General features: G+C 47.6%; 57 protein-coding genes and 2 pseudogenes (1 of these 59 only partly in view). 39 read left to right on the forward strand and 20 right to left on the reverse strand.

Translation table 11 applies throughout. The annotated features are described in order from the left end of the window. The 13 genes from HZB61_00640 to HZB61_00700 form a co-directional block, all read left to right on the forward strand. Positions 1-328, forward strand: the 3' end of a protein-coding gene (locus tag HZB61_00640; protein ID MBI5055110.1) for a hypothetical protein. It extends 398 nt beyond the left edge of the window; only the last 328 of its 726 coding nucleotides appear in the window; the start codon falls outside the window, past its left edge; the stop codon is at positions 326-328. Between the two features lies 1 nt (position 329). Beyond that, on the forward strand, positions 330-1394 hold the full coding sequence (locus HZB61_00645) for a hypothetical protein (GenBank protein MBI5055111.1): 1065 nt from the start codon (positions 330-332) through the stop codon (positions 1392-1394). Then, the gene (locus tag HZB61_00650; protein MBI5055112.1) at positions 1391-1675 is read left to right on the forward strand and encodes a 4Fe-4S binding protein; all 285 of its coding nucleotides are present in this window, start codon (positions 1391-1393) and stop codon (positions 1673-1675) included. Before HZB61_00645 ends, HZB61_00650 begins: the two co-directional genes overlap by 4 nt. A gap of 55 nt (positions 1676-1730) precedes the next feature. Beyond that, on the forward strand, positions 1731-2828 hold the full coding sequence (locus HZB61_00655) for an ABC transporter substrate-binding protein (protein MBI5055113.1): 1098 nt from the start codon (positions 1731-1733) through the stop codon (positions 2826-2828). 56 nt (positions 2829-2884) lie between these two features. Continuing rightward, on the forward strand, positions 2885-3991 hold the full coding sequence (locus tag HZB61_00660) for an ABC transporter substrate-binding protein (GenBank protein ID MBI5055114.1): 1107 nt from the start codon (positions 2885-2887) through the stop codon (positions 3989-3991). A gap of 7 nt (positions 3992-3998) precedes the next feature. Then, positions 3999-4859, forward strand: a complete 861-nt coding sequence (locus HZB61_00665; GenBank protein MBI5055115.1) for a branched-chain amino acid ABC transporter permease — start codon at positions 3999-4001, stop codon at positions 4857-4859. Between the two features lie 83 nt (positions 4860-4942). After that, a complete protein-coding gene (locus HZB61_00670; protein ID MBI5055116.1) occupies positions 4943-5809 on the forward strand; it encodes a branched-chain amino acid ABC transporter permease in 867 nt (288 codons plus the stop codon). Beyond that, on the forward strand, positions 5806-6537 hold the full coding sequence (locus HZB61_00675) for an ABC transporter ATP-binding protein (protein ID MBI5055117.1): 732 nt from the start codon (positions 5806-5808) through the stop codon (positions 6535-6537). Before HZB61_00670 ends, HZB61_00675 begins: the two co-directional genes overlap by 4 nt. After that, positions 6537-7292: an ABC transporter ATP-binding protein gene (locus tag HZB61_00680; GenBank protein MBI5055118.1), complete on the forward strand. Its 756-nt coding sequence runs from the start codon at positions 6537-6539 to the stop codon at positions 7290-7292. Before HZB61_00675 ends, HZB61_00680 begins: the two co-directional genes overlap by 1 nt. A gap of 129 nt (positions 7293-7421) precedes the next feature. After that, on the forward strand, positions 7422-8432 hold the full coding sequence (locus tag HZB61_00685) for a radical SAM protein (GenBank protein MBI5055119.1): 1011 nt from the start codon (positions 7422-7424) through the stop codon (positions 8430-8432). Between the two features lie 155 nt (positions 8433-8587). Next, positions 8588-9586, forward strand: coding sequence for a YncE family protein (locus tag HZB61_00690; protein ID MBI5055120.1), 999 nt, complete (start codon positions 8588-8590; stop codon positions 9584-9586). A gap of 105 nt (positions 9587-9691) precedes the next feature. Beyond that, entirely contained in the window at positions 9692-10015 is a 324-nt protein-coding gene (locus HZB61_00695) for a winged helix-turn-helix transcriptional regulator (GenBank protein MBI5055121.1), read from the forward strand. Positions 10016-10050: 35 nt separating this feature from the next. Beyond that, positions 10051-10764, forward strand: a complete 714-nt coding sequence (locus HZB61_00700) for a trypsin-like peptidase domain-containing protein (protein ID MBI5055122.1) — start codon at positions 10051-10053, stop codon at positions 10762-10764. Between the two features lie 66 nt (positions 10765-10830). Here the strand turns inward: HZB61_00700 and HZB61_00705 are convergent, their stop codons facing one another. Beyond that, the gene (locus HZB61_00705) at positions 10831-11139 is read right to left on the reverse strand and encodes a hypothetical protein (GenBank protein MBI5055123.1); all 309 of its coding nucleotides are present in this window, start codon (positions 11137-11139) and stop codon (positions 10831-10833) included. A 348-nt stretch (positions 11140-11487) separates the two neighbouring features. Between HZB61_00705 and HZB61_00710 the strand changes: the two genes are divergently transcribed. From HZB61_00710 to HZB61_00760, 11 genes are all read left to right on the forward strand, one after another. Then, a complete protein-coding gene (locus HZB61_00710) occupies positions 11488-11850 on the forward strand; it encodes a cytochrome c (protein MBI5055124.1) in 363 nt (120 codons plus the stop codon). A 120-nt stretch (positions 11851-11970) separates the two neighbouring features. Next, positions 11971-12504 (forward strand): arsenate reductase (azurin) small subunit, encoded by a 534-nt coding sequence (locus tag HZB61_00715; GenBank protein ID MBI5055125.1) that lies wholly within the window; start codon positions 11971-11973, stop codon positions 12502-12504. Next, entirely contained in the window at positions 12505-14856 is a 2352-nt protein-coding gene (locus HZB61_00720) for a molybdopterin-dependent oxidoreductase (GenBank protein MBI5055126.1), read from the forward strand. Positions 14857-15013: 157 nt separating this feature from the next. Further along, positions 15014-15508 carry a ubiquinol-cytochrome c reductase iron-sulfur subunit gene (locus HZB61_00725; protein ID MBI5055127.1) on the forward strand — a complete coding sequence of 165 codons (495 nt, stop codon included), beginning with the start codon at positions 15014-15016 and terminating at the stop codon, positions 15506-15508. Next, positions 15495-16235 (forward strand): cytochrome b N-terminal domain-containing protein, encoded by a 741-nt coding sequence (locus HZB61_00730; GenBank protein MBI5055128.1) that lies wholly within the window; start codon positions 15495-15497, stop codon positions 16233-16235. The genes HZB61_00725 and HZB61_00730 overlap by 14 nt, the downstream gene beginning before the upstream one ends. A 74-nt stretch (positions 16236-16309) precedes the next feature. Further along, complete coding sequence (locus HZB61_00735; protein ID MBI5055129.1) at positions 16310-16999, forward strand: hypothetical protein; 690 nt, start codon at positions 16310-16312, stop codon at positions 16997-16999. Positions 17000-17044: 45 nt separating this feature from the next. After that, complete coding sequence (locus HZB61_00740; GenBank protein ID MBI5055130.1) at positions 17045-19093, forward strand: c-type cytochrome; 2049 nt, start codon at positions 17045-17047, stop codon at positions 19091-19093. Positions 19094-19248: 155 nt separating this feature from the next. Further along, a complete protein-coding gene (locus HZB61_00745) occupies positions 19249-21288 on the forward strand; it encodes a hypothetical protein (protein ID MBI5055131.1) in 2040 nt (679 codons plus the stop codon). Beyond that, a complete protein-coding gene (locus HZB61_00750) occupies positions 21285-22304 on the forward strand; it encodes an HlyD family efflux transporter periplasmic adaptor subunit (protein ID MBI5055132.1) in 1020 nt (339 codons plus the stop codon). Before HZB61_00745 ends, HZB61_00750 begins: the two co-directional genes overlap by 4 nt. Beyond that, positions 22292-23695, forward strand: a complete 1404-nt coding sequence (locus HZB61_00755; GenBank protein ID MBI5055133.1) for a diguanylate cyclase — start codon at positions 22292-22294, stop codon at positions 23693-23695. The genes HZB61_00750 and HZB61_00755 overlap by 13 nt, the downstream gene beginning before the upstream one ends. Before the next feature lie 38 nt (positions 23696-23733). Beyond that, positions 23734-25005, forward strand: coding sequence for a glycosyltransferase family 2 protein (locus HZB61_00760; GenBank protein MBI5055134.1), 1272 nt, complete (start codon positions 23734-23736; stop codon positions 25003-25005). A gap of 1 nt (position 25006) precedes the next feature. Here HZB61_00760 and HZB61_00765 read toward each other — a convergent pair whose 3' ends face one another. Both HZB61_00765 and rfaE2 read right to left on the reverse strand, forming a co-directional pair. Next, the gene (locus HZB61_00765; GenBank protein MBI5055135.1) at positions 25007-26035 is read right to left on the reverse strand and encodes a PAS domain-containing protein; all 1029 of its coding nucleotides are present in this window, start codon (positions 26033-26035) and stop codon (positions 25007-25009) included. 120 nt (positions 26036-26155) lie between these two features. Further along, positions 26156-26614: a D-glycero-beta-D-manno-heptose 1-phosphate adenylyltransferase gene (gene rfaE2, locus HZB61_00770; GenBank protein ID MBI5055136.1), complete on the reverse strand. Its 459-nt coding sequence runs from the start codon at positions 26612-26614 to the stop codon at positions 26156-26158. Positions 26615-26713: 99 nt separating this feature from the next. Between rfaE2 and HZB61_00775 the strand changes: the two genes are divergently transcribed. The 5 genes from HZB61_00775 to ilvN all read left to right on the forward strand — a co-directional run bounded on the left by HZB61_00775 (position 26714) and on the right by ilvN (position 32661). After that, on the forward strand, positions 26714-28087 hold the full coding sequence (locus HZB61_00775) for a phosphomannomutase/phosphoglucomutase (protein ID MBI5055137.1): 1374 nt from the start codon (positions 26714-26716) through the stop codon (positions 28085-28087). Between the two features lie 178 nt (positions 28088-28265). Next, positions 28266-28484: a DUF465 domain-containing protein gene (locus tag HZB61_00780; GenBank protein ID MBI5055138.1), complete on the forward strand. Its 219-nt coding sequence runs from the start codon at positions 28266-28268 to the stop codon at positions 28482-28484. 87 nt (positions 28485-28571) lie between these two features. Then, a complete protein-coding gene (gene ilvD / locus HZB61_00785; protein ID MBI5055139.1) occupies positions 28572-30248 on the forward strand; it encodes a dihydroxy-acid dehydratase in 1677 nt (558 codons plus the stop codon). 125 nt (positions 30249-30373) lie between these two features. Then, the gene (gene ilvB / locus HZB61_00790) at positions 30374-32110 is read left to right on the forward strand and encodes a biosynthetic-type acetolactate synthase large subunit (protein ID MBI5055140.1); all 1737 of its coding nucleotides are present in this window, start codon (positions 30374-30376) and stop codon (positions 32108-32110) included. 59 nt (positions 32111-32169) lie between these two features. Continuing rightward, on the forward strand, positions 32170-32661 hold the full coding sequence (gene ilvN / locus HZB61_00795; protein ID MBI5055141.1) for an acetolactate synthase small subunit: 492 nt from the start codon (positions 32170-32172) through the stop codon (positions 32659-32661). A gap of 14 nt (positions 32662-32675) precedes the next feature. On the opposite strand, the gene HZB61_00800 is transcribed toward ilvN, so the two are convergent. From HZB61_00800 to HZB61_00810, 3 genes are all read right to left on the reverse strand, one after another. Then, entirely contained in the window at positions 32676-33008 is a 333-nt protein-coding gene (locus HZB61_00800; GenBank protein ID MBI5055142.1) for a PilZ domain-containing protein, read from the reverse strand. Between the two features lie 345 nt (positions 33009-33353). Continuing rightward, entirely contained in the window at positions 33354-34721 is a 1368-nt protein-coding gene (locus HZB61_00805) for a sigma-54-dependent Fis family transcriptional regulator (protein ID MBI5055143.1), read from the reverse strand. Positions 34722-34725: 4 nt separating this feature from the next. Next, a complete protein-coding gene (locus HZB61_00810) occupies positions 34726-36249 on the reverse strand; it encodes a HAMP domain-containing protein (protein ID MBI5055144.1) in 1524 nt (507 codons plus the stop codon). A gap of 142 nt (positions 36250-36391) precedes the next feature. Here HZB61_00810 and HZB61_00815 point away from each other — a divergent pair, with 142 nt between their 5' ends. The 3 genes from HZB61_00815 to HZB61_00825 all read left to right on the forward strand — a co-directional run bounded on the left by HZB61_00815 (position 36392) and on the right by HZB61_00825 (position 38815). Next, entirely contained in the window at positions 36392-36991 is a 600-nt protein-coding gene (locus HZB61_00815) for a TraR/DksA C4-type zinc finger protein (protein ID MBI5055145.1), read from the forward strand. 111 nt (positions 36992-37102) lie between these two features. Next, positions 37103-38023 carry a cysteine synthase A gene (gene cysK, locus HZB61_00820; protein MBI5055146.1) on the forward strand — a complete coding sequence of 307 codons (921 nt, stop codon included), beginning with the start codon at positions 37103-37105 and terminating at the stop codon, positions 38021-38023. Positions 38024-38173: 150 nt separating this feature from the next. Beyond that, positions 38174-38815: a TVP38/TMEM64 family protein gene (locus tag HZB61_00825; protein ID MBI5055147.1), complete on the forward strand. Its 642-nt coding sequence runs from the start codon at positions 38174-38176 to the stop codon at positions 38813-38815. 15 nt (positions 38816-38830) lie between these two features. Here HZB61_00825 and HZB61_00830 read toward each other — a convergent pair whose 3' ends face one another. The 14 genes and pseudogenes from HZB61_00830 to HZB61_00895 all read right to left on the reverse strand — a co-directional run bounded on the left by HZB61_00830 (position 38831) and on the right by HZB61_00895 (position 52401). After that, a complete protein-coding gene (locus tag HZB61_00830) occupies positions 38831-39178 on the reverse strand; it encodes a YraN family protein (GenBank protein MBI5055148.1) in 348 nt (115 codons plus the stop codon). A gap of 176 nt (positions 39179-39354) precedes the next feature. Continuing rightward, a complete protein-coding gene (gene hisI / locus HZB61_00835) occupies positions 39355-39675 on the reverse strand; it encodes a phosphoribosyl-AMP cyclohydrolase (GenBank protein MBI5055149.1) in 321 nt (106 codons plus the stop codon). 9 nt (positions 39676-39684) lie between these two features. Then, positions 39685-41532 (reverse strand): annotated as a pseudogene (gene purD, locus HZB61_00840) (phosphoribosylamine--glycine ligase). A gap of 79 nt (positions 41533-41611) precedes the next feature. Next, on the reverse strand, positions 41612-43162 hold the full coding sequence (gene purH, locus HZB61_00845) for a bifunctional phosphoribosylaminoimidazolecarboxamide formyltransferase/IMP cyclohydrolase (GenBank protein ID MBI5055150.1): 1551 nt from the start codon (positions 43160-43162) through the stop codon (positions 41612-41614). Between the two features lie 130 nt (positions 43163-43292). Next, on the reverse strand, positions 43293-43985 hold the full coding sequence (gene radC / locus HZB61_00850) for a DNA repair protein RadC (protein ID MBI5055151.1): 693 nt from the start codon (positions 43983-43985) through the stop codon (positions 43293-43295). 89 nt (positions 43986-44074) lie between these two features. Beyond that, positions 44075-45772 (reverse strand): LamG domain-containing protein, encoded by a 1698-nt coding sequence (locus HZB61_00855; GenBank protein ID MBI5055152.1) that lies wholly within the window; start codon positions 45770-45772, stop codon positions 44075-44077. A gap of 258 nt (positions 45773-46030) precedes the next feature. Next, entirely contained in the window at positions 46031-46747 is a 717-nt protein-coding gene (rph, locus tag HZB61_00860) for a ribonuclease PH (protein MBI5055153.1), read from the reverse strand. 3 nt (positions 46748-46750) lie between these two features. Continuing rightward, on the reverse strand, positions 46751-47614 hold the full coding sequence (locus tag HZB61_00865) for a glutamate racemase (GenBank protein MBI5055154.1): 864 nt from the start codon (positions 47612-47614) through the stop codon (positions 46751-46753). A 1-nt stretch (position 47615) separates the two neighbouring features. Next, positions 47616-48119: a hypothetical protein gene (locus HZB61_00870; protein MBI5055155.1), complete on the reverse strand. Its 504-nt coding sequence runs from the start codon at positions 48117-48119 to the stop codon at positions 47616-47618. Positions 48120-48144: 25 nt separating this feature from the next. Then, on the reverse strand, positions 48145-49122 hold the full coding sequence (locus tag HZB61_00875; GenBank protein ID MBI5055156.1) for an N-acetylmuramoyl-L-alanine amidase: 978 nt from the start codon (positions 49120-49122) through the stop codon (positions 48145-48147). Positions 49123-49200: 78 nt separating this feature from the next. Further along, positions 49201-49785, reverse strand: a complete 585-nt coding sequence (locus HZB61_00880) for an SIS domain-containing protein (protein MBI5055157.1) — start codon at positions 49783-49785, stop codon at positions 49201-49203. A gap of 1 nt (position 49786) precedes the next feature. After that, a complete protein-coding gene (locus tag HZB61_00885) occupies positions 49787-50263 on the reverse strand; it encodes a hypothetical protein (GenBank protein MBI5055158.1) in 477 nt (158 codons plus the stop codon). A 17-nt stretch (positions 50264-50280) separates the two neighbouring features. Continuing rightward, entirely contained in the window at positions 50281-51651 is a 1371-nt protein-coding gene (gene argH / locus HZB61_00890; protein ID MBI5055159.1) for an argininosuccinate lyase, read from the reverse strand. A gap of 195 nt (positions 51652-51846) precedes the next feature. Continuing rightward, entirely contained in the window at positions 51847-52401 is a 555-nt protein-coding gene (locus tag HZB61_00895; GenBank protein ID MBI5055160.1) for a hypothetical protein, read from the reverse strand. Positions 52402-52504: 103 nt separating this feature from the next. Between HZB61_00895 and HZB61_00900 the strand changes: the two genes are divergently transcribed. From HZB61_00900 to HZB61_00930, 7 genes and pseudogenes are all read left to right on the forward strand, one after another. After that, entirely contained in the window at positions 52505-53842 is a 1338-nt protein-coding gene (locus HZB61_00900) for a hypothetical protein (protein MBI5055161.1), read from the forward strand. A gap of 6 nt (positions 53843-53848) precedes the next feature. Continuing rightward, a pseudogene (locus HZB61_00905) lies at positions 53849-54238 on the forward strand (GxxExxY protein). 37 nt (positions 54239-54275) lie between these two features. Further along, positions 54276-54716: a hypothetical protein gene (locus HZB61_00910; protein ID MBI5055162.1), complete on the forward strand. Its 441-nt coding sequence runs from the start codon at positions 54276-54278 to the stop codon at positions 54714-54716. Between the two features lie 125 nt (positions 54717-54841). After that, complete coding sequence (locus HZB61_00915; protein MBI5055163.1) at positions 54842-56131, forward strand: beta-ketoacyl-[acyl-carrier-protein] synthase family protein; 1290 nt, start codon at positions 54842-54844, stop codon at positions 56129-56131. A gap of 81 nt (positions 56132-56212) precedes the next feature. Next, positions 56213-56959 (forward strand): 3-oxoacyl-ACP reductase FabG, encoded by a 747-nt coding sequence (locus HZB61_00920; protein MBI5055164.1) that lies wholly within the window; start codon positions 56213-56215, stop codon positions 56957-56959. Positions 56960-56994: 35 nt separating this feature from the next. Next, positions 56995-57381 carry a holo-ACP synthase gene (gene acpS, locus HZB61_00925; protein MBI5055165.1) on the forward strand — a complete coding sequence of 129 codons (387 nt, stop codon included), beginning with the start codon at positions 56995-56997 and terminating at the stop codon, positions 57379-57381. Positions 57382-57394: 13 nt separating this feature from the next. Next, positions 57395-57586, forward strand: a complete 192-nt coding sequence (locus tag HZB61_00930; protein MBI5055166.1) for a hypothetical protein — start codon at positions 57395-57397, stop codon at positions 57584-57586. Positions 57587-57671: the final 85 nt, after the last annotated feature.

The following is a 57671-nucleotide window of genomic DNA, read 5'->3' on the forward strand; positions in this document are numbered from 1 at the left end:
TGACAAAAAGATCATCTTCACCGTTGACCCGTGCAGAAGCGGGGGCAGGTTCAGAAGGCAGGGCATGTACCATTCCCCTCTGAACTGGCCCGTAATAAAAGGGCCTTGCGCTCTTACATTTGGGATCCCGGACTTTCCTTACTACTGCGGGCACTGCGCGGTGGTCCATTCACAGATGCCTATTGAATGGGACGGCGCAATGTGGCCCGTAATGCTTCCACCTCAAAAGGATGAGGAGCCATGCGTATTTCTGTTTTACAAAGATCCGAAGGATTGCCCGGAAGAATATTACAAAAGAGTGGGAAAGGTAAAGGTACTGAAAAAATAACATGCACAGCTTTCTTGATTTCTATCAACAGCACATTTTTCTCTTGATTGCGATTGCAGTATATATCCCGCTGTGGATATTCCTGAACTTTCTGCGCCAAAGGAAAAACCTGACATTCGATCCTGATGCTGTTACAGCTATGCAGCCGCTGCCGCTGAGGTTCGGCCTCCTTGATTATACAAAGGCATTCATCTCATGGGTGCTGCTGTTTTACAGGCTGTTTGCAGTCAGACCGGGATTATATTATACGGGCGAACGTGATGAAAACGCGCCGCTTCTCGTAACGTGCAATAATTTTTTAACGGTCTTTCTGCTTGCACGGAGGATCGGGCGCAGGAATGTCCGGCTGCTTGTCATTGACACCAACGGAGTCAATGTCTGGTGTTCCGCGGCAAAAGGCAGTTTTTCAGCGGCGGAAATTATTGATAAGGCCAGACACTTCGGTTTAATACATGAGGAGCATCTTACTAATATCATTCTCCCCAAGCTCAGCCTGTCAGGCGTGAAGTTGTCCGACCTTAATAAAGCCGGAATACGGGCGCTCATCGGCCCGCTGTACGCGCGGGAGCTTCCCGGTTATCTGGATAAAGGAAAGTTTAAAAACCGCATCCGTGACAAGGTCCATTTCGGATTTCAATCGAGGGGTTTTACCGCACTGCCGACAGCCTTCCAGTTCTTTTACTGGTTTCTGGGGGTCTATGTTGTCACATTCTGGATGCTGACAAACTCGATTATCTGGGCCGCAACAGGCTTGGCATTTCTTTATCCGGTGTTTTTTCCCTTTCTGCCGGGGAGGCAATTCGCCGTTAAAGGAATCTCCCTCGGCCTTGCAGCTTCAATCCTGACCGCCGGTTATCTTTCTATCGAGGGATTTGATATTAAGTCACTTTTATTCTGGGTACTTTTTAATTTTGCCACCTCAATTTTTATCGCATTGAGCTTTACCGGCAACAGCCCCGTCAGCAATTACGAGAGCGTCAGGAAAGAGACCGCTTATTTTCTACCGGTTGTCGCGGCGTTGTATCTTTTTGCGATCCCGGTCAAGTTGTTTTTTATGATGAGATGATCAAACTTGACCGGGACAAATGTACAAACTGTTTTCTCTGCTCTTACGTCTGCCCGCACGGTGTTATTGAAATGGACGGCGGAGGGGCGGAAGTGAAATATGCGGAGAGATGCGTTTCCTGCGGCGCGTGCCGGCTTAATTGCCCGTCCGGGGCAATCTGTGTTACGCAGAAGACAGGCTGTGTTATTACTATCATCAAAGAAGACATTCTCAAGATCAAAGGAGGAGAAAGGCCATGTAAAGGATCCGGATGTTCACAGGGTAAAAACCCTAAGAATTGATGAGGCTGGAAAGCGTTTGGTTTTTAAATATCTAAAATAATTTCAGGAGGCCACAATGAAAAAAACATTGATAATAATTTTTATAGTAGCGATCTCTGGAACGTTCCTGTTTGGAGCCGATTCATTTTCAGTAGCAAAAAAGGAAACCATCAGGATCGGAGCTTCATGGCCCCTTACCGGGAATCTCGCGTTCATGGGTGAGGGATTAAAGAACGCCATCATTATGGCGAAAGAACAGCTCGGCGACACGAAATATAATTATGAACTGATATTTGAAGACGATCAGTTGAATCCCAAAATGACAGCCACTACGATCAATAAACTGATCAATATGGATAAAGTGGACGCGGTCATATCGCAGGGGTCGGGACCTGGTCATGTCACAACGCCGATTGCAACAAAGCATAAGGTCATTCACTTTGGTCTTGCCCTTGCCCCGGATATTGCAAAAGGGAATACGAATTTTATCCACTGGACCTCGGCTGCCGAGCACAGCAGGGTCATGATAAATGAGATGAAGAAAAGAGGCATTAAAAAGGTAGGGCTATTCGGTATGAACAATGAAGACGTGCTTATACACAGGGACGACTTCCGCGAGAGGGCGAAAAAAGCAGGGATCACCATCGTGTTTGACGAAATCTTCAATGTCGGAGAGAAGGACCTGCGGGGATTGATCGCGAAAGCCAAAGAAGGCGCAAAAAAGAACCCGCCTGATATTTACGTTGTCGTCGCCATGAGCCCGGAGATAGAAATATTGACCAAACAGATGAGAGAGGCAGGCCTCAATACGCCGCTGACAACCTTCTCTTCTTTTGAAGCCACTCCTGAGATGGGGCTCTTTGAGGGATACTGGTATGTAAGCCCCGCGGAGCCGACAAATAAGTTTATCGAAGACTACAAGGCAAAATACGGCAAATACCCGTCTGTATGCGCGGGAAATTCATACGATATGTTTAACCTCATAGTAAAGGCTGTCGAGAGCGCGAAATCAGGTTCGAAGCCGACGAGCAAACAGATAGCTGAGGAGTTAAGAAAGATAAAGAATTTTCCCGGTGCGCTTGGCAATTTGACTGTCAGACAGGACGGCATCGTAATATCGGAAGCAAAAGTCAAAATGATCAAAGACGGCAAGCCGGTTGTCATAGAGAATTGATGTTCACAAAGAAAAGATACACAGGAAAAATATATACCACCAAGGAGGAATTTTGCATGAAGCACAAGAGCAATTTGAGATTTATTTTCTGTATCGCTGTAATCAGTATTTTTGCATTGACGATGTTTCCCGGCTGTAAAAGAAAAGAGACCGCCGTAAAAGAGACCTTTAAAGTAGGGATGGTCGCGCCGCTTTCAGGCACGGCCGCATATTTAGGCGAGGGCATGAGAAACGCTATGCTTCTCGCAAAAGACCATTTGAAAAACACGAAATACAACTATGAGATAGTCGTTGAAGACGATCAGCTCGACCCCAAGGTGACCGCAAGCGCGGCGAACAAATTAATTAATGTAGACAAGGTTGACGCGATTGTTTCCATAGAGGCGGGGCCCGGAAATGTAGTGTCGCACCTCGCCACATCAAACAATAAAATCCATTTCGGGATCACAGCCGTTTCAGGCGTAGCAAACGGCGTGAATAATTTTCTTCACTGGACCCCGGCAATAGAACAGGCAAGGGTCCTGGTGAATGAACTTAGGAAAAAGGGCATCAAGAAGGTCGGCATCTTCCGGTCGGTATCGCTGGAAGACTGGCTTGAGTACGTTGAAGCGGTGCGTACTTTGATCAAAGACACGGACATCAAAATAGTGACCGAGCAGACCTTTACGGATGATCAGAAGGATTTCCGCAGCTTCATCGCAAAGGCAAAAGAGACAAAACCCGACATCTACTTTTTTGTGGTGCCAACCCCGGCGCTGGAAATCCTTACAAAACAGTTGAGGGAGGCAGGCGACAACACGCCGCTGACATCCATCGAATCTTTTGAGGCCACAGAGGAGCCGCAGCTTTTTGAAGGTTACTGGTATGTGAGCGCGGCGGAACCGGCCGGCGGATATACCACTTCTTACAAAGAGAAATATCATAAGAACCCCACTATATGTTCCGGCAATGTCTACGACATCTTTAACCTTATTGTCACAGCCGTGGAAAACGCCAAATCATCTTCTAAACCATCTGCTCAGGAGATCTCGGCGGAATTGAAGAAGCTGAAGAATTACAGCGGCGCCATGGGGCCGTTAAGCGTGGGAGATAACGGAGTTGTGCTTTCAAAGGCGCAGTTGAAGATGATCCGGAACGGCAAGATCACGCCGGTGGGGGAATAGTCATTTAATGTTTATTCAACTCCTGTTAAACGGAATTATAGCGGGGGCGGTCTATACGTTGATCGCCCTCGGCTTCAACCTGATGTACTGGACAGGGAAGTTTTTCAACGCGGCTTATGGCGCTATTGCCGTGACAGGCGCGTACGCCGTTCTTTTTCTATATAAAAAATCCGGCATGAATATCTTTGTCAGCGTTCTTGCCGGGGTAGCGTTTGCAGGGGCCCTGGGTATGCTCGCGGACAAGATAGTATTTATGCCACTTAGAAAAAGAAAAGCCTCAGCGGTGATAATGTTTGTGGCCTCACTTGGCCTGTTCACTGTGATACAGGCGGCGATAGCGATGCTTTTCAGCAGCGATTTCCAGATACTGACGGACACATTTGCTCCCGAAAAGACGTTAGAGATATTTGGAGGAGTTGTCACTGAGATTAACATATTGATTCTCACATCCGGGCTTTTGATCCTCGCGGCCCTTCACTTTGTTTTGAGCAAGACCTTGTTCGGCAAAGCTGTCAAGGCGATAGGAGACGACAATGAGGTGGCGAAGATCATCGGGATACACACGGACAGGATAATCGGCTATGTGTTTTTCATCGGGTCTGCGATTTCGGGACTCGCGGGCATCCTGATCGGTTTTGATCTCGGGATCAAGCCGACTATGGGAATGGATCTTCTGCTGAAAGGTGTCACCACTTCGATAATCGGAGGGGCCGGAAATATCTACGGGGGAGTGCTGGGGGCCTTTCTTCTCGGCTTAGCTGAGAACTTCGGCGTATGGAAGATATCAGGCGAGTGGAAGGACGCGATAGCCTTCGGTCTGTTGATAATATTTCTGGTGTTCAGGCCAAGGGGGATACTTGGAACGTGATTTGTCATCCCGAACTTGTTTCGGGATCTAAGAAAAAGATGCTGAAACAAGTTCAGCATGACAACTGAGGAACTGAATTCATAATGGATTATATAATTCATCTTGCTATCTTTTTTACGATTTATTCCATATTGGGACTTAGCCTGAATCTCGTCGTCGGATACACGGGGCTCTTTTCCATTACCCATGCCGTATTTTACGGGATAGGGGCTTATACAACCGCGATCCTTCTGACCGTCTTCAATTTGAACTTTTTCCTCTCCGTAATTGCGGGAGCGATAATTGCGCTTATCATCAGCCTGCTTATCGGGATAGTCCTGAGCAGGTTCAGCGATGATTATTACGCTATAGTGTCAATCGGCTTCAGCGTAATTGCATTTACGGTATTTCTGAACTGGCACTCTCTTACAAGAGGCCCATTTGGTTTTCCGGGGATCAACAGGCCGTCCATCCTGAATTATGAATTTTCTTCAAACGGCGCTTTTCTACTGCTGTCGTTTTTTTTCTTTGCGGTGATCTTTGTCATCTGCCGGCATATCGTGAATTCATCATTCGGCAGGGTGCTGAGGTCCATCCGTGAAGACGAAAAAACAATTCAGGTCTTCGGATACAATACCGTCTATTATAAGCTTGCGGTCTTTGTCATCAGCGCTGTCATCGCATCAGCCGCAGGCTCGCTGTACGCTTCTTACATGACCTTTGTCGGCCCGTCCATGTTCACCCTGAACGAGTCGATCTTCATTGTCGTCATAATTATACTCGGCGGACTCGGCAATCTTTACGGGTCGATCTTCGGCGCGCTTTTCATGATACTGCTCCCTGAAGCCCTCCGTTTTTTAGGGCTTCCGTCCACGGTCGCGGCGCAGATGCAGCAGCTGATCTACGGGACCATCCTTATACTGTTAATGCTGTTCAGGCCGCAGGGACTGATGGGAGAATACAGGCTGTGAAAATAGAGATAAGGAATTTCACAAAGAGATTCGACGGCGTAACCGCTGTCAATGATCTTTCGCTCACTCTCAAAGGAGGAAAGATAACGGGACTCGTCGGGCCTAACGGCTCCGGCAAGACCACGCTTGTAAATCTCCTGAGCGGATTGCTGCCGCTTGACAGCGGAAGCATAAGTCTCGGCAACGGGCATATTGTGAAAAAAATAAAACCTCACAAGATAATGTCACACGGAATAGCAAGGACGTTTCAGGACATACGCCTCTTCAATCAGATGAGCGTGCTCGACAACATCCTGGTCGTCCTGACCGAGCGTGATGTTTATTGCGCGATCCTGGAATGTAACGGCCCGGCGCATTTGAGAAAAGCGGAAGAAGTCCTGAGGGAGATCGACCTATGGGACAAGAGAGACGAGCTTGCCGCAAATCTTTCATACGGGCAGCGCAAGCTCCTTGAGATCGGAAGGGCGCTTGCTATGGACGCCAGGATTTATCTTTTTGACGAGCCGTTTGCAGGGCTTTTCACGGGAATGGTCAAGAAAGTTGAATCCATCATAAGGACACTCAGGGATAAAGGGTGCGCCATTATTTTAATAGAGCATGATATGGACCTGGTCCGGGGGCTTGCCGATTATGTCTTTGTGCTGGACAGCGGTGAGCTTTTATCTGAAGGCCTGCCTAATGAGGTCTTAAAAGACAAAAAGGTGATTGAGGCTTATTTGGGAAAATAATGATGCGGCAAGAGACACTGTTAGAGCTTGAAAATATTCATGTTCACTATAACGGGGTAAAAGCCCTCAACGGCATATCCCTGCAGTTGAACAAAGGCGAGGTTGTTGCTCTTATGGGGCCAAACGGCGCAGGCAAGTCAACGATCCTTAAAGCAGTCTTCGGTCTTGTGCCTATTGAAGCCGGTGCGGTATTTTGCCGCGGGGAAAGGATTGTCCCTCTGCCGTACAAAGTTGCAGAGCTTGGGATCGCCTTTGTCCCGCAGGGAAGACGCGTTTTCAGTCACCTGACCGTTCTGGAAAATATGGAGATGGGCGGATTCATGTTAAGGAATAAAAAGATATTGAGAGAGCGGGTCGATGAAATGATGGAGATATTTCCGTCGCTCTCTGTTAAAAAAAATGCAAAAGCCGGGATACTCAGCGGAGGAGAGCAGCAGATGCTCGCTATAGCAAGAGGGGTGATAATGGATCCCGGCGTGCTTTTGCTGGATGAGCCTTCGCTCGGCCTATCCCCGAAAATGGTCAAGGAGGTATTTCAAAAGATAGAGGAGATAAACAGAAAACAGAAAACTACCATAATGGTGGTAGAGCACAATATCAGAAGCGTGCTTGAAATTTCATCCAGGATTTACATCCTTGACAAGGGGAAAATTGCGTTTGAAGGCGCCTCTGCCGCCTTACTGCAAAATGGTGCGCTGACAAAGATATTTGAGGAAGTTTTTTTAGGGAAATATAACGGTCCTGAAGCAGCATAGACAAAAAGCGGTCACTTTGACCCTGTAATTTTTCGTACAGGTTATTAAGGCCCGGTTTAAATGACAGGAACAATTGCATTTAGACCGGGCTTTTTTGGTTAAAAATTTTTAATGAGAGGAGGTGAAAAGATGAAAATCAGACAAAGAATAGGACAAATCCTGGACAAGGCCCTTGACTGGCAGGAGCTTTCACGCGAGGAGGCCCTGGAGCTGATGCGGATCGATGAGAAATCGGATGAGATGTACGCCCTGATGTCCGCAGCGAATTCAATGACAAGAGAGAAGGTCAACAACATCGGAGAGGTTTTCGCGCAGATAGGGATAAACAACTGGCCCTGCCCCAAAAACTGCAAGTTCTGTTTCTTTGGCGAGGCATGGGGCCTGATCAAGGAACCGATGGAATTGAGCGTTGATCAGGTGGTGTTCAGGGCAAAGGAGTTCGAGAAAGCTGGAGCGAACAACATCTTTCTGATGACCACGGCGAATTATCCATTCAAGAAATTCCTGGAGATTGGAAGGGAAGTGCGCAAGGCGATATCGCCTGAAATGCCGCTGTCAGCCAACATCGGCGATTTCGGCCCGGCAGAGGCAAGGCAGCTTGAGGACGCGGGATTTCAGAGCGCATACCACATATACCGGATGCGCGAAGGGATAGACACCGGGATCGATCCTGAGATCAGAAAGAAGACCCTTGAGACAATAAGGGATTCCAGGCTGGCGCTTGTGTCATGCATTGAGCCAGTCGGGCCTGAACATACGGACGAAGAAATAGTGGACGAGATGTTCAGGACCCTGGGGTATAAACCTAACATGTTCTCAGTCATGATCAGGTTCCCTGTTCCCGGAACTCCTCTCGCGGAAAAAGGGAAGGTGTCCGAGTTGAAATTCGCGAAAATAGCCGCCGTGGGCAGGCTCGTTTGCGGAGACAGGGTCAAAAATTATTCCGTTCACGGGCCGTCAACCATCGTCCTCGCTTCGGGATCGAGCGCTATAGCAGCCGAATCGGGTTCAAATCCCAGAGACACTTCCGAGGATACTTCCAAAGGTATAGGGCTTTCTGTTGAAGTTGCAAGACAAATGCTAAGAGAAGCTGACTTTGTGCCTCTCGAAGGATTTTCAAAGGTATTTAACAAAACATAAAAACAATGTGTAGTTAGAGTCTGTCCATGAACTCTAACATTGAATCGTCATTCCCGTAATCTGTTGAGCGGGAATCCAGTTTCTCAGTAAGTTCTGGATGCCCGATAAAAGACTTCGGGCATGACAAAAACAATAAAAAGATAAGGAGAATAAAGATGAAATTTGGGAAAACACTTTCAGCATCAATGATCCTGTTGATCATGTCATTAACACTAAGCGCGGGTAATGCGCTTGCGGCAGGCGAGCGGGTTTATGTAACAGGATCGGGAAACCAGACCGTTACGGTTATCGATACTAAAAAGAACGAAGTCGTAAATACATTGAGGGTCGGTGTCTGGCCCGGTGGAGTTACAGTGGACCCTGATCTGGGCAAACTGTATGTTGTCAATTCAAGTCAGAGCGACAACACTGTTTCGGTCATTGATATCAAGAGCAACTCGGAGTTACAGAAGATCAAAGTCGGCAACGGCCCCATGCACCTGACGATAAATGAAAAGACGCATATTGGCTACCTGCCCCATTCAGAAGACAAGGGCCAGACCGTCTCGATCATTGACCTTAAAGAAGACAAGGTCACTGGAACGATCAAGGCAGGCGCGGCGCCTTTTCAGGTGGCCCTCGACATTGCTAACAACAAAGGCTACATCTCCAATTTTTCAAGCAATGACGTCTCGGTGTTTGACCTGAAAACCAATGAGGTCATCAAAACCATCCCTGTCGGCGTCTACCCGATCGGCTGCGTCTTCAGCCCCGCAAGCAAGAAGGTCTATATCACAAGCTGGCAGGACAACGATGTCACGATAATCGATACCGGAAGCGATAAGGTTGAAGGCAAAATTAAGGTCGGCAAACAGCCGTGGTACATAGGTGTTGACGCTCCCGGCAACAGGATATACGTAACAAGCAGGGCGGACAACAACGTGTCGGTAATTGATACGAAAACAAATAAGGTCGTAACGACGATTGATGTTGGCAGGGGCGCAAATGATATCGCGGTCGATTCAGCCAACAGCCGGGCTTATGTAGCAAACCATGAAGACAACACCGTCTCCATCATTGACACCAGGAGCAATAAAGTGACAGGCACGGTGAAAGTCGGTATCACAGCAGACAGCCCGTACACTTCTTCGCCGTGGAGTGTTGCGGTTTATTGATCCTTTTGAATGATCTTTTATGTGTACTGGTGAGCGCCTTTCATACGAGAGGCGCTCACACAGATAAAACAATCTGACTTTATATTTCAAATAAAGAAGCATGTAATGAAAAAATCTCATTCACACAGTTTGTTTGACTGGGAAAAGCCCTTAAAGGCGCTGGCTGATGAGACCCGCCTGAAAATCATCCGTAAGCTTTTAAATAATGAGTCGTCCGTAAATGAATTAAGCAACGCCCTCGGCATTCAAACATACAACATATCAAGGCACTTAAAAATATTGGAGGCCGCGGGATTGGTGGAAAAGAGAAAAGCTGGCGCAAACAGGATCATCAGGATAACAAGAGATATAAGGTCTTACTTTTCAGAAGATAACGTTGTGCTGGATTTAGGATGTTGCAAGTTCAAGTTCAGTGATTCGGAGAAATAAATTTATTGCCGGTTCCGTTGCATGTTATTTTTACCATGATAAACAAAAAGATTGACCCGAAATTCTACCGGAAATCTCTCTTCTCAATATTACTCTTTAGCCACATTATAGTAGTAATGATATTCATCCATTCAAAAACATATGCGTCAGATTTAAGGCATGCAATGGTCAGGATTTATGCGGATTGCAACGGGGTACGCGCTTCCGATAAAGGCTCATTAGAGCCTCTCGGTTCCGGATTTATTATTAACAGCAGCATGATTCTTACAAATGCGCATGTCGTTGACGATCAATCAGACATTGCTGTAAGGAGATTTAATCAGTCTGAAAGATACAGGTCAAAAATGCTTTACTTTACCCGAGAAGCGGACCTCGCACTTCTAACAGTTGATGACGGGCGGTTCTTTGAAGGCGTCTTGCCGCTTGAGTTTGGTGAACTGCCTGATGTTGGCGACGAGGTTTCCGTGTACGGCTTTCCAGGCACTGAAGAGATTGTTATTGCCAGAGGCCGCTATCACGGAATCGTAGAAGAGAGATACCTGCTTGGGAACAGTTCATTCCTTGCCGGGCATATTCGCGCGGAAATTCGCCCCGGCAACAGCGGGAGCCCGGTCATATCGGGAAACAAGGTTGCGGGAATAATAATGCAGGCCACAGAGCATTATGACAGCGGCCTCATGGTCCCTGCTTTCCTCATAAAACATTTTCTTGCGGATATCAGCGACGGAAAGAGTGACGACTTTCATTAATCAGATATCGATACGGAATTCTGTTGTTGCAGCTCCCCCTCCAGGCGGAAGGGGAACTGTACATTACTATTCTTTCGCTTTCGTTACGGTTTCATACCTTAAAGGGAAATAGTTTCCGACTCCCCCGACAGGATATTGCCATGTAGTATGTGTCTCGGTTATTCCCTCTACTGCTGTCTTTTCCTTCACGAGAACATACTTGGGCTCTATTCTTAATGGGAAGTAATTCCCAACGCCTCCGATCGGGTATGTCCAGACCGTCTCCACGCTGCTGCCGCTTCCAACTTGAGCCGCCTGTGCATCTCCGATGAAACCATATCCGAGCGCCAGCATGAAAGTTAAAATCAACGCATAATATATTGTCCGTTTCATCATGGTCACCTCCTTCCTTCTATTTTCATCATATCACTCTGGTGGAATTTGTAAAGTGTTAGGTCAGTTACCAATCTCATAACGCTGCTTAATTAATGAACACGATGCTCAAATTTTGAACTTTCATTTAGTGTCTTTCAAAATAAACAGGGTGAATTTTAAATGTTTTTAATGGCATAAATATTGCTCACTACTCACCACAAGTAATTCTGCGCCAGGTTTACATTTATAACTTACGGTTACTTTAGCCCTGTTTTTACAGGTCATTAAAGCCCGGTTGATTGACACGATGTTTCGGGATCAATGCTAGGGCTTTTTTATTTTTATATGGTGAACAGAGAAATTTTAATTTTGGTTTCATCCATAGTCATTATGGCTGTAGCTGTCAGTTTTAACCTGTCTTTTGCTGGAACAAGCCCTTCTCTGCCTGATGCAGAAAAGACCTATTCCTGGTACTGCGCGCCGTGTCATGGGGTCAAGGGCGACGGGAATGGCTTTAACGCGAAGAACCTCGACCCCCGGCCTGCAAACCACACGGACCCCAACCTTATGACTAAGAGGACGGATGAAGAACTTTTTGGCGTGATAAGCGGCGGGGGCAAGGGCGTCGGCAAATCCACCTTAATGCCGCCGTGGGGAAATACGTTTGACAAAGCCCGGATCGAATCGCTTGTTAAGTATTTAAGGGAATTGTGCAGGTGTCAGGAAGAATGAATAAACATGAAAGTTAGAAGATAAGAAGGTGAGAAGCTTCGAGGCATTTATATGTCCTCAACTTCTCAGCTTCCCAACTTCTATCTTCTAACTTTTTAAAACTCAAACAAAGGAGGACGCATGAAAGAATCAGAGCTTCAAAATGAAGACGTAACGCGGCGGAGCATCTTGAAAACCGCAGGCATTGCAGCAGCAGGCGCGGCAGTTCTCATCAGCGGCTTGAAAGGCAAGGCCCGGGCATCAAATGGAACATATCCGCAGGTGAAGGTGTCAAACATCAAAGACCTTAAACCCGGCAAGGCAGTAAAGTTCGATTATCCGCTTGTCGGCAGGAAGAACATCCTGATCGATCTCGGCTGCGCGGTTGAAGGAGGCGCTGGCGCGAACAAGAGCGTTGTCGCGTACAGCTCGTTCTGCACCCATCTTGGATGCGGCGTTGATATGGACAAGGAAAGCGGGATGCTTGTCTGCGAATGTCACCAGTCCGTTTATGATCCGAAGCAGAGCGGGAAAGTGGTCGAAGGCCCTGCCCCCAACAGCCTGCCGATGCTCGCGTTGGAAGTGGACAAGAACGGCGATATTTACGCGGTCGGCGTTGCCGGACTTATTTATGGACTCAGAAACAATCTGCTTGACGGGGAGGAGGTAAAGTAAATGAGCGACGAAAAGAAATTTTCCAGAAGGGATTTATTAAAGGTTTCGGCGGCAGGCGCAGCCGGGGTGTGCGCGATGAACGGGATGCCTGCGTTTGCGACAGGTAAATTTTCAGAGGCAAAGGCCACAGAATTTGCGGAGCTCCCTCCGGCAAATGCCGAGACTTATGATACCGCCTGCCGTTACTGCCATGTCATGTGCGGGTATAAAGTTTATATCTGGCCGAAAGGCACAGGCAGAAGGCCGGAAAAGGAAAAATTTTATCCGGTTGAAAAAATGAGGGGCGACTGGCCCAATCCCGTGTTCACCGTGGAGGCGAAAAAGAACGGCAAGGATGTGAACATAATGATAGTGCCTGACAACAAGGACGTGGCAAGCGGATCAAACTATTCCATCCGCGGCGCGTTTAATGCCCAGAGTTTATATTCAGAGAAACTTCCTACACGTATCCGCCTCAAAAAACCGATGATCCGCAAGGGCGGCAAGTCAGGCGTTCTGACCGAGGTTTCTTGGGATGAGGCGATTGAATTCACAGCGGCTAACTTTCAAAAGATCATTGATAAACACGGCCCTGACGCGGTCGGCGCTGTTTACGGCGACTGGGGTTATCTCCAGAATACCCACGCATTTTTAAAGTGGCTCTTCACCGGGATTAAATCCAGCACGCTCGCGGGCAACGGTTATCTGTTCTGGGGCGATGAAAGCTGGGGGCTTGCAGATGTTGTCGGCGGCGGGACCAGGTCTTTTACAGTGGAGGATTTCACAAAGACCAAGTGCATCTTCTGCGCCGGAAAAAATTTAAAGGACACAGGTTCATCATGGTATTACAACGCGTTGACAACCGGCGGGATGAACAAAGGCGACATTAAATTAATTTTTGTGGACCCGAGAAAGACACAGATGGCGGACGACGCAGTAAAAAGCGGCGGTCTGTTTCTCCAGATCAATCCCGGAACGGACGCGATACTTGGCGCATCACTGATGCACGTTCTCGTGAAGAACGATCTGTACGACAAAGATTTCGTGCAAAAGTATGCGACTGGTTTTGACACACTTAAGGGAACCGTGTTGAACAGCAGATTCGCCCCTGAGAATGCCGAGAAGGTCACGGGCATCCCGGCTGCGAAAATCAAAGCGGCGGCAGAAATGCTGGCCAAGTACAAAGGCCAGACAATGGTCCTCTTTGAAAAGGGCATCATGCATCAAGTGACAGGCTATGAAAATGAAGTCTCATACAGCGCAATGGGAATTATCCTCGGCAACGCGGGCAAGCCCGGCGCGTGCACATCAAGGGCAGGCGGGCACCCGAGAGGAACATGGGCTGATCCGCCTGCGCCGAATGGAGACAGCGCGATGAGAAGCATATGCGACAAGATCGACAAGGGAGAAGTAAAGGCCCTGTGGTCGTACATCAGCAACATCTACGTTCAGCTCCCGAACCTGAGCAAATATAAACCGCAGATCGACAGGATGTTCCTTGTCGTAAATGAGATCTATCCCACCGACACAACTGCGGCCGCTGACGTGGTCTTTCCTGCCGCGACATGGGGTGAGTGGAATTGCATTCAGGCCAGCGAAGACCGCAGGATCCATATTCAGCAGGGCTTCATGGACCCGCCGGGTGACGCGAAACCCGACTGGTGGATAGTCGCGAAACTTGCAAAGCGCATGGGGCTCTCCGGCTTTGACTGGAAGAACGAGCAGGAGATATACGAGGAATGCAGTGCCCGGACGAAAGGCGATTTCACCAGCGACATTTCAGAGATCTCATGGAACGACCTGATTAAGGCAGGCACTAACGGCATTCAATTCCCGTACAGAAACCGCAGGAGCATTTCACGGCTCTATTCCCCTGAAACAGAAGAAGTGATGGGCAGGCGGTTCAAGCACAAGGACGGCAAGGCGCATCTCGATCCTGTAAAAGCGCTGACTGATTTTGAGCCGTACAATCATCCACTGAGGGACAAGATCACAGGCGAGTATCCTTTATGGATGATAATGCACCGGGCGAATGAGGTCTGGAACACAGGATACAACTTTTACAACAACGGCCTCAATGTGCCGCTGACCCCGAATATCTATGAAAGGATATCGGAGCAGACCGTAAGCATCAATCCCAAAGATGCCAAGACGATCGGAGTGAAGAGCGGAGACCGGGTCACTCTCAATTCACGAAACGGCAGCATAAAGGCTGTGGCAAAGGTATCCGGATTGACTGTCCCCGGAGTTGTAGACGTCATGGCTCTTTATCCGAAGACCGAGTCAACGCCGAATATGGTCACCAGCGAGAAGGCAGACCCAAAGCTCGCTGAGTGGGACAGGATGGTGCCGGTCAATATTGTGAAGGTATAAGGATTGGCCACAGAGGGCACAGAGGAAAGAAGATAGGAACTTAAGAGGTTAAGAAGTTGAGAAAAAAACAAAAAGAATTATTTCCTTTTCTCATCTTCAAAACTTCTCATCTTCTCAATTTCTAACTCTGGGTTCTCTGTGGTTCAAAATTATTTTTATGCAAAAAGATAATATCTCCCGCCGCTCTTTTCTCCGCTTGATCGGATGGGGGTCTTTTTTTGCCGCAACAGGTATATCAGTTGCCGGAGCATTAAGGTTCTTATTTCCGCGTGTGCTTTTTGAAAAGCCATCGGCTTTCAAGATCAGTGTTCCTGCTGAATTCAAAGGAGGACCGGACTATCAGGTTTTTGAAAATTGGAAAGCCGAACACTCAGTCTGGCTTGTGAGAGAAAGAAATCGAATATACGCCGTACATGCTAAGTGCACTCATTTGGGCTGCACGCCAAACTGGTTTCCTGACGAAGGGATATTTAAATGTCCCTGTCACGGCAGTCAGTTTCACAAAAACGGCATGAACTTTGCGGGGCCTGCTCCGAGGCCGCTTGACCGTCTCAATATCGCGATCGATGATGACGGCAACATTGTCATAGACAAAAGCAGGGTGTACACGTTTAAGGAATTTGATAAACAGGGTGCGTATGTGGAGGTTTAAACATTCCCAAATTTACAAATCCATCTTCCGCCACGGGTATGAGGACACTAAGGAAAACAGGATACGGCAGATAAGGTCCAATATCTTCCTCCATGTCCACCCGGCAAAAATACCTGAACATGCGATGAAGATACGCTTTACCTGGTGCATGGGAGGGATAACCTTTTTTCTGTTTCTGGTGGAAACTGTAACCGGGATACTGCTGATGTTTTATTACCGCCCTGTCCCTGAGTACGCCTATCTTGATATAAAGTACCTGGAATTTGACGTGCCTTTCGGCGTGGTCCTGAGAAACCTCCATCGCTGGGCCGCGCACCTGATGGTGATCACAATCATGCTTCACATGCTGAGGGTCTTTCTTACCGGCTCATATAAACCTCCGAGGGAGTTCAACTGGGTAGTCGGCGTAACCTTACTGGTCCTCACTTTCCTGCTGAGCTTTACAGGCTATCTCCTGCCGTGGGACCAATTGGCTTATTGGGCCATAACGGTCGGCACAAATATGGTAAGGTCCATGCCGGTAATCGGACATGAAGGCCCGTTTGCAGTAGTTGATAAATATCATGACGTGCGATTTATGCTTCTTGGCGGCACAGAGATCGGAGGAAACGCGCTGTTAAGGTTTTATGTGCTGCACATTATGGCGCTGCCCTCTGCCGCGCTCATTTTCATAGGCGTTCATTTCTGGAGAATAAGAAAGGACGGAGGTATATCAAGACCGTTATAAGGGATTAGGGGTTAGGGATTGGGGATTGGTCTTTCACTAACCCCTGATCCCTAACCCCCAATCCCTAAGACACTATGAATAAACAAGAACGAAAATACGTCTTCCCTGACCTGGCGTTTATGGAATTTCTGACTGCCGTGGCGCTGACGATTATCCTGATCGTGTGGGCGCTGCTTGCCAATGCCCCTTTGATGGAGATCGCTTCACCGGCAAGGTCAGAGAACCCTTCAAAGGCCCCGTGGTATTTTGTGGGATTGCAGGAGCTGTTAGTCTATTTTGACCCGTGGATGGCAGGGGTCATCATACCAATGATCATTATCATCTGCCTCGCGGTAATTCCATATCTGGACAGAAACCCGCATGGCAGCGGCGGGTACTCGCTTTCTCTCAGAAAGTTTGCGGTAATAAATTTTATCTTCGGATTTTCGATGTGGGCCATACTGATCTTTATCGGATACTTTTTCAGGGGGCCGAACTGGCAAATATATTTGCCGTGGGAGTCGTGGGAACAGGTCAAAGACCTTGAAGAAAATCTCTGGAGCTTAAACCCGGTGATCGGGTTGATATTCATAGCAGCATATTTTTGCCTGTTCATGATCTTACCGGGGATGATAAAAAAAGATTTTCACAAGCGATACGGTCCCATCAGATACGTGATCGTCATGCTTGCATTGGCCTCAATGTATTTTGTCCCGGTGAAAATATTCTTAAGGCTTGCCTTCGGTATCAAATATGTTTTGGTGACACCGTGGTTTAACGTGTGAATAAAAAATTGGGTTGGGGGTTGGGGATTAGGGTTTGGTTAGGTTATGAAACTGACACGACATCAACTAATTTTAAATGCCATATTCTGCACAGCGCTTTTAATTGTCATTCTCTGGGCGCTGTACAGCGAATACAATCGTCCGTGGAAAAAGTATCAGAAGGAAAAAAAAATCCAGCAGCTCTATCTTCAGGATATCGGCGGAACCGACCGCTGCATCACATGCCATCAGGGAGCGGACAAACCCGGGTTCATCAACAGACCCCAGCCTTTTAAAACCCATTCGGGAGATTACCTGAAACATCATCCTGTTGAAAAATTCGGCTGTGTTGTCTGCCATCAGGGACAGGGCGCGGCTTTGACAGTTGATGCGGCGCACGGCAATGTGAAGAACTGGACAAAGCCGATTTTGAAGGGTCCTTTTGCGCAATCTTCATGCGGAAAATGTCATTCCATGGACCAGGCGCTGCCGCTGAATGTTGAATTAAAGGGCGCATCGGCTTTTGTCGAGGGATGGAAACTTTTCAACGAGAACAATTGTCTTGGATGCCACAAACTCACCGGATACAAAGTGCCTGACAGAATCGCACCCGCTCTCACATCAATAGGCAATAAGGTCAACAGGGAATGGCTGATAAAATGGCTGAAAAATCCAAAGGACTATCTGCCGAAAACAAAAATGCCGCGCTTTGACCTCAGTGATGAGGAGATCGGTTATGTCGCGGATTTTTTGATGGGTAAAAAAAATAACCCCTCCTTGTTCCTCCCCTTAGATAAGGGGAGGTTAGGTGGGGTTACAGGGAATGCAAATGGCATTCTTATATCACTCGGCTGTCTCGGCTGCCACACGATTGATGGGAACGGAAACAGTTTCGCTCCTGATCTGTCAAATATCGGCAGTAAGGTCAATGCGGACTGGCTTGTTCAATATTTGAAAAACCCGAAGGCTTATCAGGCAAAGACACCTATGCCTAACCTCATGATAGCTGATGGAGAAATCCAAAGCATTGTCGGTTATCTTATGAGTTTGGAAGGGGATAATCACAAAATAATAAATCCCCCTGCATCCCCCTTTTTCAAAGGGGGAGATCATTCCCCTCTATCAAGAGGGGTTAGGGGTGTGTCCTCCTCTTTAGCAAAGAGGGGCGAGGAAAAATTTTCCGAAAACATCGACAAGGGCAGAAAGCTTGTAAAAGACAAAGGCTGCACAGGCTGCCATGAGATAGAAAAATTTCCAACCGGATACGATGCCCCGACGCTTGACGGGATAGGAAGCAAAAGGGTTGATGAACTGGTTTTCGGCGATATCACCGGCGTTGATAAGACCCTGACAAATTGGCTGATGATCAAGGTTCAGGATCCCGAAAGGTTTGCCACAGACAGGATTGTGACGCGTATGCCAAATTATAATTTCAGTAAAGAGCAGGCAGAGGCGCTGGTGACTTTTCTCCTCGGCATAAGAAATGAATCAATCCCGTCAACTTACAAAAAGACGCTACTTGATCCTGACAAGCCAGAGATGAGAGGTGAAAGTGTTTTTGAGAAATATAACTGCGCGGGTTGCCACAAGTTTAATGATAAAGGCGGCAATATCGCCCCTGATATCAGTAAGGAAGCAAAAAAGAGCAGGCCGGAATGGTTATTCGCTTTTCTGAAAAGCCCGTATAAAATACGCCCTGAGTTTATGCTCAAAGCAAAGATGCCGGATTTCAATTTGTCCGATAAGGAAGTCAATTCCATAGTCGGATACCTGGCCGCTGTCTCCGGAGAATCTTTCCCATATAATTTTGAACCAAAAAAAGAAGTTAGCGCAGGGGACATTGATGACGGTGAAAAATTATACCAGGAAATATTTGCGTGCACTGGTTGTCATTCCGCGAACGGGCGCGGCGGGCAGATTGGCCCCGATCATACTGATGTGTCAAGCCGTTTGAAAAGGGAATGGATCGAGCAGTGGCTGAAAGACCCTCAAGCCGTACAGCCTGACGTCAGGATGCCGAAATTTAAATTCAGGGACTGGGAGTTTGAGGCATTAACTAATTACCTCATGACCCTCGGCAAATACAGGTTTGTGCGGACAAAGAATGCTGATTAGCAGCGGCGCGCCGAATTAGAAATTGTTCACATTACCCCCCCTGCACCGGAACCCCTTTATTTTTCAGGTAAAGCTATTTGTCTAAAGAACCGAAAAGCATATATGTCATTACGTTATCATAATGGCATTAAAGACTGAACATTGAACTTTAGAATATGACAGTATACTATATCAACCAAATGCTCATCCGGCTCTTGATAATATTCGCTATGCTGTCTGCTGTCCCGTCATATGCAGAGGACTCCATTGTGAACATCATTAAGAAATACGAAAATACATTCCTGTCGCAGAGCGCCGGTGAGGACAGTAAGGTAATGTTAAAGGACCTGCTGTCACGAAGCTGCGGGGGACATTCGGATTTTGAAACCGAGGCCGCGTTCAGGAAAGAGCTTATCTCCGATTCGGAAAAAGACACGGGGTTGCATCTTGAGGGCGGATACAATTTTAATTCACGTGCCGAAGCTGAGATCAACAGGAAACAGCATCTCTACCTCGGGGTCTACTGGGATGTGCTCCGTGACGGGTATTACGCCGGGAAAAGGCGGGCATCTTCACATGAGAACGAACTCCGTATCCTGGAACTCAGGCAGCAGGAGATAAGACGCCGGGAGGACCTGCCCTGTTACGTTAATGCCATTATCTCGGAGTTCAGCTCAGCTAAACTGAAAATGCTGCATGACAAGCATCAGTTCCTGCAGGATGTCCTTCCCGAACTGAAGAGGCTCTACTATCTCGGATATTTGCCCTTTGAAGAGATAAGCGATCTCAAGAGCGAGACCGTTCAGACGGAAAACAGGATATCTCAGTATTATTACTTCAGCAGGCTGGCATCTCCGGCGGGGATTTCACCCGCATCTTCGGATATTGCACACAAAAGTTTTCCCGTCTTTGACGTGGACCTTGACGGGCTCCTCCGGGAAACAGACGCCAACGACACAACAGACAGGACAATCGGATTCAAAAAAGAGATACTGGACAATAAATATTCCCGCTGGAACGACGTGCGCTTAAAATTGTTTGCCCGAGCAAACACATATGAGGACAGCTCTAAATTTGACGAAGGCGCCTCACTCGGTTTTTACTTTTCAGTCCCTTTAAATGTGTTCAGGGAAAAGGCCGTCACGAGCGCTGAACTCGAAAGGGATGCGGCAATGCTCCGCAGGGAGCAGAGCGGCAACATCGAGGACATTGTTGAAACCTGGTATGAATTAAAGTACAAGATCGACGATGTTATAAAGATGTACGGGAAAAAGCTGCATGTAACGGAGAAATTGAGGAGGGAAACCGTCAGGCAGGATTTCGACCCTGACAACTTTGATATGCTGCTTGCCGTCAGTCTGATGAAGGACCTTATGGATATTGACTTTGAAATGCTCGACGCTAAAGAGAAGGCTTACCTGAGGACGGCAAGGCTTTACGCCCTGTCGAAAGCGGAGAATTTTACGCAGTATGTAAACGAGGTCGAACTCAATGAACGGAATTTCGAGTTCAGAAGGCCCGGCGAGAGGGCGCTGTACATCTGGTCGGACGCCTTTAACAGGGAGGACAACCGGTTCATTATCGAATTCGCTGTAACCAAGACTATCTCAACGATCATCCTGTCTTTCAGCGAAAAAACGGACCTCTCGAAGCTCAGCGTTTTTTTGGGTGAGGCGAAAAAGAGAAACATTTCCGTAGAGTTGATGGTAAGCTCTAACAACTGGATATTCCCTGAGAGGGCCGCGGAAGCGGAGACAAAATTAAAGGACATCCTGAACTACGGTCCTTCCGTCTCCGCTGTGCATATTGATATTGAGCCTCATACCCTTGAGGGCTGGAAGACAAACAGGGACGAATACATGGGCCTGTATATCGGAATGCTTGAAAGGATGAAAGAGATTGTTGCCGGTAAAATAAAAATGTCCGTATCAATTCCCGTCTTTTATGACGCTAAGTATCTCCCCCGGATCTTTCATGCGGCGGACAGGGTCTATGTCATGGCGTACGAAATAAAAGACATCGACAAATTGAAGAACGGGCTGCAGGAGGCAATGGAGGTTGATAAAGGGAAAATAGTTTTGGCCCTGAGGCCCAAAGATTTCACTAACGAATTGGAAATGGAAGAGTTCATCGAGAAGGTAATGGGCACTACGGGACTGGGCTCATTTGCCTTCCATGATTTTGGCCAACATATAAATATTACGAGGCAGCCATGAAACTGAGAAACAAACAGACTTATATCAGGACAACAAAGGAAGAATTTACCGGGGGGAAGACAAACATAAGCAAGCTTATCTATTTTTCCGTGCTTATACTGTTAGCTTGCTTTGTCCTGTTCTATCTCTTCAGTAAGTTCTATTACGTCAACGGCATCGGACAGGTCGTTTTCGATGTGACATATGTACAACCGGACAGGGACATAAGGATAGAAAAATTCCTGGTCGGGGAGGGAACGTTCGTAAAAAAAGGCGACCCCCTTATCGAGTACGAAACTTCAAGCTACCTCTATAATGTAAACACGCCCGGCGATGAAGGAAGACAGAGATATGATATGGACACTTTCAGGCTCCACAGGGACCTGGAAGAAAAAAAGATAGAAAAGACAGGCATCGAAAAAGAACTTGAACTGCTGCAAGGCCAGCTCGACAGCATATACAGGCTTCAGTCCCTCGAAATTTATATGAGAAAGGACATGTTGCCTGTGACAAAAAGGATTGACGAGCTCAGGCTCAAAAAGGACCTTATTGAAAATGAGATCACTCTGCTGAATGAACTGACCGGCCAGGTCCCCAGGGGCGCAGCGCGCCAGGGTGCAGGTGTTCAATCTTTTGATTACAGCGGCAAAGGAATAATTCAGTCGCCTTCAGACGGACAGGTAACAAAGCTTTACAGGGAAACTTATGAGGTCGTGCCCAAGGGAGACAACATTATTGCAATCCATCAGGTCCAAAATCCGAGGATAAAGGCGTACTTTGAGCAGAATGATATACAACACATTGCTTCCGGGCTGAAAGTTGACATTGAGTTTCCCGACGGCACAGGCGGCTGCGGGGTCATTGATAAACATTATCCGTACACAACCCTGCCGCTCCCGGAGGAGCTTCAGATGAAATCCGAACCGGTGCACAGGTCGCTTGTCGCTGACATAACACCCTGTAAGGGGGATGAAGAACGATGGAAATATTTTTATAAAATGAACGTGAAAGTAAAGGTAAAAAGATGGAAAAAATAATTCTCATAACAGACAAACCGGAACAGGGCAAAGGCCTGTTTTCCCGGGTCCTCAGTCTTGATTCACTGGACTTAGAAGCTCTCAAAGATTTCGAGGCGGTTTTCATTGAAGCAGCGGATGCAGCCCGGGTTGAGGACACCGTAAGGGGAATAAAGGACCACCATGACATCAACGTTTACCTGAAGCCCCTCTTCCTGCTTGTAAAAGAGCAGGCCAAAGATGAGCGGCTCGCGGGCCTGCTGGACGGGACCATTGTCAAAGGCAATACGCTTGAGGAATCAATAAAAGCGGAGACCGGCAACATCCGGGGCATCAATAAAAAAATACAGGACATCGCGGCTGCCGGACACGCCGATGACAACAGCATCACAACAAAGATACTGAGATATCTCTTCAGCCGCGGGCGGAAATTGTCCCCCATCCGCTCGGTAAGGTCCAGGTTCGGATATTTCTTCCCGGCACTGAACGCGTATCATTCAAAGGAAGATATCCAGGTATTCACCCTCCTGGATTTCATGAAGAAGGAGCAACTGCTTTCCGGCGTTTTCAGAGACCGGATACATCTGTGCAATTACTGCAACTCCGCCTTCCTGAATTTCAGGGAAACCTGCCCCCTGTGTAAATCGGCGGACCTCATAGTAAACGATCTCGTTCACCATTTTGTCTGCGGTTACACAGGCCCTGAAACAGACTTCAGGCAGGAAAACAGGACCGTTTGTCCCAAGTGCAGGACCGAACTTAAGCATATCGGCGTGGATTTTGACAGGCCTTCCGTTGTCTATGAATGCGCGGAATGCAAAGAGGTTTTTCAGGAGCCGGCAGTCGATTCCCTGTGCATAGCTTGCGGGAAGACATCCAGTGCGGACGACCTCGTTACCGAGGACATTGAAGAGTATGATCTGACGTCCCTTGGCAGGAACGCGGCATTCTCCGGGATTGATATGCTCTTTGTGAATATCCTGAAAAAAGAAGTGAACGTCTTGAGTCTCGATACATTCAAAGAGATCCTGAACCTTGAGGTCTTGAGGATCAAGAGATACAAGAACGTGGCAAGTTCAATCACGGCGCTTCACATGGACAACCTCGACCGTATCCAGACGGAGCTGGGATCAAAGGGGCAGTCTGTTTTCATGGAGATAGCAAAAGTCATCAGGGGATATGTCAGGGAGACAGACGTTGTTACAATGACGGGTAATTCTCTCTACCTGTTCTTATTTATTGAAACCCCCCTGGAAAACGTCCAGGGCGTTATGGACCGGTTGAAGAAATCCGTTGAGAAGCCCCTGACAGACAACCTGAACTTTTCTCCCTCCATCCGGACAATATCTCTTCCTGTTGACGGGAAAGCAGACGCGGCAGAACTCATAAATAATCTGTTAAAAGCAAGATGACCGAATTTTTTGCGGACTTCCACGAGTTTTACCGGAATATGGGATTTACAAAATTCCTTCGGCTGTTCTGGTATTTCGCTGTATTTGATTTCGTCCGGTATGTCGTGGGTGATTATATTGTTTTTGCCCTGTCCGTTATAAAAAGGAAAAAGAAAGAAGCGCAGTACAGCACGGCACGGGCCGACCTTTTTAACGACCGGCCGCTCGTATCAGTCATCGCCCCGGGGAAAAATGAGGGGAAGCACATCCCCGGGCTCGCAAGGTCCCTGAAATTACAGACGTATAAGAACTATGAATTGATCATCGCTGACGACGGTTCTGATGATGACACCCCCGCCGTCTGCAGGCAGATGCTGCGGGAAAGGCTGATCGGCAGGTATTTCAGAAATGACGTAAGGGGAGGGAAGGCCTCAGCGGCAAATCTCGCGTTAAGGTACAGCCGCGGGAAATTTATTGTGCATGTTGACGCGGACACTTATCTGGACAGAAACGCAATTGAGAACATCATCACCCCTTTCTATCTCGATGAGAAAATAGGCGCGGTGGGCGGCGATGTCCGAGTGGCCAACAGCGATGGGTCTTTGGCAGCGTCCCTGCAGGCGATAGAGTATTTCAAAAGCATATCCATCGGGAGGTGGGTCTCCTCAACGTTCGGTATACTGAGGATAGTGCCGGGCGCTTTCGGCGCCTTCAGGAAGGACATTCTTGACAAGCTGAAAGGGTGGGACGTCGGCCCCGGTCTGGACGGGGATTTAACGGTCAAGATAAGAAAACTGCACTACAGGATCATCTTTGAGCACACGGCGTTTTGCCATACAAATGTCCCTGATACCTTTGCTAAACTGGCAAGGCAGAGATACAGATGGGACCGGTCGCTCGTCAGGTTCAGGCTCAGGAAACACAGGGACGTATTTATGCCCTCGGAGAATTTCCGGTTCAACGACTTTTTCTCCTTTCTTGAGAACTTCCTGTTCAATTTCATACTGAACCTCAAATGGTGGGTGTATCTCATTGACATCCTGCTGAATTATTCTTCCCTGATTAAATTTATTATCCCTATGAACTACATACTCTATTATTTGTCAAACATAATCCAGTATGTCATCGGTGTCATACTGCTCGGCAGGACCATAACAAAGAAAGAGTTGAAACTGTTCATATATCTCCCCCTCATGCCTTTATATACAACATTGTATATGAGAATTGTCAGGACGTATGCCTATCTGGGTGAACTGGTCTTCAAGCTGTCGTATAAGGACCGGTGGAACCCCGCCAAGGTCTCCCGCAAGGCCCTTGAAAAGGGGTTGTGAGTTATTGCACTTTTGTGCTTCTTAACTTTTGCACCTTTACACTATTGCCCTTCTTTACTTCAGTGTGTTCAGGAAATTGTTTACTGACACAATCGGGACAAAGGCCGTGAGTGAATTCGGCGTCCGTGCGCTCGCGGATGTAATCATCAACCTGCTTCCAGTAGCCGCCGTCATCACGGATCTTTTTGCATGAGCAGCAGATAGGGAGCAGCCCGCTCAGGGTCTTGACCCTGACGAGAGCATCCGTAAGATCAAAGATCAGTTTATTACGCTCTTCTTCAAGCTTCTTTTGTTCGGTGATGTCCCTGACAACGTGGACCAGGCCGATGATTTGTCTGTCTTCCCCAAAACGCGGGAGCGACTTTATTTCAAGACATTTTCTCAGGTTCGGCTCAAACATTTCCGTGGTGGTGGGCAAACCGGTCTTTAAGGTCCTGCAGCTTGGGCAGTTCTCAGGCGGGGAAGCTGACCCGTGGTAGGATTCATAGCATTTATGTTTCAGGAGTTTCAGGAATTCCGAATCAAGCATTTCTTTTGCCGCCTTATTGGCGCGCACTATATTAAAATCCATATCGTGAATAGTTATTGCCTCGTTAATGATATCGAAGGTCTCTTTCCATTCTTTTTTCTCCTGGAAGATCAGGTGCTCCAACTGCGTGTGAATAGTCACGTCCCTTACAACCTCCATACCGGCAACGGTCCTTCCTGATGAGTCTTTAATGGCCGAAGAAGTAATTTCAACGATCAGCTTTCCGTTTTTGGAAGGGTTGGTCCTCACGGCTGTGTGGACCCTCCCGTCTTCAAATGATTTCGTTAAAGGGCAGGCTTCACAAATGTTGTCTCTTTTTTCAAAAGCGCTGTAACAGAATTCACCGACATGATTTCCTATGATGTCTATCGCCTTTTTGTTCTGATATAAGATCCTGTAATCCGTGTCCTGGATGCTTATCCCGTCTCCAACGGCCTCAAGTATCCCGTGTCCGACAATTTTTTCTATGAGCTGTTTCCCGGTCTTGGCTTTTGCCTTCATTCTGTCCATCCCCTCTTCAGACTTTGGTTGCAAGGTTAATGTTTTTCATCGTTATAATTTCTTTATCAAAAAGCTTCCTGCTTGTCTATCGTAAATTTACTTTGCCGCATCGGGGACCTTTCACTTTACCCTCTGTATCCTTCTGATTATTTCGCTTGTGGATATCCCCTCAACAAAGGGGATTGTGCGTACTTCTTTAGCAATGTCCGCCCCGACGATATCTTTTACGTCCCAGTCCGCGCCTTTAACAAGCACGTCCGGTTGAATATTTTTTATAAGCTCATACGGGGTGTCTTCGTCAAAAAGCGTCACGTAATCAACCATGTATAATGCCGCGAGGACTTCCGCCCTCTCCTTTTCCGGATTAACGGGCCTGCCGGGTTTGATGCTTGAAACTGAACGGTCCGAATTCAGCCCTATGACGAGGATGTCCCCGAGCTTTTTGGCCCCGGTCAGATAGCGGACATGCCCCACGTGAATAATGTCAAAGCAGCCGTTGGTAAAGACGATCCTGCTGCCTTGCTGCTTTAACTTGTCTATAATATTTTTCAACGCTGCCCTGTCAACGATCTTATTCATTGCAGTCCATTTTAAATTTTAAATCTTAAATTTGCAATTTCAAATTCAGTGCGCCTGATGTATGTTATAATTTACGACTGTAAATTCAAAGGAGGCCTAATGATAAATCCGGCTATCTTCAGGCAATACGACATCAGAGGTGTATGGGAAAAGGATTTAACTCCTGAGGTAGTCGAACTTATAGGCAGGGGGTTTGCCTCGTATCTGCGTAAGTCAATTAAAAGAGACCGGGCAAAGATAAGCATTGGAAGGGACGCAAGGCTGCATTCTCCGGCGATTAGAGACAGTCTTATCAGGGGCTTAACAAGTTCCGGGATCGATATCGTTGACCTCGGTGTTTGTCCGACACCCCTTCAATACTACTCAATGCATAAACTTCAGCTTGACGGCGGCGTGATGATTACCGGCAGCCATAATCCCCCGGAATTTAATGGATTTAAGCTGAGCGTCGGAAGGACCACTATTTTCGGAGACGCGATACAGGAGATCAGGAAAATCATAGACGCAAATGCCCTTATGAACGGAAGCGGCAAGGTTGAAACATATCCGGTAATTGACGACTATATTAGTTTTATAAAAAATAAATTTGAAAGCCTTTCAGGACTCAGGGTCGTAGTTGACGCCGGCAACGGCACAGGAGGTCTTGTCGCGCCTCAGATCATGAAGGCCCTTGGGGCAGAGGTAATAGAGCTTTACTGCGAGCCTGACGGGAATTTTCCGAACCACCATCCCGATCCAACCGTGGAAAAATATCTCACTGACCTCATTGCAAAGGTCAAAGAACTGAAGGCCCATGTCGGTTTCGGTTATGACGGAGACGCTGACAGGATCGGCGCCATTGACGAGGACGGCAATATCATCTGGGGTGATAAATTAATGATAATCTTTTCGCGGGACATCCTCAAAGACAACCCCGGGGCAAAGATAATCGGCGAAGTAAAATGCTCCCAGACCCTTTATGACGATATCTCGGCCCACGGCGGGGTCCCTGTGATGTGGAAGACCGGACACTCTCTTATCAAAGAAAAACTTAAGAAGGAGCATGCCCTGCTTGCCGGCGAAATGAGCGGGCACCTGTTTTTCGCCCACAGATATTTAGGCTACGATGACGCGATCTATGCAAGTCTGAGGCTCCTTGAGATCATAAAGAAGGCCGGTTTGCCATACAGTACGAAGGCCTTGTTGCAAGATGTCCCTCACACCGTTGCGACTCCTGAGATAAGGTTTGACTGCCCTGATGAGATCAAATTCAAGATAGCCGAAAAAGCCCAGGAGGCGTTTAATGAGTACCCGTCAATCACCATTGACGGCATCAGGATCCAGTTTGACGACGGGTGGGCGCTCATCCGGGCTTCCAACACCCAACCCGTCCTGGTCCTGCGCTTCGAGGCAAAAAATGAAGCCCGCCTTTTGGAGATCAGAAATTTTGTTGAATCACGGTTAAATCAAATAATTGAGGGACATAGGTCTTGATAGGTAGACTTCCTTTTATTATTGAGATGTTTTTTGGCCCACGCCCTGCAGGCCACCGGTTCCTTTTTTAACTTACAGTAACATCTCTTATGCGCCAATTCATGAAAAGCTTGTGACCTTGTAATTTTCCCGAGAATATGGTAATTTTTCAAGTTATATAAAGATAAGGGGGAGCCTTATGAAACATGACGATATAATAAATGCTTTAAGAAGTGAAAATGAAGAGTTCAGGAGACTTGAAGAGGACCACAGGAAACTTGACAAGGCCCTTGATGAAATGAATAAGAAAAAGTATCTCACAGCGGAGGAAGAAGTCGAAAAAAAGAAAATGCAAAAACAAAAGCTTCAGCATAAAGACCGTATAGCTCAGCTTATCAGGGAATACCAACCAGGTTGAAAATTGAAAGTTAAAAGTGTAAAGTTGTTTTCTGTTTCCACTTTTAACTCTTAATTTTTAACTGTCAACTCTTAACTTGTTTATATTATGAAAAGCAATTCGATAAAAAAAGGGCTGGAAAGACTGCCTCACCGGGCGCTGCTCTACGCCACTGGGATCCCTCGCACTGAAATGGACAAGCCTTTCATCGGCGTGGCAACAAGCTTCACGGACATCATCCCCGGACACATAGGCATGAGAGACCTTGAAAGGTTTATAGAAAAAGGCGTCCATGCAGGCGGAGGTTATCCGTTCTTCTTCGGGATCCCCGGCATCTGCGATGGTATCGCAATGGGCCACAGCGGAATGCACTACAGCCTTCCTTCGAGGGAGCTGATCGCAGATATGGTGGAGACCATTGCTCAGGCGCACCAGTTTGACGGGCTGGTGCTTCTTACAAATTGCGACAAGATTACCCCCGGAATGCTTATGGCCGCGGCGAGAGTGAATGTCCCTTCAATAGTTGTTACCGCAGGGCCGATGTATTCAGGCCATTTGCGGGGCAAGAGACTTTCACTTGTTAATGACACATTTGAGGCAATAGGAAAATATAAAAAGGGATTGCTGAAGAAGTCGGAACTGGAAGACCTCGAGATGTGCGCCTGTCCCGGCGCGGGTTCCTGTCAGGGTATGTACACGGCAAACACAATGGCTTGCGTAACCGAGTCTCTCGGCATGAGCCTTCCCGGCTGCGCGACTGCCCTGGCGGTCTCAGCGCAAAAGCGCAGGATCGCATTTAACAGCGGCAGCAGGATTGTTGAGCTTATAAAAAAGGATATGACTCCAAAAAAGATAATGACCCGTAAGGCGTTTGAAAATGCGATAACGGTTGATCTGGCCCTCGGAGGCTCAACCAACACAGTGTTACATATCCCCGCAATAGCTCATGAGGCCAAAGTAAATTTGACCCTGGAACTGTTTGACAGGATAAGCAAGAGGACTCCGCATATCTCAAACATGCTGCCCGGAGGCACGCATTATCTTGAGGACCTGGATTTTGCCGGCGGAATACCCGCGGTGCTGAAGAGATTGAAATCCGGCCTCAATAATGTTATTACTGTTTCAGGGCAGAAGATATACGAAATCGCTGATGGCGCCGAGATCACTGATGAAGAGGTCATCAGGCCTCTTGATAAGGCCCATCGCAAACAGGGCGGCATCGCAGTATTAAGAGGCTCTCTTGCCCCTGACGGCGCTGTTGTAAAACAAACGGCTGTCAGCGAAAAAATGCTCAAGTTCCAGGGCAGGGCCAAGGTGTTTAATTCAGAAGAAGAGACAATGAAGGCAATACTCTCAGGAAAGATCAAACCAGGCGACGTCGTCATAATCCGCTATGAAGGGCCCAAAGGCGGCCCGGGCATGAGAGAGATGCTGAGCCCCACGTCCGCAATCGCGGGAATGGGATTAAGTGACTCCGTTGCCTTGATCACTGACGGACGTTTCTCAGGAGGAACGAGAGGTCCCTGTATCGGACATGTCTCGCCGGAGGCAATGGAAGGCGGGCCGATCTCTATCGTAAAAAATGGAGATATGATAGAGATTGATATTACTAACAGAAAGCTGAATTTACTCCTCAGCGATAAAGAAATTAAAAAGAGGTTTAAAACGCACGTCCCGGTAAAACCAAAAATAAACAACGGCTGGCTTGCAAGATATGCTTCTCTGGTAACATCCGCAAGCACCGGCGCGGTGATGAAGTCAGGGAGTGATATAGTCAAGAAGTGAAAGTGTGAATATTTTGCAGGCGTCATTCCCGCAGTCAGTTAGCGGGAATCCAGAGCAATAAGACTGGATTCCGGGTCAAGCCCGGAATGACATTTAAGCAACTGAATGTTGCTTAGGGAGATTAAATGAAAAAGAGCGGCGCAGAGATATTAATTGAATGTCTGAAAAAAGAAGGGGTGAAACACGTCTTCGGTTATCCCGGCGGCGTGGTGCTCAATATCTTCGACATTCTTTATGATGAAAAAGACTTGCAGCTTATCCTTACAAGACACGAGCAGGCCGCGGTGCACGCCGCTGACGGTTATGCGAGGGCCAGCGGAAAGGCCGGGGTAGCGATTGTTACATCAGGTCCCGGAGCTACAAATACCGTAACAGGCATTGCAACCGCCTCAATGGACTCCATCCCCCTTGTTGTTTTTTCCGGCCAGGTGCCTACACTACTTATTGGCAATGACGCGTTTCAGGAAGCGGACATTGTCGGCATCACCAGGCCCTGCACTAAGCATAATTTTCTTGTTAAAGATGTGAAGGACCTGGCTCAGACCGTGCGGGAAGCATTTCACATAGCCACTACAGGAAGGCCCGGTCCCGTATTAATTGATCTGCCAAAAGACGTGACAGCCGGTTCAACAGAATTTATCTGGCCGGAGGAAGTGAAGATCAGAAGCTACAATCCGACGTATCACGGAAATAAGTACATGATAAACCAGGCCGCCCAGATGATATTGCAGGCGAAAAAGCCCGTCATTATGGCAGGCGGCGGCGTGATATTGTCAGGCGCCTCCAAAGAGCTGAAGGAACTTGCCGAGCTTGCTAAGATCCCGGTCACAATGACACTGATGGGGCTTGGCGGATTTCCCGGCACGAATAAACTCTCAATGGGAATGCTTGGAATGCACGGCACTTATTACGCCAACACAGCCGTCCAGAATGCGGACCTCCTCATCGGGATCGGCGTGAGGTTTGACGACCGTGTAACGGGCAAGACCAACGAATTCGCGCCTCAGGCAAAGATAATGCAGATCGATATTGACCCGACATCGATCAGGAAAAATGTGAGGGTGGACCTCCCCGTTGTGGGTGATGTCAAGAACGTTTTAAGAGACCTGATAAAGACGCTTAAGGAATCAAAGGAGCAGTGGGGCGCAATCAGAAGCGCATGGCTGAAACAGATTGAACACTGGAAAGAGGAGAGACCTCTTTCATACAGGTTTGATAAAAATATCATCAAGCCGGAATTCGTTGTTGAAAAGATATACGAGCTCACCAAGGGCGAGGCCATAATCTGCACCGAGGTTGGCCAGAACCAGATGTGGGCCGCGCAGTTCTACAAGTATGATTACCCGAGAAGATGGTTGTCTTCAGGCGGCCTCGGCACCATGGGGTACGGTTTTCCCGCGGCAATAGGGGCGCAGTTCGCGTGTCCTGATAAAGTGGTTTTCGATATAGCAGGCGACGGAAGCATACAGATGAACATACAGGAGCTGGCAACAGCGGTCATCAATAAACTGCCCGTAAAAGTGGCGATACTGAACAACGGGTATCTCGGGATGGTAAGGCAGTGGCAGGAACTCTTCTTCAAAGAGCGCTATTCCCATACTCATCTTGAGACAGGCAACCCTGATTTCGTCAAGGTTGCCGAGGCCTACGGCGCTGCCGGTTTAAGGGCAACGAAGCCGGAGGAAGTAGAGCCTGTTATTAAGGAATCGCTGAAGATAAAAAACAGGCCCGTATTCCTGGATTTTGTTGTGGACTGGAAGGAAAAGGTTTACCCGATGGTCCCGGCAGGGGCGGCAATAGACCAGATGATCTTTGAGGAAGAGGAAAAGAAGGAAGAGAAGAAATTAAAGGCAGTGAAGTGAGGACAGGGATTAGGGGTTAGCAGTTAGGGATTGGTCAAGAATAAATACGAGGAGAAAATATGCGGCATACAATTTCAGTACTGGTTGAAAATAAATTCGGTGTTCTTTCGAGGATCTCAGGCCTTTTCAGCGGAAGAGGATATAACATCGAGAGCCTTTCCGTCGGCGAAACCATTGACCCCGCGATCTCCATAATGACAATTGTAACAACCGGCGACGACCTGGTAGTCGAGCAGATAACAAAACAGCTCAACAAGCTCATTGACGTCATCAAGGTTGTGGACTTCATGGAGATCGATCATGTGGAAAGGGAGATGGTGCTCATCAAGATCGCCCCGAGGAAAGAGGATAAGGCTGAGGCCCTGCAGCTTGCCGAGATATTCAGGGGCAGGATAGTGGATTCAGGCCCTTCAACCTATACAATAGAAATTACCGGGGAAGAAAAAAAGATCAGCGCGTTCATAGACCTCATCAAACCTTTCGGCATAAAAGAATTTGTCCGCACAGGTAAGGTTGCGATAGGACGCGAGGGGACAAAGAAGGGCAAGTAGGCTGAGACATAATCTTACTTAAGAGTTTCAAAAACAAAAAGGTCCCTGTATGCCTGCGGCGGGTCAATGATCTCCAGTCCCATTCTGTTTATTAAGCCGTCAGGCACGGCCTTCTGTACGTGCAGCCACTCTACTTCGCATTTCAAGATCAGAGTTTCCCCTGAATATGATTTAAATTTTACCTTCGGTGAATTCCCCGGAATAAAATCCGTCGCTGTATTCGTGGGCGCGGTTTCCACATATATCCCGTCGTCTGAAAGGTTCATTATATATCCTTCATAATTTTTAACACCTGTGATAAGTTCAGCCTTTATATTTGTAAATGTTCTTTGACGACGCTTTTGCATGATAATACCCCTCTCCCTGTTTAAATGTTATACAAAGATATATTGCCCCTCAATCCGGGCCTTTTTATTAGTTACTATGAAATCTTCCGGTTGTCTACTAAAAAATAATAATAAATATATTTAGAATACAAGTGACGGGAAGGCTGAAATGAAAGTCTGCTGCAGAATTTCTATAATCGACAATAAAACAGTAGCTGGTAGTTAGTAGACAGTAGTTAGGGGTCCCCAACTACTTACTGCTGTCTACTGACTACCCTTTCAAGGAGTCGTATAGAAATTCTTCCACAGCCTTCCATTTCAGCAACATATAAACAGGGAGCATCATGAATAATGTGGGATGGAAGATTACAGCAGGCCGAATTTCTGCATCTTGTACCGGAGGGCGTCTCTGGAGATCCCTAACAGCCTGGCAGCCTTTGTCTGATTGCCGCCGGTCTTTTCAAGCGCCTGTTCAACCAGGTCCTTTTCCACGGTCTTAAGGGAGAGTCCCGCAGTGGGGATGGCAATCGCGGCGCTCTCTACCGACTCTATTCCGCTGAACTCGATTATCTCCGCGGGGAGATGTTCGGGATAAACAACTTCGGTGTCCTCCAGGATGCAGATCCTCTCGATCACGTTTCTGAGTTCCCTGGCATTTCCATACCACGGATAATTCAGCAGAAGCTTTTCGGCTGTCGGGGAGATACCGGTGACGTTCTTTTTGAATTCCTTGTTGAACCTTTGTAAATAATGCATGGCAAGCGGGAGTATGTCCTCTTTCCGTTCCCTCAACGGCTGGAGGTTGATCGGGAAGACTTTAAGACGATAATAGAGGTCTGCCCGGAAGCTCCCGTTCCTTACTGCTTCTTCGAGATTTTTTTTGTTCGTAGTCGCGACAATCCTTACATCCACCCTTATGTCTTTGAGTCCGCCGACACGCTTGAAGGTCTTTTCTTCAAGCGCCCTTAAGAGCTTTGCCTGAGTGGACAATTTAATGTCCCCAATTTCGTCAAGATAAATAGTGCCTCCGCTTGCAATCTCAAAAAGCCCCTTTTTGGCTGTCTTGGCGTCCGTGAAGGCGCCCTTTTCATGACCGAACAGCTCGCTCTCAATAAGCGCTTCAGGTATCGCGGTGCAGGTGACCTCCACAAAAGGCCCGCCCACGCGCGGGCTGTTATAGTGCATCGCCCTTGCAAGCAGGCTCTTGCCGGTGCCGCTTTCGCCCTGGATGAGGATGGTATTGGCGTCGCTTGCCGCCACCTTTTTTGCAAGTGTGATGACCTCTCTCATGGCAGGAGATTCGCCGATTATGTTGCTGAAATTGTAAGTGTCGTATTTTTCCTCTCTGAAATAATTGACCTCTCTCTTTAACTGCGCCGTTTCCATGGCCTTTCTAATTAGAACAGAGAGCCTGTCCAGGTCAAAAGGCTTTTCAACAAAGTCATACGCCCCCAATTTTATGGCGGTGACGGCAGTGCCGATATCTCCATGCGCGGTTATGATAATTACGACTGCCTCGCCGTTTGACTTCTTCATGGCCTCAAGCGTTTCCATCCCGCTCATGCCCGGCATCCGGAGGTCCAGGATGACAACGTCAGGGGACTCCGTCTGAAAAACCTCAAGACCGTCGTCGCCGGAATCAGCAGTAAAAACTTCATGCCCTTCTTTCTCAAGGTGCTGCTTGAGGCTCTTTGTTATAAATTTTTCATCATCAACAACGAGTATTCTTCCCATAATATTATTCCTGAACTCTCACGCCGGTCTCCATGAGCGGCAGGGATATCGTAAAAACGGTCCCTTTTCCCGGCGTGCTTTCAACGGTAATTTCGCCTCCGTGTTCATGGACGATCCTCTGGCTTATGGACAATCCGAGACCTGTTCCTTTCGTCTTCCGCGTATAAAAAGGATCGAATATATTTTCAAGATGCTCCTGTTCTATGCCTTCTCCTGTGTCCTGAAATCTGATGAGCATTATTTTATTGCTCAGTATATGGCCTTTTATTTTGTCGCCGACCGTCTGGGAATCAGCGATTGATATTGAAATCGCAAGCCTTCCCCCGGAGGGCATTGCCTGGACGGCGTTTATCATCAAATTCAGAAATACCTGCTGCATCTGGTCGGGGTCCATCATAACATCTGGAAGGTCAGCGTCAATATGCGGATCAATGCTGATATCATGACTCTTGGCCTCAGGGTACACAAAAAACAATGCCTTCTCTAAAATACCCTCTATTTTATTGGGCAGGAACTGGGGCGGTTTCGGCTTTGCGTAATTCAGGAGGTCTTTCACTATCCTGTCGAGCCTTTTTATCTGAAGCAATATTTCGGCTGTGATTTCTTTCTTGTCATCGTCTGCCTTCATCTCGGACTGAATTAACTGTACCGCGCAGCTTATTCCTGTCAGGGGATTTTTTATCTCATGGGCGATGCCCGATATGATCTCTCCGAGCGAAGCAAGCCTTGCCGCCCTTTGTATCTGCTCCATGTGAAACTGTTCTATCTCTTTTTTGGCGGATTCGAGCGATTCAACCATGCTGTTAAAACTCTTTGCCATGAGGCCGAACTCGTCTTTCTTGTTCTCTTCCATTCTTGCGGACAAGTCGCCGTTTTCAATCTTCCTGATAGTGCGGATCATCTTCCTGACAGGCCTTTCTATGAGTATTCCAACCACGAACATAATGCCTGCGCCCATCAGCAGAAAGCCTATAAGGGCATCCATGAAATGCTCTTTTTTAAATGCCCCGATGGTCTGGTATACGCTGTTAAGCGAAATATCTATCCCCAGCACGCCCAAAACCTCTTTATCAGATCCGTGGCACCTGTGGCAGATGGGCTGGTTCTGAATGACGGTAAGCTTTGAGGTATACCGCTGCCCATCTTTCTCTACCAGAAAGGCCTTCTGATATTCCCCGTTCTTGAAGATCTCCACATCTTTATTATAAATTTCCCTTCCGATTTCCTTTGGCTCCGAAGAAGCGACTATGGTCCCGTTTTCAGGGAGAAATATCCTTATTCCCTTTAATTCCTTTGAGTCCTTGATCAGGCTTTCCATGAAGGTCTGCAAATCCTGCCACCTGTTTTTCAGCATGAGCACCATAATGCCGTGCGTTATCCTCTCTGAAAGCAAAACGGCTTTTTCTTTCTGCGTGTTCAGGAGCTTTTGCTCGGTCTGATTTATATCTCTCAAAGTGGACAAGACCATAATGACGGAGATAATGAAAAAAGCTGTAAAGGTTATCTTAAATTTTACGCTGTTAAACATCTTATGCCTTAATATATAATATTATCGGCTAAAACATTTAACTACATTAACCTGTTGAGAATTCAACGAAGGGACAGTCGTCCTGCCATATACAAAGTTTTACAGGCATAACCATATAACGATTTTGAAAGGTAATTAATTCATGACCGGGAAAGATAATTTTAATTTTGAAAGCCTGCTTGATGAGTCCGTTAAAATTCACGGGCATCTCTGCCCCGGACAGGTGTTAGGCGTAAGGATGAGCATATTAGGACTTGAAAAGGCCGCCATTGAAGACCCTAAGGGCAAAGACAGGAAGAAGGTCATGGTGTTTGTTGAAATAGACAGGTGCGCCACTGATGCGATCCAGTCTGTCACAGGATGCAGCCCCGGCAAAAGGACGATGAAGCTCCTTGATTACGGAAAGATGGCCGCGACCTTTGTAAACCTGCACACCGGGAATGCGGTAAGAATATTAGCGAAAGAGGAATCAAAAGCAACAGCGAAAAACTATTGTCCTGAGATCGAAGACAAGTACGAACGCCAGGCCGCCGCTTACAAGGTGATGCCCGATGAGGAGCTTTTTAAATGGGAAGAAGTGTCCGTTGAAATTCCCCCGGAGGACATGCCCGGAAGGCCTTTGAAGCGTGTGCAGTGTGAAAAATGCGGCGAATATGTGCAGGACAACAGGGAGATAAATCTGGACGGCAGGATATATTGCAAGGCCTGCGCAAAAGGGACATACTACAAAAGGAGAAAATAATAGTTTCTCTACCACGGAGGCACGGAGAAGCTTCCTTGTTTATTTTCTCAGTGTCTCTGTGCCTCCGTGGTTTTAACAATTTTTTATTACTGAAATACGAATGGAAAATTTATGAAACCTCATGCGAACATATTAAGTCTTGTCGGCAATACCCCGCTTGTAAAACTGAACCATATACCTGGCGCTGATGACGCAGAGATATGGGCAAAACTTGAGGGCTTTAATCCGGGCGGTTCCGTCAAAGACAGGATAGCGCTTTCAATGATAGAAGCTGCGGAGAGTGAAGGCAAGTTGAAACCCGGCGGCACCATCATCGAGCCCACAAGCGGCAATACGGGCATAGGGCTCGCCTTGATAGCCGCGGTGAAGGGATACAAAATAATCCTCACTATGTCTGAAAGCATGTCCCAGGAGAGAAGGCTGATGTTCCAGGCTTTCGGGGCTGAAGTGGTCCTCACACCCGCCGCCAAAGGGATGATGGGCGCTGTGGAAGAAGCGGAGCTGATATTGAAAAGAAACCCCGATTATTTTATGCCGATGCAATTTGAAAATCCTGCCAATCCCGATATCCACAGGAGGACCACCGCTGTTGAGATCATCGATGCGCTCGGCCCTGACATTGACGGTCTTGTCGCAGGCGTGGGCACGGGAGGGACGATAACGGGTGTCGGCGAGGCATTGCGCTTACACAAAGCTGATATCTGGATAGCGGCGGTTGAACCGGCAGGCTCGCCTGTGCTGTCCGGCGGCGATCCGGGCCCGCACAAAATTGCAGGAATAGGCGCGGGCTTTTATCCCGGGGTGCTGAATACAAAGATCTATAATGAGGTGATTCCCGTAACAGATGATGACGCGGCGTCAATGTCACGCCTGCTGGCAAAGAAGGAAGGAATCCTCGCCGGCATATCATCAGGCGCTGCCGCGTGGGCTGCGTTAAAAGTCGCAAAGAAATTAGGGAGAGATAAAAAGGTTGTGGTCATCTTCCCGGACCGCGGCGACAGGTATTTGAGCACAGGGCTGTTCACTCAATAGATCCAGTCCGCAGTGACGCTCAAATAATTGCCCGGATAGTTCGAGGTAAAGTCAATTACAGAACAAGTCAAAAATAAGGTATGGCTGAAGCTTTCTTTGTTCCTGTTGTTCTTCGCCGGGATAACGCTGCTGTTCTATAAGACAGGACTGATCAGGTTCTTCCTCAACAGGGAGGAGCTCCTTGCCTTCCTCAGATCTCTCGGACCGTTTGCGGTTGTCGGATTCATACTGGTCCAGGCACTCCAGGTCGTGATAGCTCCAATACCGGGAGAAGCCACTGGCCTGTTAGGCGGTTATTTGTACGACCATGTTTCGGGGACGATCTATTCCACCATCGGGCTGACCATCGGATCATATATCGCTTTTTCCATTTCAAGGGCCTTCGGCAGGCCCTTTGTTGACAAGTTCGTTAGCAAAACTACAATGGCGAGGTTTGAATACCTGCTGCACCACAAAGGGGCCTTCCTTGTCTTTCTGCTTTTTCTGATCCCCGGACTTCCCAAGGACGCCCTCTGCTATGTGCTGGGGCTGGGACATCTTTCAACGATGGAGTTCATTGTTATTAGCGGGACAGGACGGCTTTTCGGCACGGCGCTGCTGACAGTGAGCGGTGATTATTTAAGACACCAGCAATATTACAGGCTCTCCATTCTTGCCGGGGTCGCCGTTATCGTTGTCTTCCTCGCTATGGCCTACAGGGACAAGATCGAAAGACTGTTCAGAAAGCTGCACGTAATGGAATACAGAAAAAGAAAAAAGGCAAACCGCCCGCAATCATCTGCGAAAGATTAATGCCGGAAGCAGGCTTTATACCTCAAACGCATCCCTGATAAGCTCAAACTCCGGGCTGCCGTTTTTGTAACAGATACTCAGGACATCAAATCTGCACGGGGGAAGGTCGTTAAATTTTTTAAGATATGTCAGCGCAACATTGGCTATCTTGCGCCTCTTTCTTTTGTTAACTGCCTCAAACGGAAGGCCGAATTCAATGCTCTCCCTTGTCTTTACCTCGATAAAAACAAGCTTGTCATCGTCCTTTGCAATTATATCTATCTCGCCGATGCTGTTTTTGTAATTCTGTTCGATGATGCTGTAGCCCTTTTTTCTCAGGAATGCTGCGGCAAGCCCCTCGCCTCTCTCACCCAAGGTCTTCATGATGTCCCCCCTTTAAGAAAATTAACCACGGAGACACAGAGGCACAGAGATTAGTTAAGAGTAAAGATTTACGAGTCAAGGACAACAGAGTTAAATAGTCCCTAATAACTTTAACGCATGATTATTTAACTCTGTTGTTTATCTTACTCCGTGCCCCTGTGTCTCTGTGGTTAATTTTAAATGTCAATCCTTCTAAAGAAGCAGGTCCTGTTCCCTGTGTGGCAGGCTCCTGGACCAACCTGTTCAACTTTTATCAAAAGTGTGTCCGCGTCGCAATCGTATAAAATTTCCTTCACGATCTGGACATTTCCGGACGTCTCGCCCTTCATCCAGTATTTCTGTCTCGACCTGCTCCAGAAATGGGTCCTGCCTGTTTCTATGGTTTTCTCCAGTGAAGTTTTGTTCATGTACGCCATCATCAAAACCTCGCTGGTTTTCACATCCTGTATGATTGCGGGGACCAACCCTTTGTCGTCATATTTCAGCTCCGGGACCATCGCTCCTCCTTAACTTCTCTCAACCTTTTTCGCCTTTTTCAAAACTTCAGAAGCCATTTTTTTCCTGTGGTCTTTGAGGACGTCCGCAATGATCGGGTCTTTAATGCCCATAATCTGCGCTGCGAAGATGGCAGCATTTTTTGCTCCAGCCTTGCCTATCGCCATTGCGGCAACCGGGATACCCGGAGGCATCTGGACTGTTGAATACAGGGCGTCAACGCCTTTAAGCGGTGATGAATCAATAGGGACCCCGATCACCGGAAGCACCGTGTGGGAGGCGATCACTCCCGCAAGATGCGCGGCTGCGCCCGCGCCAGCGATGATGACTTCGGTGCCGTTTTTCTCCGCGTCCCTTACAAGCTTCACTGTCCTTTCCGGTGTCCTGTGGGCAGAGGAGACTGTCATTTCATAAGGTATGTTAAATTCCTCTAAAATTTTAGAGGCCTCTTCCATGACCTGTAAATCGGAATCACTGCCCATGACTATCAAAACCTTCGTTTTCATAACATCTCCCTTCTTGTTATGCGTAATCGGTAATGCGTGATGAGTTTTCTTTACGCATTACGCGTCACGCGTTACCCATCACGGCTTCTTAATCGCCTTGTCCGCTATGTCCTTCCTGTAATGCATCCCGTCAAAATGGATCTTCTCAACAGCCTTGTACGCATTTTCTTTTGCGGTCTGAATGTCTTTGCCGATCGCGGTCACACCGAGGACCCTTCCGCCGGACGTGACAAAATTCCCGTCATTCAGGCTTGTCCCCGCGTGAAAGATCATTGTGTCCTTATCACCCTTGAACTCATCAAGCCCCTTGATCGCTTTGCCCTTCTCATATTTTCCGGGGTAGCCTTTTGATGAAATGACCACACAGACAGCGGCATCGTTTCTCCAGGAGATATATGCGTCCTTCAATTTTCCTTCCGCAGTCGCCTTTAACACCTCAAAGAGATCGCAGTCAAGTCTCATTAAAATGGGCTGGGCTTCAGGGTCGCCAAAGCGGCAGTTGAATTCAAGCACGTAAGGCTTCCCGTCACATATCATCAGCCCGGCATAGATCACGCCTCTGAAATTTATCCTCTCTCTTGCAAGCCCCTTCATGACAGGACCGATCACGGTCTTCATGATCTTTGCCTCCAGGCTTTTTGTTATTACGGGCGCCGGACTGTATGCACCCATGCCGCCTGTATTAGGCCCTTTGTCTCCGTCAAAGATCGTCTTGTGGTCCTGTGATGTGGCAAGCGGGACAACCGTCTTGCCGTCAGTAAGGATCATGAATGAAGCCTCTTCGCCTCTTAAGCATTGCTCAATAACAACCTTATGCCCGGCGTCTCCGAAGGCCTTATCTTTCATTATCTGCTTAAGGGCGTCTGTCGCCTCCTCTACGGTTTCACATACGAAAACGCCCTTGCCTGCTGCGAGGCCGTCCGCCTTTATCACCACCGGCGCGCCTTTCAGCCTTATATATTCTTCGGCATGGAGATAGGATGAAAATGTTTTATGCTCGGCAGTGGGAATTCCATACTTGAGCATGAAATCCTTTGCAAAGACCTTGCTGCCTTCGAGCCTCGCGCCGGATTTGTCCGGGCCGAAGATCCTCCGCTCCTCTTTGATAAAGGCATCAACGATCCCCGCGGAAAGCGGGACCTCCGGGCCTACGACCGTCAGGTCGATCCATTCATATTTGGCGAAATTCAGCAGGGCGTCGATATCGTCCGCCTTTATATCGAGGCATTCCGCGATCTCCGCAATGCCCGCGTTGCCGGGGGCGCAAAAAATTTTATCAACCTTCGGGCTCTGGCTGAGCTTCCACACAAGGGCATGCTCCCTGCCCCCGCTGCCGATAACAAGAACTTTCAAATTAACCTCCGTAATGCGTAATGTGTAATGCGTGATGAGTTAACTCGTTACCCGTCACGCGTTACTCATCACGGCCTTTCTAATGTTTAAAATGCCTCATTCCGGTAAACACCATCGCAATGTTGTGCTCGTCCGCTGCGGCGATGACGTCATTGTCCTTGATCGAGCCGCCGGGCTGAATTATCGCGGTAGCACCTACCGATGCGATGAAGTCTATGCCGTCCCTGGCCGGAAAAAAAGCGTCCGATCCGACAACGGAGCCTTTCAGCGGATGGACCGCCTTCATGGCTGCAAGCTTTGCTGAATCAACCCTGCTTGTCTGGCCTACGCCAATGCCGAGAGCGCGGTCCGTTGCGGTAAATACGATAGCGTTGGACTTCATGTGCTTGCAGACCTTCCATGCAAATTCCAGGGCGGTAAGTTCATCAGCCGAGGGTTGTCTCTTTGTGGCCACCTTCAGCGATTTAAAATCACTTACCATTGCCGTGTCTCTTTCCTGGACGAGAAGTCCGCCCTGAATTTTCCTGATCTCAAAACCTGAAGGCGCCTGCGATAGATCCAGCGCAAGCAGCCTTATGTTGGGTTTTGCGCTCAGTAGCTTTAGCGCTTCAGGATCAAATCCCGGGGCAATTATTATTTCAACAAACAGTTTCAGTATCTCTTTTGCGGTCGCAACATTAACGTCCCTGTTCAATGCGATTACTCCTCCAAAGGCTGACAGTGGGTCTATTTCATATGCATTAACATATGCCGACTCAATGGCGTCCGCTGTCGCAACGCCGCAGGGGTTATTGTGTTTGATAATTACAGCGGCTGGTCTTTTAAATTCCCTGATAAGATCAAGCGCCGCGCCTGAATCAAGATAATTATTGTAAGACATCTCCTTGCCCTGAAGGATCTTCGCGTCAACGATGGAAAGCCCGTTGTATAAAGGCTCTTTGTATAAAGCGGCCTTCTGATGGGGATTTTCTCCGTAGCGCAGGTCGTTGATTTTGAGATAGCTCTGTGTGAAATACTGCGGGAAGGTCTCCCCTGCCTTGCCGTGCCTGCTGAGATAGTTGGAGATCAGGGTATCGTACCTGGCAGTGTGCGCAAAGACTTTTTGCGCAAGATAGAATTTCATATCGTAGCTTACCTCGCCGTCGTGGGTCTTCAGTTCCTGGATGACCTTATCATAGTCCGCGGGATCAACGATCACCACAACGTCCCTGAAATTTTTTGACGCTGCCCTGAGCATTGTCGGGCCGCCGATGTCAATGTTTTCAATGGCCTCGTCAAATGCGACATTGGGCTTTGACACCGTCTGCTCAAACGGATAGAGATTGACCACGACCATGTCAATGGATTTTATCTGGTTGGCCTTTATGTCCCGCTCGTCCTGGGCGTTGTCCCTTCTCCAGAGCAATCCTCCGTGGATCTTCGGATGAAGGGTCTTCAACCTGCCGCCTAACATTTCCGGGAACCCGGTATATTTTGAAACCTCTTCGATCTTGACCTTTTGGTCGCTTAACGTCTTTGCCGTTCCGCCTGTTGAAACTATCTCGACCTTGAGACTGCTGAGCTCTTTTGCAAACTCAACTATCCCGGTCTTGTCAGAGACGCTTATTAACGCCCGTTGCACCTTCGCCATTTTCTATCCTCCTATTACTTTAGTCCACAGATTACGCAGATTACACAGATTAAATAATTTCCTTACAAAGGAATAAGTTCGGAATGACGCTTTTATCTGCGCCATCTGCGTAATCTGTGGATATAATTTTTTACAAATAACCTTTCTCCATGATACTGGTATATCTGCCGTCTGAAACCACCACGTGGTCCAGGACATTGATGCCTACTATTTTACCTGTCTCAACAAGTCTCTTTGTTATATCTATATCGTCCCTGCTCGGGGTAGGGTCCCCGCTTGGATGATTATGAACAAACAGCACGGAAGCGGCAGCTTCCTTGATCGCGTACCTGAACACCTCGCGCGGGTGCACAAGGGAAGATGTCAGCGTGCCATCGGAAACAACTGTTTCCTTAAAGACCCTGTTTTTCGCATCAAGCATGGCGCAGAGAAACCTTTCCTTTTTTAAGCCAAAGAACCTCGGATGATAATATTCATACACCTCGCGGCTGTTTGTGAAAGACAGTTTTACCAAAGCATTGCCTGCCTCGTCCTGCAACAGCCTCCTGCCAAGCTCAAAGGAGGCCTTCACCTGGGCGATCTTCGCGCTTCCGATTCCCTTTGTCTTTGAGAATTCAGCCAGGGAGGCGTCTTCAATTTCTTTTAAACTATCAAACTGCAAGAGCAGCTCCCGCGCAAGGCCTAACGCGCTTTTATCTTTCCCGCCAGTCCGCAGGATTATCGCAAGCAACTGGGCCGTGCTCAGGCTCCCTGCCCCGAGACTGAGAAGCCTCTCTCTCGGCCTCTCTGATTCAGGCCATTCTTTAATGCTCCCGTATTCCATATCCCCGTTAAAGAATACAAGATTCAGGATGAATGATTCAAGATGTGTTTTAAAGTGATGTGACGCGGGGAGTGAAAGACGACTGACCTCTAATTCGTATAACCCAGATACACGCGGTTTAGTTCAACCTGCCGGATCGTATCGGAATGAAAAAAAGCCTTAAAATAAAATGTTCCCGTTCCTATCTGAGAGTGGAAGGTCCATAGATTCAAGTTCACTTCCATTGCCGAGTTGGTCTCGGAGTAGCCTTCCGCGGTTTCCCAGTTTGTTCCGTTATGATAATACCACCTCGTCCCGTTGGCTGAGATTTGGTACCTGACAGCGCCAGCGCTGCCGCCGCCCGCGATTTCGAAGAAGCTGTTGAGGAATAAATACTTCTGTCCGGCTTTGTTTACAATTGTGGCATTGTCCCCGGGGTAATGGGCAGGGCCGATCATTACTTTTTTAAGTCCGGGTGAATAAGAAATATTATCAGACCCGAAATACGCCCTGTATTGAAAATACCTGTTATCGGGCACGTTGGCAAGGGACAACGACGGCGGGTTTATTGCGGTGTTGTTCAGCTCGGAATAAAAAGAGCCGGCCGTTGCGTCAGGCCCGGTAAATTGTTCATTATCACAAAGCGGGTCGTCACAGGAGCGAATTTGAAATTTCAGGCTCATAGCCCCCCTTTTGTAGAAATCGAGTATCTCTGTCCCTGTCAACGCGCGGTTAAAGACAGCGACTTCGTCAATTGTTCCGCCAAAAGACCCCCAATGAAAGCCTGTGCCGAGTCCGATTTTTGCATAATTATTTCCTGAGCTGTCAGATGATGCGCCTGCAGGGGCATCAAGTATTCCATCAACATATATCTTTAATCCGCTGCTGCCCATAACTGCCGCGGCAAAATGCCACTTTCCGTCATTGACAACTGTGGCCCCGCCGGCCAAGATGCCGCCCTGAGTATTATTTGCTGTAACATATCCGTCGCTAACGCCTAATCCGGGATAGGATGTTCCGCCAAGAGCCGCTATAGTCCCTCCGCTTACAGTCTTAAACCACGCTGTAATTGTTATGTCGGAAGTCGAGGCCGGATTTAAGGAAGCGATGTAGACCCTGCCCCACGAAAAATTCAAAGCAGTATTAAATATTCCCTCCGCAGAGTAACTAACATCATTTTCAACTATGCCATCATTGCCATTGCCGGAGTAGTCATTAATTGTTCCACCTGCTTCATTCATGTGCATTAACAGAACATTCCCGGTCATATCGGCATTGCCTTCGGAATAACCTGATTCAGATTTATTGTCATCAGGCAATTCCTTACCATAAGGCATCTGCGGGGTCCATGACAAAGCGCTCCACGAAGTTGATGCTCCAGCGTCAATAATCCTTGAGGTAAAGTACCCGGATGTTTGGTCCGCCTGAAGCTCTGCGAGGGCATTCTCTTCATCCCACTGTGTAAGATTATATGTCCCGCCGCCAAACCCGGTCAATGCATTATCATCATCGGTTTGATCGACTAATATCAGGCCCGCTGTTCCATCAGATATCCGCACCTTACCTGCATCGTATGTGTAGTCATTAGAATTTACAAACAGCCAGGAAATGAGACCGGGCGCCTCCGGAGAAGGCATATCAGGCGTGGAAGGCGCATCAGGTGTGACAGGTGTGTCCGTTGTTCCGGGCGTAACCGATACGTCAGGAGTAACCGGCGTGCTGCTATTTGTTGAGCCGCTTATACCGCTTGAGTCCGACCCGCCTCCGCCGCAGCCTGCAAATATTACCATCGGCGTGAGGACGAGCAAAAACGTATAGATAATCCCCCGATTGAATCTCAGAAATATCTCCCCCAAATTAGATTTTTAATGTAATAACCCTTATCGGCATTACAAGAAAAATCTTTAATTCAGAAATAATTGAGAGACGTAAAAACAATCGATATAGAGGATACAGATCAACGCCGGCAGACATGCATAAACCTGCTGCAAGCTACCGGAATTTCGAGTTCATGAATAAACCATAAATATTTGTCCGCGAACATCTGCGTTCATCCGCGGCTAAGCTTACTCCCCCAGCACCGCCTTCTGAACGCTTATGATCTTCTTGATCCCTGATTCGGCAAAGTCCAGCATTTTTTGAAGCTGCATCCGGTCAAACGGCTGGGTCTCCGCGGTGCCCTGGACCTCTATGAATTTACCTGACCCTGTCATAACGATATTCATATCAACCTCTGCTGTAGAATCCTCAATATAAGAAAGGTCCAGTCTCGGCTCACCTTCAACTATGCCCACGCTCACTGCTGCGATATAATCGTTGATCGGCTGTCTGACAATTATCTTGTTGTCCATTGCATATCTTATGGCCAGTTTAAGAGCGACAAACGCCCCTGTTATCGCGGCCGTCCGGGTCCCTCCGTCAGCCTGGATGACATCGCAGTCAAGCCAGATGGTCCTCTCGCCTAAAGCAGTCAGGTCTACAACAGAGCGCATGGCCCTTCCGATAAGCCTTTGTATCTCATGCGTCCTGCCGCCTATTCTTCCGGCGGTTGATTCCCTTACCGTCCTGACAGACGTCGCCCTCGGAAGCATCGAATACTCGGCAGTGATCCATCCCCTGTTCTGGTCTTTTAAAAAAGGAGGCACCCTGTTTTCTATCGTTGCCGTGCATATCACCTTTGTAGCTCCCATCTCTATCAGCACAGCGCCCTCGGCAGTGGCAAGGAATTTACTTACAATATTGATCTTTCTCAGCTCATCCGCGTTTCTTCCATCAGTCCGCATCCGTTATCCTCCTACATTTATTTTTTCAATTTGTTCTATCTTCTGACTTAAAAACCGCTCGCCTACCTTTATAAATCTTTCAGGCGAGTCTGTGACGTAGTAAGTCCATAACGGGCCCGGAAGGGAATTGCCCTCTATGCCGTATTGGACCAGCGCCTTCTTTACCTCGATGACCGTTTCCCTGGCGGAGTCTATCAGCGTTATATTCTCACCCATGATTCGGGAAATAACTCCTTTCAACAGTGGATAATGCGTGCAGCCCAGGACGAGGGTATCAATGGGTTCTTTCTTAAGCCCTTCGAGATAATGTCCTGCTGTGAGAACGGCGACGTCATTGGACGCCCAGCCTTCCTCGGCCAACGGAACAAAAAGCGGACATGCCTTTGTAAAAATGGTAAGCTCGCCAAGGCTTACCTCAAAGTATCTGTCATAGTGTATGGCCCCGTGCTCTTTCATGACCACGGGCTTGCTGCCGTACAAAGCGTTTATCGCGTGAACATAAGAGTTGCTTTTTATCGTTCCTTCTGTGCCTATTATGCCGATCTTTTTGGACCTTGTGGTCTCCAGGGCCTTCTTCGCCCCGGGCTCGATGACCCCTATTACAGGTATGTCGAATTTTTCTTTTATAGCGGTCAGGGCGGATGCTGAAGCAGTATTGCAGGCGACCACTAAAAGTTTTATTCCCTTCCTGACGAGGAAATCAACCATCTCCAGAGAATACCGGACAACCGTCTCCGGAGATCTTATACCATAGGGGACGCGGGCGGTATCGCCTGCATAGAGCACTTTTTCCTCAGGCAGCTGGCGCATGATCTCCTTCATGACAGTCAGGCCGCCAACGCCTGAATCGAATACTCCAATGGGCATGTCAGATATTTTCCGCAATTTCTTTTCCTATAGGTTTTGATATATCCAGGTGTCCGCCGAGAGTTTCAGCCTCATGGCCTTCTATCAGAATTTTTATTGCTGTAAGCCCGGGGACCACCGGTTCAATGCATTTATATAATCCGGCGATGATGTTCAGCTCTTCGGATGCATCTCCTTTAAAATCTTTCTTGAGTTCATTTCCAAGGTCAATATAGACAATACCGTCCTTGTCCATATACAGATCCTGAAGGCTTGCCCTGTAAGTCTTCAGATATCTTTTTATTGCGTCTTCAGCCGAAGCAAGCGCTGCATCTTTTCCTGTCTCTGTACCCTCTGTGGTTGCCTTGAAATCATAGAGCCTGCGTGTTTCTTCCTTCTGCTCCTTGTTCTCTGTCTTGGCCTGCCTTGATGCAAGCTCATTTACAAAAGAAGTATCAAATGTGAACTTCCCTTTTAGAAAGAAATAACTCGCCCCCGTACTGATCACAAAGGCAATAATCAGCATAAGGATGAACGACTTGCTCAACTTATTACTTCGTGTAGCTTTCCTCATATAAATAAAGCCCCTTATACAATGCGCTTGCAGTCCTGGTTTTGAAGTCTTCGGAATAATATGTGTCAAAAGAAGGCAGTTCGATCATAAGCGCCGCAGCCTCTATCTGTGAAAGCATACTATAAGGAAGCGGCCTGACCGTCACCATATCGCTGCCGAACTCCTCTGTCAAAGCGTCTTTCTCTGCATTCAGCAGGTCAACGGTTTTCTTTAAATATTCGTCCTGCCCTTTGTTGTACAAATAAGGCTTGGCCGCATCAGGGACAGTCTCGGTAATCACGGGTATGTAGATCACAATGTCTTTATGGTTTCCAGCATGCAGGCTTATGAAGATGTCGGCTGCGTTGCCGTTTGCATATTTTACCCGCTCACTCCGGGTCATAAAAAGATCGCCGTTTCTGGTCAGGGAGCATTCAAAGGCCCCTTTCTCAGCAAGAGCTTTAAGTCTTCCCGCGATATCAAGGACAACGCTTTTCTCCGCATTATCGCCCCTGACAATTCCGCTTTCAAAACCTCCGTGTCCCGGGTCAATCACAAGTGTTTTTGTTTTCGCAGGGGCGGGTTTTAAACCAGCCCCTGCAAAACCGTCCTTATTCTTTTCGCCTTTCTTCTCCTCCTGAAACACATCTAAGACAAGCCTGTCCGGATTTTGAAGGCTGAACACCTTCAGCCCCCTGAAATCACCGGGGGAAAACGTGACTGCGTTATTTATCTTCTTGTAAACAACTGTTCCCTTCTCCGCCTGAATTTGAAAATTGGGATCGGGGAAAGTCACCACAATGTTTTGCCCCTTCTGGTTGACAATTGCCTTTGTTATTATTGCCTCCGCGCCCTCAAGGACAATCCTCAGGTAGCCGGGGTGAAAGCTTGTTCTTAGTTTAATGGGAGTTTCTTCCCCTTTTGAAACAGCGGGCAATAAAAAAAGGACGACCGATAATAAAAAAATCTTTTTCATACGCAGATATGAATATTAGCATTTCCGGCGGTTGATATTCCATGCCCCGGTTGAGGTGAAAAGGGGATTATCTATCCCCTACTTCTTTCTATGGCTCTCAAGAAGTATCTCCTCCACCATCTGGCAGAGCACATGCGCAAGCGTGATGTGGGTCTCCTGAATTCTTGGAGTACTGGCTGAGGGGACAACAAAGATATAGTCGGCCTTGGACGCAAGCTTGTCGCCTTTTGCGCCGGTAAAAGCGATGCTCTTAAGTTTCTTCTTCTTTGCAGCGTCAATCGCCTTTAAAACATTGGGAGAGCTCCCGCTGGTGCTGATGGCGATAACAACATCGCCTTCCTGAGCGAGCGCCTTTAGTTGACGGGCAAAGATCTCCGAATAATCGGAGTCATTTGCAATGGAGGTGATGACCGCCATGTCGGTGTTAAGCGCAATGGCCGGAAACGGCGGGCGGTCCTTTATGAACCTGTTTACAAACTCAGCGGCAATATGCGACGCGTCGGTAGAGCTGCCGCCGTTGCCGAAAAGCAGGAGCTTGCAGCCCTTGCTGAAGCTGTCGGCTATCACCCTTGAGACTTCTATAATAGTGTTGATGTTTTCGTTGACAAACTGCTGCTTGACGGACACGCTCTCTTCAAATGCCTTTAGAATTTTCTCCCTCATTCTACTTTATCTCCGTTGAAATTTTTATCTCTTTTGAAGGCGGCCCTTCCGCCGCTCCCACTGCTGTTACCTTGTAAATATATCTCTTGTCCGGTCCCGCGTTTTTATCGGTAAAAGCCGGGGTGACCGTCTCGCCTGCCACTGCAAAATCACCGCCGGTAGAACGGTAGATCCTGTACAACTTAACATCCTGTCTTTCCATGTCGTCCCACGTAAGAACAATACCTTGCTGCGTATACACGCCCATCAACCCGGTTGGAGCGGAAAGGGCCTTTGTTGTTACCGGCTCCTGTACGGTCTTCTGAATTGTTTTTTCACCCTGCCTTTCATCTGATTTCTCTTCAACGGCCTTTTCAATTTGAGGCTCTATCGGGACAGGATCTCCCCTCCTGCCGCAGGCGATAAGAGAAGTAAGAAGCAAGAAGCAAGAAGTAAGAAGTAACAGATGAAAGCTAAAAGACAATCTCTTGTATTTCATTTTTCACTTCCCACTTCTCACTTCCCACTTTTTATTTGCTTTATCCGCGCGAGCACCATATTTTTTGCTGTGCCGCCATGGGATTTTTTACCGTCGACTGAGGCCTTAATTGTTATGTAATTAGTAATGTCCTTGCCTATCAACTCTGAAAATTGCTTGAACTCCTTCATGCTCATTTCGCTCATGGCCTTGTTGCCGTCAATGCAATATTTAACTATTGCGCCGGTGACACCATGAGCTTCCCTGAAAGGCATACCTTTTTTTACAAGATATTCCGCAAGGTCTGTAGCTGTCAGGAACCCCTTCTCGGCCGACCGCTGCATCGCCTTGCTGTTGAACCGGGCCTTCGGGAACATTTCGGTCAATACCCGGAGGCACGATTTTACCGTGTCAACCGTATCAAACACCGGCTCTTTGTCCTCCTGCATGTCCCTGTTATATGCAAGCGGCAGGCCTTTCATTACAGTCAGTATCGACATGAGATTGCCAAAGACCCTTCCGGTCTTGCCCCTCGTCAATTCGAGCACGTCGGGGTTTTTCTTCTGGGGCATTATGCTGGAGCCGGTTGTAAACGCGTCGGGCAATTCGATAAATCCGAACTGGTCGTTGTTCCATATAATAATTTCTTCAGAGAGGCGCGATAAGTGCGCCATCAATATGCTTGACGCCGAAATAAATTCAATCACAAAATCCCGGTCGGACACCGCATCCATGCTGTTTTCTGATATAGAGGGAAATTTCAAAAGCCGCGCCACATATTTTCTGTCAATGGGAAACGTTGTGCCTGCAAGCGCCGCGGAACCAAGCGGCAGGACATTTACCCTCTTAAGACAATCTTCAAATCTTTGCCTGTCGCGGTCCAGCATTTCATAGTAAGCAAGAAGATGGTGCGCAAGAAGCACGGGCTGGGCTTTTTGAAGATGAGTATATCCGGGCATCACGGTGTCAATGTGCTTCTCTGCCGCGGTGACGAGGACTTTCTGAAATTTTCCGATCAATTGTAAAATCTCCGAAATCTCGTCCCTGAGAAAGAGCCTGAGATCAAGGGCCACCTGATCATTCCGGCTTCTTGCAGTGTGCAGCTTACCGCCGGCTGCGCCTATTTTCCTGGTAAGGGCGTGCTCGATGTTCATGTGCACGTCTTCGAGTTTATCGGAGAACCTGAACCTGCCTGCCTGTATCTCTTCTTTGATTGCCTGAAGGCCTTGAAGGATTTGCCCGGCGTCTTTCTGCGGGATGATCCTCTGCTTGCCTAACATCTTTACGTGCGCTACGCTTCCCTCGATATCGTACTTCCAGAGGCGGACGTCAAAAGACAGGGAAGAAGTAAAGTCCTCCACCACCTTTTCCGTCCCTTCTTTAAATCTGCCTCCCCATAGTTTTTTCATAAAAGTAAGGATAAAATTTAACCTTCAGTATAGTCAAGCTATACATCATTAAATATCTGAAAATCTATTTATGATCTTCCCCCCGAAATGAAAGCCTGCTCCAAAATTTCTATAATCGACAAACGGCCTATTACATTTTTGCTTCAGGGCATGTCCTTAACTCTATGCCCTTTGCCCTATGCACTTAGCTTAAAACTATCTGATGTCAAATCTGTAGGTAATGTCAATTGTCCTCGTCGGACAGAGGGCGTTACTGATGTAAGCCTTAAAAACCGATATGATTCCAGGGGGCATTTCTTTCGGTTTTACATCCGCTACTGCAATGCCCAGAAGATTGCCGTTTGCGTCCTTTGCCGTGATAAACATATTCACTTCGTTAAAAGTGTCAACGGAATTATTCACTATAAAGCCTTCGATACTTATACGGCGCGAACTTTCCTCATTGGCCCATTTCCACGATTTTATCTCAAGCCAGTTCTTGTCATGCACCTCTTTAGGCTCTTCATTTGAAACGGACTTGACCGGCACCCACCCTTCCGCCCGGACGCGCACCCAATCCCCTCGCCTCTCTATTTCCTTTAGCTGTGTCCCATAATAAAAAGTGCCGGCCTTCTTTCCATCGGGGGTCAATCGCAGAGACTCATTAGGAACATTTACATAAATACTCCCGCCTGTTTTTTCTTCGGCATAGACAATGCCATTTATTAAACCTGCCAGCAGCGTCAAAACAATCAATATCTTTTGGGGCATACCTTCTTCCACTCCCGATTTCAATGATGATTACCGGCAATTTAAGAGGGTGTATTTTACCATACTTACACTTCTCAAGGACTATAAGGTTGCAACTACGGAAATGAAATGCCAAGTTGATAATCATTCCGCTGTTACTTTAGACTATAGCGAATTGCGGGTTTTTGTCCCGCGAAAAGGCGCTTTAGAAATAATCGTTGCTGCATTATTACCTATGAAAGATAAAGTCGTCATCACAGGATTTGGCCTTGTCTCTTCTCTGGGGCCAAGCGCGTCAGAGACATGGGACGCGCTGCTGTCCGGCAAATGCGGGAGCGCGCAAGTCCCGGAACTCAATCCGGCAGAACTCGGCATCCATCCACGGGACGGGCGCATCATGGATAAACACGCCCACATGCTGCTGAAATCAAGCCAGGACTCATTCAGGCATTCACTGCTTGATGCGTCATCTATTCCCGGGAATGACATTGGTTTTTTTGCAGGCATGGGGATGGTCGACTACAACATTGATGATCTTTTGCCAGCGGTTGTGAAATCATTAGACGCGGATAGAAGTTTAAATTATGACGCATTTTATTCCGGCGCATTTCAGGAAATTTACCCACTCTGGCCGCTTTCCATGCTGAACAATATAAGCTTCTGCCAGGTCGCGATCAATCTCGGCATCAAAGGGGAAAGCGCTGTGTTCTCTCCTCATGCCGACTCAGGTTCACAGGCGATAATTGAAGGGATAAATACGATCATCGAAAAAAAAGCACAGGCCGTTCTTGCAGGAGGCGTCAGTGAGAAAGCATCACCTCTGGGCCTTGCGCGGGCTTCTTTATTCGGCATATTGAATACATCAAACGATGAACCTCTTTGCCGGCCGTTTGGTGAAAATAGAAACGGGACTATTTTGGGAGAGGGCTGCGGCGTTGTCACTCTGGAGCTCCTCTCATCAGCAATAAAAAGACAGGTGCCATATTTTGCAGCCATTACCGGATATGCCTCTACCTTTGGAAAAAGCGATGGATACAATTGCCCCTCTTCAGAGGCGATCTCAAATGCTATGGAGCAGGCGCTCATCAAGGCCGGACTTTCGCCTTCAGGTATTGATCTGATCATTGCTCACGGCGACGGCACGCGTATGGGCGATGCAAATGAGATAGAGGCGATACATCATACTTTTTCAGATTGCATAATTAAGGTGAATGTATTTTCATCAAAAGGGGCGTTGGGACATATGTTAGCTGGCGCTCCAGCCGTTGATGTCATCCTCGGAACATACATCATTGAAAGTGGTATAATTCCAGCGGTCCATAACTCTCTGACGCCGGACAAAAATATCAGGTTTAATCTTGTGAACAAAGGGCCGCTGAAAGCAACCATAAAACGCATAATGATAAATTCATTTAGCTATGAAGGACAATGCGCGTCGTTAATAATAGAAAAAATAAATTAGCCACTAATGAACACGAATATACACGAAGAAAAAATTCTATATAAAGATTTGTCATATAAGATAACCGGCTTAGCGATGGAGGTTTATAATAAACTTGGTTACGGTTTTCTGGAAAAGGTTTATGAGAATTCATTAATGATACTTTTTGAACAGGGAAATATCCGCTCGCAACAGCAAGCTCCTGTTAAAGTTTATTTTGAAGGAGCAACTATTGGGGAGTATTATGCCGACATTTTAGTCGAGGATAAGATTATTTTAGAACTTAAAACGATAGAAAAACTTACTGATATTCACAAGGCATAAGTATTGAATTACCTAAAGGCAACCGGATTGCGTTTAGCGATTTTAATAAATTTCGGGAAAAAGAAACTCGAATATGGAAGAATTGTCTTGTAATAATTCGTGAAAATTCGTGTTCATTCGTGGCTAAACAATGAGATTCTTATACTACGACAAAGTCGACAACATTGAAAAAGGAAAATCAATAACCGGCGTCAAAACCTTTACGCTCTCCGAGGAATTCCTGAGAAGACATTTCAGGAGGAAAGCGCTTGTTCCCGGAGTAATATACATTGAGGCCATGGCGCAGCTTTTAGGCTGGCTTGTGATCTATTCACATGATTTCAAACTTTCCGCTGTCATGTCTCTCGTTGAGGGTGTTAATATTACTCCTGATCTAAGACCGGGATTCAAGGCTGAGGTCCACGGAGAGATTATCTCGACATCAAAAAGAGATTCGCTCGGCAGGGCATGGATTACGGTTGACGGGAAAACAATCGCTGAAATGGACCGCATCATCTACAGCCACGTTCACAAGGTCGATTCAAAAGCGCTTATGGACCTGTTTTATTACTACAGCGGTATCAAGATATAAGATACTATGAATAACCACAGAGACACGGAGAAAGGCAAAAGTATAATACTATGTTTTTATTATTTCCCTCTGTGTCTCCGTGACTCAGTGGTTATTTATATTTAAAACATGGATAGACATTCTCTATGAATAAACGCAGGGTTGTTATCACAGGACTTGGCATGGCCACTTCGCTCGGCCTTGATGTTGAAGAGAACTGGCAGAAGGCGCTTGCCGGAGTTTCAGGGATCAGCAAACTGACGTACCCTCATGCAGAAAAATCACCTGTTCAGGCAGCCGGGGCAGTCAAAGAAGCTGACTGGAATAAAATTCAAGCAGAATTCCAGGAAGATGCAAAAACCGAAGGCGAACGCAGGACCCTGTTTGCCCTGTGGGCTGCGAAGGAAGCGTTGAAGGATGCGGGACTGCTAAGTGCAGAAGAGCAAAAGTGCAAAAGCCGGAAGTTTGGCGTTGCCCTTGCCGCTGGGCTTGGGATAAACCGTCTGGAGGATATACAGAGATGGGTTGATGATAGCAAAAAATTTGATTATCAGAAATTCGGCAAAGAATACGGAGACGTCCACAAAGAATCTCTGATGAAAAACAATTCAAACAGGCCTGCCGCGCTCGTAGCAAAAAAATTCGGACTGAACGGTTTCAATACTACTATAACAACGGCATGCGCGTCTTCCTCGCAGGCAATTGGAGTTGCGTTCCGCGCGATCCGCAGGGGAGACGCCGACCTGATCGCGGCAGGCGGGGCCGATTCAATGATAAACCCTGTGGGGCTTGTCTTCTTTGTCCTGCTTGGCGCGGCAAACACTTCATCAGATAATCCTGAAGAAGTTTGCAGGCCTTTTGACAGGAAGAGGGGCGGGCTTGTAATGGGAGAAGGCGCAGGAGTTGTTATCCTTGAGGAGGAATCACACGCGCGCAAACGCGGAGCAAAAATATATGCCGAAGTTGCGGGATACGGGACAACCATGGATGCGTATCAGGTGACCGCGCCTCATCCAAAAGGAGAAGGCGCTGAAAAGGCGATGCGGGCCGCTCTCTCGGACGCAGACACGCAGCCTGAGGAAATTGATTATATCAACGCGCACGGCACAAGCACAAAGCTCAATGATTCAGCGGAGACACTGGCAATAAAAAATGTATTTAAAGGCCACGCAAACAACCTGTGCGTCAATTCGAGCAAATCAATAATCGGTCACCTGCTTGCAGGGTCGGGCGGCCCGGAATTCGTGTTCACAGCGTTGAGTGTCAGCAGGGATGAAATTCACCCAACGCTTAATTTGAAAACCCCTGATCCGAAATGCGACCTGGATTATGTGCCGGATGTGAAAAGGTCGAAGGTTGTGCGCGCGGCAATATCGAACTCATTCGGCTTCGGCGGCCAGAATGCGTCGCTTGTGATAAAAAAGTATAATATATAACCACAGAGACACTGAGGCACGGAGGAAATACTTCTTCTCTGTGTCTCAGTGCCTCTGTGGTTTAAAGGAGACTTGATGCAGATTGACTTAACAAACAAAATCGCACTCGTTACCGGCGGCTCAAGGGGTATCGGACGGGAGACTTCCGTCCTGCTTGCAAAGGCAGGCGCGAAGGTAATTATAAACTACAACAAATCAGAGGGGAAGGCAGAGGAAGTGAAAAAAGCTGTCGCTGATTCAGGCGGTGAGGTGGATATTTTTCAGGCTGATATATCCGCCCCCGATGGGGTCAAGGGGCTTTTTGATTTTATAAGAAATAATTACGGCCGACTCGACATACTGGTAAATAACGCAGGCGTCATTCAAGACAATTTACTTCTGGCAATGGAGCTCTCCGAGTGGGACAAGGTGCTTGACACAAACCTGAGGGGCCCGTTCCTCTGCACCAAATACGCCGCGGAAATGATGATGGCGAACCATTCGGGAAAGATCATCAATATCTCATCCATCGGCGCGCTGAAAGGTGGCCGGGGGCAGACAAACTATGCCTCTGCAAAGGGCGGGCTGATCTCATTCACCCGCGCGTGCGCTGTCGAGCTGGGGGGGAAAGGGATCCAGGTCAATGCGGTTTTACCGGGGATGATTGTCACCGACATGAGCACGAGAGTGAGGAAAAGGGCCGGAGAAAAAATCCTCGAACAAATCCCTCTCAACAGATTCGGCGAACCGGGAGATGTGGCAAACCTCATCGTGTTCCTGGCCTCCGACAAAGCCGATTATATCACCGGTCAGGCAATCCCCGTAGACGGGGGCATGAGCGTTTCATAAATAGCGGTCAGCTATCAGCAATCGGGAGAAAATGAATGAAAATATATCAGGGGATAGATATTGTGGGGATCTCAAAATTCAGGAATATCGTCCTTAAGAATAAAAATTTCATGTCGGATATTTTCACCGAGAGGGAAAGGGAATATTGTCTTTCACGGAAAGACCCGCATATACATTTTGCCGGACGCTTCGCGGTAAAAGAGGCGTGCCTGAAGGCCCTCGGCATCGGCATGTCCGGCGCAGGAGTTGACCATTACTTCCAGGAAATCGAAACCGTCCCCGGCCCTTCGGGAAAGCCTGTGCTTTCATTCACCGGCTGGGTAAAGAAGATGAGCAGAAAGCGAAAGATCAACCAGCTTACCGTTTCCATTTCACATTCGGCAGATTACGCGGTGGCAAGTGTAATACTGGTTAACAGTTAGCAAGATGACAACAATGGATATCAATCAGTTAAAAATAGCTAAATATATGTTTAAGAAAGGCGAGGAATTATTATCTCGTCATGACCCCTTTGGCCCCGATCTGTCAATTTCATTATTTCAAGATTCTGTAGAATTACTTCTCTGGGCAATAGCAAAACATGTCGATGCAGATATTAAAGATATAGAACCACTACTGTCCGGTTAAGAATCGAATAGATTCAACTGGTTTTGATTTTCGGTTATATTGAAACCATAATTGGAATACTGAACTATTTGTTGTAAAGGCATTT

Source organism: Nitrospirota bacterium (genome assembly GCA_016214845.1).
GTDB lineage: Bacteria > Nitrospirota > Thermodesulfovibrionia > UBA6902 > UBA6902 > SURF-23.

Bases quoted from the DNA above. Each gene is read 5' to 3' on its own strand.
- HZB61_00725 (MBI5055127.1), top strand. From the start codon at position 15,014: ATGCAAAAAGATAATATCTCCCGCCGCTCTTTTCTCCGCTTGATCGGA.
- HZB61_00930 (MBI5055166.1), top strand. From the start codon at position 57,395: ATGGATATCAATCAGTTAAAAATAGCTAAATATATGTTTAAGAAAGGC.
- ilvB (MBI5055140.1), top strand. From the start codon at position 30,374: ATGAAAAAGAGCGGCGCAGAGATATTAATTGAATGTCTGAAAAAAGAA.
- HZB61_00810 (MBI5055144.1), bottom strand. From the start codon at position 36,249: ATGTTTAACAGCGTAAAATTTAAGATAACCTTTACAGCTTTTTTCATT.
- HZB61_00805 (MBI5055143.1), bottom strand. From the start codon at position 34,721: ATGGGAAGAATACTCGTTGTTGATGATGAAAAATTTATAACAAAGAGC.
- ilvD (MBI5055139.1), top strand. From the start codon at position 28,572: ATGAAAAGCAATTCGATAAAAAAAGGGCTGGAAAGACTGCCTCACCGG.
- HZB61_00665 (MBI5055115.1), top strand. From the start codon at position 3,999: ATGTTTATTCAACTCCTGTTAAACGGAATTATAGCGGGGGCGGTCTAT.
- HZB61_00765 (MBI5055135.1), bottom strand. From the start codon at position 26,035: ATGAAGGCAAAAGCCAAGACCGGGAAACAGCTCATAGAAAAAATTGTC.
- HZB61_00875 (MBI5055156.1), bottom strand. From the start codon at position 49,122: ATGAAAAAGATTTTTTTATTATCGGTCGTCCTTTTTTTATTGCCCGCT.
- HZB61_00780 (MBI5055138.1), top strand. From the start codon at position 28,266: ATGAAACATGACGATATAATAAATGCTTTAAGAAGTGAAAATGAAGAG.
- HZB61_00830 (MBI5055148.1), bottom strand. From the start codon at position 39,178: ATGAAGACCTTGGGTGAGAGAGGCGAGGGGCTTGCCGCAGCATTCCTG.
- HZB61_00690 (MBI5055120.1), top strand. From the start codon at position 8,588: ATGAAATTTGGGAAAACACTTTCAGCATCAATGATCCTGTTGATCATG.
- HZB61_00655 (MBI5055113.1), top strand. From the start codon at position 1,731: ATGAAAAAAACATTGATAATAATTTTTATAGTAGCGATCTCTGGAACG.
- HZB61_00895 (MBI5055160.1), bottom strand. From the start codon at position 52,401: ATGCCCCAAAAGATATTGATTGTTTTGACGCTGCTGGCAGGTTTAATA.
- argH (MBI5055159.1), bottom strand. From the start codon at position 51,651: ATGAAAAAACTATGGGGAGGCAGATTTAAAGAAGGGACGGAAAAGGTG.
- HZB61_00880 (MBI5055157.1), bottom strand. From the start codon at position 49,785: ATGAGGGAGAAAATTCTAAAGGCATTTGAAGAGAGCGTGTCCGTCAAG.
- purH (MBI5055150.1), bottom strand. From the start codon at position 43,162: ATGGCGAAGGTGCAACGGGCGTTAATAAGCGTCTCTGACAAGACCGGG.
- HZB61_00865 (MBI5055154.1), bottom strand. From the start codon at position 47,614: ATGCCCATTGGAGTATTCGATTCAGGCGTTGGCGGCCTGACTGTCATG.
- HZB61_00910 (MBI5055162.1), top strand. From the start codon at position 54,276: ATGAGATTCTTATACTACGACAAAGTCGACAACATTGAAAAAGGAAAA.
- HZB61_00815 (MBI5055145.1), top strand. From the start codon at position 36,392: ATGACCGGGAAAGATAATTTTAATTTTGAAAGCCTGCTTGATGAGTCC.
- HZB61_00760 (MBI5055134.1), top strand. From the start codon at position 23,734: ATGGGATTTACAAAATTCCTTCGGCTGTTCTGGTATTTCGCTGTATTT.
- rfaE2 (MBI5055136.1), bottom strand. From the start codon at position 26,614: ATGAATAAGATCGTTGACAGGGCAGCGTTGAAAAATATTATAGACAAG.
- HZB61_00870 (MBI5055155.1), bottom strand. From the start codon at position 48,119: ATGCTGATTATTGCCTTTGTGATCAGTACGGGGGCGAGTTATTTCTTT.
- HZB61_00645 (MBI5055111.1), top strand. From the start codon at position 330: ATGCACAGCTTTCTTGATTTCTATCAACAGCACATTTTTCTCTTGATT.
- HZB61_00730 (MBI5055128.1), top strand. From the start codon at position 15,495: ATGTGGAGGTTTAAACATTCCCAAATTTACAAATCCATCTTCCGCCAC.
- HZB61_00680 (MBI5055118.1), top strand. From the start codon at position 6,537: ATGATGCGGCAAGAGACACTGTTAGAGCTTGAAAATATTCATGTTCAC.
- cysK (MBI5055146.1), top strand. From the start codon at position 37,103: ATGAAACCTCATGCGAACATATTAAGTCTTGTCGGCAATACCCCGCTT.
- HZB61_00915 (MBI5055163.1), top strand. From the start codon at position 54,842: ATGAATAAACGCAGGGTTGTTATCACAGGACTTGGCATGGCCACTTCG.
- HZB61_00700 (MBI5055122.1), top strand. From the start codon at position 10,051: ATGATAAACAAAAAGATTGACCCGAAATTCTACCGGAAATCTCTCTTC.
- HZB61_00685 (MBI5055119.1), top strand. From the start codon at position 7,422: ATGAAAATCAGACAAAGAATAGGACAAATCCTGGACAAGGCCCTTGAC.
- ilvN (MBI5055141.1), top strand. From the start codon at position 32,170: ATGCGGCATACAATTTCAGTACTGGTTGAAAATAAATTCGGTGTTCTT.
- HZB61_00670 (MBI5055116.1), top strand. From the start codon at position 4,943: ATGGATTATATAATTCATCTTGCTATCTTTTTTACGATTTATTCCATA.
- HZB61_00885 (MBI5055158.1), bottom strand. From the start codon at position 50,263: ATGAAATACAAGAGATTGTCTTTTAGCTTTCATCTGTTACTTCTTACT.
- HZB61_00900 (MBI5055161.1), top strand. From the start codon at position 52,505: ATGAAATGCCAAGTTGATAATCATTCCGCTGTTACTTTAGACTATAGC.
- HZB61_00650 (MBI5055112.1), top strand. From the start codon at position 1,391: ATGATCAAACTTGACCGGGACAAATGTACAAACTGTTTTCTCTGCTCT.
- rph (MBI5055153.1), bottom strand. From the start codon at position 46,747: ATGCGGACTGATGGAAGAAACGCGGATGAGCTGAGAAAGATCAATATT.
- HZB61_00735 (MBI5055129.1), top strand. From the start codon at position 16,310: ATGAATAAACAAGAACGAAAATACGTCTTCCCTGACCTGGCGTTTATG.
- HZB61_00750 (MBI5055132.1), top strand. From the start codon at position 21,285: ATGAAACTGAGAAACAAACAGACTTATATCAGGACAACAAAGGAAGAA.
- HZB61_00755 (MBI5055133.1), top strand. From the start codon at position 22,292: ATGGAAAAAATAATTCTCATAACAGACAAACCGGAACAGGGCAAAGGC.
- HZB61_00715 (MBI5055125.1), top strand. From the start codon at position 11,971: ATGAAAGAATCAGAGCTTCAAAATGAAGACGTAACGCGGCGGAGCATC.
- HZB61_00800 (MBI5055142.1), bottom strand. From the start codon at position 33,008: ATGCAAAAGCGTCGTCAAAGAACATTTACAAATATAAAGGCTGAACTT.
- acpS (MBI5055165.1), top strand. From the start codon at position 56,995: ATGAAAATATATCAGGGGATAGATATTGTGGGGATCTCAAAATTCAGG.
- HZB61_00695 (MBI5055121.1), top strand. From the start codon at position 9,692: ATGAAAAAATCTCATTCACACAGTTTGTTTGACTGGGAAAAGCCCTTA.
- HZB61_00775 (MBI5055137.1), top strand. From the start codon at position 26,714: ATGATAAATCCGGCTATCTTCAGGCAATACGACATCAGAGGTGTATGG.
- radC (MBI5055151.1), bottom strand. From the start codon at position 43,985: ATGGAATACGGGAGCATTAAAGAATGGCCTGAATCAGAGAGGCCGAGA.
- HZB61_00660 (MBI5055114.1), top strand. From the start codon at position 2,885: ATGAAGCACAAGAGCAATTTGAGATTTATTTTCTGTATCGCTGTAATC.
- hisI (MBI5055149.1), bottom strand. From the start codon at position 39,675: ATGGTCCCGGAGCTGAAATATGACGACAAAGGGTTGGTCCCCGCAATC.
- HZB61_00740 (MBI5055130.1), top strand. From the start codon at position 17,045: ATGAAACTGACACGACATCAACTAATTTTAAATGCCATATTCTGCACA.
- HZB61_00745 (MBI5055131.1), top strand. From the start codon at position 19,249: ATGACAGTATACTATATCAACCAAATGCTCATCCGGCTCTTGATAATA.
- HZB61_00705 (MBI5055123.1), bottom strand. From the start codon at position 11,139: ATGATGAAACGGACAATATATTATGCGTTGATTTTAACTTTCATGCTG.
- HZB61_00720 (MBI5055126.1), top strand. From the start codon at position 12,505: ATGAGCGACGAAAAGAAATTTTCCAGAAGGGATTTATTAAAGGTTTCG.